At 64.2% G+C, this 56,329-nt stretch carries 55 protein-coding genes, 2 tRNA genes and 1 other annotated feature (1 of these 58 running past the window's edge); of the genes, 12 read left to right on the forward strand and 45 right to left on the reverse strand.

Features of this window, described 5'->3' with window-relative positions:
• Positions 1–1,137, forward strand: partial view of a DNA polymerase IV gene (locus tag AACZ65_RS06885; RefSeq protein ID WP_339669243.1) — the 3' portion only. Its footprint begins 117 nt before the window's first position; 1,137 of the gene's 1,254 nt are visible here — the last part of the coding sequence; its start codon lies off the left edge, out of view; it ends in the stop codon at positions 1,135–1,137.
• Positions 1,138–1,365: 228 nt separating this feature from the next.
• On the opposite strand, the gene AACZ65_RS06890 is transcribed toward AACZ65_RS06885, so the two are convergent.
• Positions 1,366–2,229 carry an N-formylglutamate amidohydrolase gene (locus tag AACZ65_RS06890; RefSeq protein WP_339669245.1) on the reverse strand — a complete coding sequence of 288 codons (864 nt, stop codon included), beginning with the start codon at positions 2,227–2,229 and terminating at the stop codon, positions 1,366–1,368.
• Positions 2,230–2,373: 144 nt separating this feature from the next.
• Between AACZ65_RS06890 and AACZ65_RS06895 the strand changes: the two genes are divergently transcribed.
• A tRNA-Val gene (locus AACZ65_RS06895) sits at positions 2,374–2,448 on the forward strand.
• Positions 2,449–2,525: 77 nt separating this feature from the next.
• Positions 2,526–2,651 carry a type B 50S ribosomal protein L36 gene (ykgO, locus tag AACZ65_RS06900; RefSeq protein WP_008282420.1) on the forward strand — a complete coding sequence of 42 codons (126 nt, stop codon included), beginning with the start codon at positions 2,526–2,528 and terminating at the stop codon, positions 2,649–2,651.
• 359 nt (positions 2,652–3,010) lie between these two features.
• Here the strand turns inward: ykgO and dapD are convergent, their stop codons facing one another.
• The 9 genes from dapD to AACZ65_RS06945 form a co-directional block, all read right to left on the reverse strand.
• Positions 3,011–3,838, reverse strand: coding sequence for a 2,3,4,5-tetrahydropyridine-2,6-dicarboxylate N-succinyltransferase (gene dapD, locus AACZ65_RS06905; RefSeq protein ID WP_339669259.1), 828 nt, complete (start codon positions 3,836–3,838; stop codon positions 3,011–3,013).
• A 121-nt stretch (positions 3,839–3,959) separates the two neighbouring features.
• Entirely contained in the window at positions 3,960–4,943 is a 984-nt protein-coding gene (locus AACZ65_RS06910) for a hypothetical protein (protein ID WP_339669262.1), read from the reverse strand.
• 20 nt (positions 4,944–4,963) lie between these two features.
• Positions 4,964–5,167, reverse strand: coding sequence for a hypothetical protein (locus tag AACZ65_RS06915; protein WP_037269296.1), 204 nt, complete (start codon positions 5,165–5,167; stop codon positions 4,964–4,966).
• Between the two features lie 151 nt (positions 5,168–5,318).
• On the reverse strand, positions 5,319–5,645 hold the full coding sequence (locus AACZ65_RS06920; RefSeq protein WP_037269293.1) for a DUF3775 domain-containing protein: 327 nt from the start codon (positions 5,643–5,645) through the stop codon (positions 5,319–5,321).
• A 68-nt stretch (positions 5,646–5,713) separates the two neighbouring features.
• A complete protein-coding gene (locus AACZ65_RS06925) occupies positions 5,714–6,448 on the reverse strand; it encodes an SDR family NAD(P)-dependent oxidoreductase (RefSeq protein WP_339669269.1) in 735 nt (244 codons plus the stop codon).
• Positions 6,445–7,005 carry a DUF3833 domain-containing protein gene (locus AACZ65_RS06930; RefSeq protein ID WP_339669272.1) on the reverse strand — a complete coding sequence of 187 codons (561 nt, stop codon included), beginning with the start codon at positions 7,003–7,005 and terminating at the stop codon, positions 6,445–6,447. Before AACZ65_RS06930 ends, AACZ65_RS06925 begins: the two co-directional genes overlap by 4 nt.
• Positions 7,006–7,009: 4 nt before the next feature.
• Positions 7,010–8,251: an MFS transporter gene (locus AACZ65_RS06935; protein ID WP_339669275.1), complete on the reverse strand. Its 1,242-nt coding sequence runs from the start codon at positions 8,249–8,251 to the stop codon at positions 7,010–7,012.
• The gene (locus AACZ65_RS06940) at positions 8,248–9,003 is read right to left on the reverse strand and encodes a DUF1365 domain-containing protein (RefSeq protein ID WP_339669278.1); all 756 of its coding nucleotides are present in this window, start codon (positions 9,001–9,003) and stop codon (positions 8,248–8,250) included. Before AACZ65_RS06940 ends, AACZ65_RS06935 begins: the two co-directional genes overlap by 4 nt.
• Positions 9,000–10,298 (reverse strand): FAD-dependent oxidoreductase, encoded by a 1,299-nt coding sequence (locus AACZ65_RS06945; RefSeq protein ID WP_339669281.1) that lies wholly within the window; start codon positions 10,296–10,298, stop codon positions 9,000–9,002. Before AACZ65_RS06945 ends, AACZ65_RS06940 begins: the two co-directional genes overlap by 4 nt.
• A 215-nt stretch (positions 10,299–10,513) precedes the next feature.
• Between AACZ65_RS06945 and AACZ65_RS06950 the strand changes: the two genes are divergently transcribed.
• Together AACZ65_RS06950 and AACZ65_RS06955 are read left to right on the forward strand one after the other, a co-directional pair.
• The gene (locus AACZ65_RS06950) at positions 10,514–11,107 is read left to right on the forward strand and encodes a sigma-70 family RNA polymerase sigma factor (RefSeq protein ID WP_206018419.1); all 594 of its coding nucleotides are present in this window, start codon (positions 10,514–10,516) and stop codon (positions 11,105–11,107) included.
• A 10-nt stretch (positions 11,108–11,117) separates the two neighbouring features.
• Entirely contained in the window at positions 11,118–11,768 is a 651-nt protein-coding gene (locus AACZ65_RS06955) for a ChrR family anti-sigma-E factor (protein WP_339669290.1), read from the forward strand.
• A 77-nt stretch (positions 11,769–11,845) separates the two neighbouring features.
• Here the strand turns inward: AACZ65_RS06955 and AACZ65_RS06960 are convergent, their stop codons facing one another.
• Complete coding sequence (locus AACZ65_RS06960; RefSeq protein WP_339669292.1) at positions 11,846–13,066, reverse strand: bifunctional alpha/beta hydrolase/OsmC family protein; 1,221 nt, start codon at positions 13,064–13,066, stop codon at positions 11,846–11,848.
• 190 nt (positions 13,067–13,256) lie between these two features.
• Here AACZ65_RS06960 and AACZ65_RS06965 point away from each other — a divergent pair, with 190 nt between their 5' ends.
• Positions 13,257–13,994: a GGDEF domain-containing protein gene (locus AACZ65_RS06965; RefSeq protein ID WP_339669295.1), complete on the forward strand. Its 738-nt coding sequence runs from the start codon at positions 13,257–13,259 to the stop codon at positions 13,992–13,994.
• A gap of 79 nt (positions 13,995–14,073) precedes the next feature.
• Positions 14,074–14,289 (forward strand): hypothetical protein, encoded by a 216-nt coding sequence (locus AACZ65_RS06970; protein WP_339669298.1) that lies wholly within the window; start codon positions 14,074–14,076, stop codon positions 14,287–14,289.
• Positions 14,290–14,406: 117 nt separating this feature from the next.
• Here AACZ65_RS06970 and dddP read toward each other — a convergent pair whose 3' ends face one another.
• Both dddP and hemE read right to left on the reverse strand, forming a co-directional pair.
• Complete coding sequence (gene dddP, locus AACZ65_RS06975; RefSeq protein ID WP_339669301.1) at positions 14,407–15,750, reverse strand: dimethylsulfonioproprionate lyase DddP; 1,344 nt, start codon at positions 15,748–15,750, stop codon at positions 14,407–14,409.
• Positions 15,751–15,999: 249 nt separating this feature from the next.
• Entirely contained in the window at positions 16,000–17,034 is a 1,035-nt protein-coding gene (gene hemE, locus AACZ65_RS06980) for a uroporphyrinogen decarboxylase (protein ID WP_339669304.1), read from the reverse strand.
• 94 nt (positions 17,035–17,128) lie between these two features.
• On the opposite strand from hemE, the gene hemC reads away from it, so the two are divergent.
• Entirely contained in the window at positions 17,129–18,076 is a 948-nt protein-coding gene (gene hemC, locus AACZ65_RS06985) for a hydroxymethylbilane synthase (RefSeq protein WP_339669307.1), read from the forward strand.
• A 1-nt stretch (position 18,077) separates the two neighbouring features.
• Here the strand turns inward: hemC and AACZ65_RS06990 are convergent, their stop codons facing one another.
• On the reverse strand, positions 18,078–19,517 hold the full coding sequence (locus tag AACZ65_RS06990) for an FAD-binding oxidoreductase (protein ID WP_339669310.1): 1,440 nt from the start codon (positions 19,515–19,517) through the stop codon (positions 18,078–18,080).
• A gap of 91 nt (positions 19,518–19,608) precedes the next feature.
• Between AACZ65_RS06990 and AACZ65_RS06995 the strand changes: the two genes are divergently transcribed.
• Together AACZ65_RS06995 and AACZ65_RS07000 are read left to right on the forward strand one after the other, a co-directional pair.
• Positions 19,609–19,685, forward strand: a tRNA-Met gene (locus AACZ65_RS06995).
• Between the two features lie 108 nt (positions 19,686–19,793).
• On the forward strand, positions 19,794–20,399 hold the full coding sequence (locus AACZ65_RS07000) for an urea carboxylase-associated family protein (RefSeq protein WP_339669313.1): 606 nt from the start codon (positions 19,794–19,796) through the stop codon (positions 20,397–20,399).
• Positions 20,400–20,442: 43 nt separating this feature from the next.
• Here AACZ65_RS07000 and AACZ65_RS07005 read toward each other — a convergent pair whose 3' ends face one another.
• The 4 genes from AACZ65_RS07005 to AACZ65_RS07020 form a co-directional block, all read right to left on the reverse strand.
• A complete protein-coding gene (locus AACZ65_RS07005; protein WP_339669316.1) occupies positions 20,443–21,297 on the reverse strand; it encodes a universal stress protein in 855 nt (284 codons plus the stop codon).
• 14 nt (positions 21,298–21,311) lie between these two features.
• Positions 21,312–22,802 (reverse strand): SulP family inorganic anion transporter, encoded by a 1,491-nt coding sequence (locus tag AACZ65_RS07010; RefSeq protein WP_339669319.1) that lies wholly within the window; start codon positions 22,800–22,802, stop codon positions 21,312–21,314.
• 63 nt (positions 22,803–22,865) lie between these two features.
• Positions 22,866–22,923: a sequence feature (sul1 is cis-regulatory element that is thought to sense ions involved in sulfur or methionine metabolism; They are found in Alphaproteobacteria), on the reverse strand.
• Between the two features lie 84 nt (positions 22,924–23,007).
• Positions 23,008–25,524, reverse strand: a complete 2,517-nt coding sequence (locus AACZ65_RS07015) for a cation:proton antiporter (protein ID WP_339669322.1) — start codon at positions 25,522–25,524, stop codon at positions 23,008–23,010.
• A gap of 85 nt (positions 25,525–25,609) precedes the next feature.
• Positions 25,610–26,575 carry a calcium/sodium antiporter gene (locus tag AACZ65_RS07020; RefSeq protein WP_339669325.1) on the reverse strand — a complete coding sequence of 322 codons (966 nt, stop codon included), beginning with the start codon at positions 26,573–26,575 and terminating at the stop codon, positions 25,610–25,612.
• 201 nt (positions 26,576–26,776) lie between these two features.
• Here AACZ65_RS07020 and AACZ65_RS07025 point away from each other — a divergent pair, with 201 nt between their 5' ends.
• On the forward strand, positions 26,777–27,397 hold the full coding sequence (locus AACZ65_RS07025; protein ID WP_339669328.1) for an exopolysaccharide biosynthesis protein: 621 nt from the start codon (positions 26,777–26,779) through the stop codon (positions 27,395–27,397).
• An 18-nt stretch (positions 27,398–27,415) separates the two neighbouring features.
• Here AACZ65_RS07025 and hypE read toward each other — a convergent pair whose 3' ends face one another.
• The 24 genes from hypE to hemA all read right to left on the reverse strand — a co-directional run bounded on the left by hypE (position 27,416) and on the right by hemA (position 52,044).
• On the reverse strand, positions 27,416–28,438 hold the full coding sequence (hypE, locus tag AACZ65_RS07030; RefSeq protein WP_339669330.1) for a hydrogenase expression/formation protein HypE: 1,023 nt from the start codon (positions 28,436–28,438) through the stop codon (positions 27,416–27,418).
• A 58-nt stretch (positions 28,439–28,496) separates the two neighbouring features.
• Positions 28,497–29,633 carry a hydrogenase formation protein HypD gene (gene hypD / locus AACZ65_RS07035; RefSeq protein WP_339669333.1) on the reverse strand — a complete coding sequence of 379 codons (1,137 nt, stop codon included), beginning with the start codon at positions 29,631–29,633 and terminating at the stop codon, positions 28,497–28,499.
• Positions 29,630–29,920 (reverse strand): HypC/HybG/HupF family hydrogenase formation chaperone, encoded by a 291-nt coding sequence (gene hypC, locus AACZ65_RS07040; RefSeq protein WP_339669336.1) that lies wholly within the window; start codon positions 29,918–29,920, stop codon positions 29,630–29,632. The genes hypD and hypC (AACZ65_RS07040) overlap by 4 nt, the downstream gene beginning before the upstream one ends.
• A gap of 3 nt (positions 29,921–29,923) precedes the next feature.
• Entirely contained in the window at positions 29,924–31,408 is a 1,485-nt protein-coding gene (locus AACZ65_RS07045; RefSeq protein WP_339669339.1) for a sigma-54 dependent transcriptional regulator, read from the reverse strand.
• A 3-nt stretch (positions 31,409–31,411) separates the two neighbouring features.
• Entirely contained in the window at positions 31,412–32,245 is an 834-nt protein-coding gene (hypB, locus tag AACZ65_RS07050; protein WP_339669342.1) for a hydrogenase nickel incorporation protein HypB, read from the reverse strand.
• A complete protein-coding gene (gene hypA / locus AACZ65_RS07055; RefSeq protein WP_339669345.1) occupies positions 32,245–32,586 on the reverse strand; it encodes a hydrogenase maturation nickel metallochaperone HypA in 342 nt (113 codons plus the stop codon). The genes hypB and hypA overlap by 1 nt, the downstream gene beginning before the upstream one ends.
• Positions 32,579–33,430: a hypothetical protein gene (locus AACZ65_RS07060; protein ID WP_339669348.1), complete on the reverse strand. Its 852-nt coding sequence runs from the start codon at positions 33,428–33,430 to the stop codon at positions 32,579–32,581. Before AACZ65_RS07060 ends, hypA begins: the two co-directional genes overlap by 8 nt.
• Before the next feature lie 4 nt (positions 33,431–33,434).
• On the reverse strand, positions 33,435–34,211 hold the full coding sequence (hybE, locus tag AACZ65_RS07065; protein ID WP_339669351.1) for a [NiFe]-hydrogenase assembly chaperone HybE: 777 nt from the start codon (positions 34,209–34,211) through the stop codon (positions 33,435–33,437).
• Positions 34,208–35,041 (reverse strand): hydrogenase expression/formation protein, encoded by an 834-nt coding sequence (locus tag AACZ65_RS07070; protein WP_339669353.1) that lies wholly within the window; start codon positions 35,039–35,041, stop codon positions 34,208–34,210. Before AACZ65_RS07070 ends, hybE begins: the two co-directional genes overlap by 4 nt.
• A 12-nt stretch (positions 35,042–35,053) precedes the next feature.
• Complete coding sequence (locus AACZ65_RS07075) at positions 35,054–35,434, reverse strand: hydrogenase accessory protein (RefSeq protein WP_339669355.1); 381 nt, start codon at positions 35,432–35,434, stop codon at positions 35,054–35,056.
• A 13-nt stretch (positions 35,435–35,447) separates the two neighbouring features.
• Entirely contained in the window at positions 35,448–35,768 is a 321-nt protein-coding gene (hypC, locus tag AACZ65_RS07080) for a HypC/HybG/HupF family hydrogenase formation chaperone (RefSeq protein WP_339669357.1), read from the reverse strand.
• Positions 35,769–35,771: 3 nt separating this feature from the next.
• On the reverse strand, positions 35,772–36,380 hold the full coding sequence (locus AACZ65_RS07085; RefSeq protein WP_339669360.1) for a HyaD/HybD family hydrogenase maturation endopeptidase: 609 nt from the start codon (positions 36,378–36,380) through the stop codon (positions 35,772–35,774).
• A 250-nt stretch (positions 36,381–36,630) separates the two neighbouring features.
• On the reverse strand, positions 36,631–37,368 hold the full coding sequence (gene cybH / locus AACZ65_RS07090) for a Ni/Fe-hydrogenase, b-type cytochrome subunit (protein ID WP_339669363.1): 738 nt from the start codon (positions 37,366–37,368) through the stop codon (positions 36,631–36,633).
• Positions 37,369–37,380: 12 nt separating this feature from the next.
• Positions 37,381–37,572, reverse strand: coding sequence for a hypothetical protein (locus AACZ65_RS07095; protein WP_037269223.1), 192 nt, complete (start codon positions 37,570–37,572; stop codon positions 37,381–37,383).
• 19 nt (positions 37,573–37,591) lie between these two features.
• Positions 37,592–39,382 (reverse strand): nickel-dependent hydrogenase large subunit, encoded by a 1,791-nt coding sequence (locus AACZ65_RS07100; RefSeq protein WP_339669367.1) that lies wholly within the window; start codon positions 39,380–39,382, stop codon positions 37,592–37,594.
• A 3-nt stretch (positions 39,383–39,385) separates the two neighbouring features.
• Positions 39,386–40,480, reverse strand: coding sequence for a hydrogenase small subunit (locus AACZ65_RS07105; protein WP_037269870.1), 1,095 nt, complete (start codon positions 40,478–40,480; stop codon positions 39,386–39,388).
• Between the two features lie 210 nt (positions 40,481–40,690).
• Positions 40,691–42,904, reverse strand: a complete 2,214-nt coding sequence (gene hypF / locus AACZ65_RS07110; protein WP_339669374.1) for a carbamoyltransferase HypF — start codon at positions 42,902–42,904, stop codon at positions 40,691–40,693.
• A gap of 98 nt (positions 42,905–43,002) precedes the next feature.
• Positions 43,003–44,433, reverse strand: coding sequence for a nickel-dependent hydrogenase large subunit (locus AACZ65_RS07115; protein WP_339669376.1), 1,431 nt, complete (start codon positions 44,431–44,433; stop codon positions 43,003–43,005).
• Positions 44,430–45,422, reverse strand: coding sequence for a HupU protein (locus AACZ65_RS07120; protein ID WP_339669377.1), 993 nt, complete (start codon positions 45,420–45,422; stop codon positions 44,430–44,432). Before AACZ65_RS07120 ends, AACZ65_RS07115 begins: the two co-directional genes overlap by 4 nt.
• Entirely contained in the window at positions 45,419–46,732 is a 1,314-nt protein-coding gene (locus tag AACZ65_RS07125; protein WP_339669380.1) for an ATP-binding protein, read from the reverse strand. The genes AACZ65_RS07120 and AACZ65_RS07125 overlap by 4 nt, the downstream gene beginning before the upstream one ends.
• A gap of 153 nt (positions 46,733–46,885) precedes the next feature.
• Positions 46,886–48,160, reverse strand: a complete 1,275-nt coding sequence (eno, locus tag AACZ65_RS07130; RefSeq protein ID WP_339669382.1) for a phosphopyruvate hydratase — start codon at positions 48,158–48,160, stop codon at positions 46,886–46,888.
• A 99-nt stretch (positions 48,161–48,259) separates the two neighbouring features.
• Positions 48,260–49,387, reverse strand: a complete 1,128-nt coding sequence (gene ispG, locus AACZ65_RS07135) for a flavodoxin-dependent (E)-4-hydroxy-3-methylbut-2-enyl-diphosphate synthase (protein ID WP_339669384.1) — start codon at positions 49,385–49,387, stop codon at positions 48,260–48,262.
• 80 nt (positions 49,388–49,467) lie between these two features.
• Entirely contained in the window at positions 49,468–50,700 is a 1,233-nt protein-coding gene (locus AACZ65_RS07140; protein ID WP_339669386.1) for a RodZ domain-containing protein, read from the reverse strand.
• Between the two features lie 114 nt (positions 50,701–50,814).
• Complete coding sequence (gene hemA / locus AACZ65_RS07145) at positions 50,815–52,044, reverse strand: 5-aminolevulinate synthase (protein ID WP_339669389.1); 1,230 nt, start codon at positions 52,042–52,044, stop codon at positions 50,815–50,817.
• A gap of 231 nt (positions 52,045–52,275) precedes the next feature.
• Between hemA and AACZ65_RS07150 the strand changes: the two genes are divergently transcribed.
• Positions 52,276–53,664, forward strand: coding sequence for a M20/M25/M40 family metallo-hydrolase (locus tag AACZ65_RS07150; RefSeq protein WP_339669391.1), 1,389 nt, complete (start codon positions 52,276–52,278; stop codon positions 53,662–53,664).
• A 150-nt stretch (positions 53,665–53,814) separates the two neighbouring features.
• Here the strand turns inward: AACZ65_RS07150 and AACZ65_RS07155 are convergent, their stop codons facing one another.
• From AACZ65_RS07155 to AACZ65_RS07165, 3 genes are all read right to left on the reverse strand, one after another.
• Positions 53,815–55,014, reverse strand: a complete 1,200-nt coding sequence (locus tag AACZ65_RS07155; protein ID WP_339669393.1) for a DegT/DnrJ/EryC1/StrS family aminotransferase — start codon at positions 55,012–55,014, stop codon at positions 53,815–53,817.
• 90 nt (positions 55,015–55,104) lie between these two features.
• Positions 55,105–55,770, reverse strand: a complete 666-nt coding sequence (locus tag AACZ65_RS07160) for an HAD-IIIA family hydrolase (RefSeq protein WP_339669395.1) — start codon at positions 55,768–55,770, stop codon at positions 55,105–55,107.
• A gap of 73 nt (positions 55,771–55,843) precedes the next feature.
• Complete coding sequence (locus AACZ65_RS07165) at positions 55,844–56,269, reverse strand: hypothetical protein (RefSeq protein WP_339669397.1); 426 nt, start codon at positions 56,267–56,269, stop codon at positions 55,844–55,846.
• Positions 56,270–56,329 lie beyond the last annotated feature (60 nt).

Here is a 56,329-nt window from a genome sequence, read left to right on the forward strand (position 1 = left end):
ATGGATTGCGATGCCTTCTACGCCTCGGTCGAGAAACGCGACAATCCAGAGCTTGCCGACAAGCCGCTCATCATCGGTGGCGGCCGGCGTGGCGTGGTCTCGACCGCCTGCTATATCGCCCGCATCAAGGGGGTGCGCTCTGCAATGCCGATGTTTCAGGCGCTCAAACTCTGCCCCGAGGCGGTGGTGATCAAACCGCGCATGCAGGTCTATGCCGAGGCCTCGCGCGCCATCCGCGCCATGATGCTCGATCTCACGCCGGACGTGGAACCGCTCTCGCTGGATGAGGCGTTTCTCGATCTCACCGGCACCGCGGGCCTGCATGGCGCACCGCCCGCCGTGATGCTCGCGCGCCTCATCAAGCGGATGCGCGACGAGCTGGGCCTGACCGGCTCCATCGGTCTCAGTCACAACAAGTTTCTGGCCAAAATCGCCTCGGACCTCGACAAACCTCATGGCTTTGCCGTGATCGGCGCGGGGGAAACCGCCGATTTCCTGCGCGACCGCCCCGTCAGCCTCATCTGGGGCGTGGGCCAGTCCACCCTCAAGGCGCTGAATGACGCGGGCATCCGCAGCTTTGCCGATCTCCTGCGCTGGGACCGCCGCGATCTCAATGCGCGCTTTGGTTCCATGGGCGACCGGCTCTGGCATCTGGCGCGCGGGCAGGACCGCCGCCGCGTCTCGGCCAATGCGCCGGTCAAATCAATCTCGAACGAAACGACATTCTACGAGGACACCCGCGACCGCGACCTCCTTGATGGCCACATCTGGCGGCTCGCGGAAAAAGTGGCGGACCGTGCCAAGGCCCGCGCCCTCGCGGGTCGCGTCGTGACGCTCAAGCTCAAGCGCGCCGATCACACGCTGCTCACCCGCCGCCACGCCCTGCGCGACGCCACCCAGCTTGCCGACACGCTCTACCGCACCGCCCGCGCGCTCTTGGATCAGGTACCGCAAGGGGCCGCCTACCGGCTCATCGGCGTCGGCCTGTCGGATCTTGTGCCCGAGACCGCCGCTGACCGCTCAGGCGATCTCTTGGACCCCCAGGCCACCCGCCGCGCCGGGGCCGAACGCGCCACCGACGCCATCCGCGCCAAATTCGGGCCAGATGCAATCGTGAAAGGGCGGGCATTGCGGTAGGGCAAGGCGGCTGACACCGCCGGTGCTGGCGAAACGCTGATTAGCCGTGCGGGCGCTGGGCCAGGGACTAGCGAAGCAACAGAGGTGGATGCCGCTTTATGCCTGCCAAATCCGTATGACTTCTCCGGGAGGCTCTCGCTCTCAAAATCGCTAGGCCGCGGGACGGCCCAGCGATCGCGCGGCGGGCTTCGCCCTTGACTCCGCGCGTGCGCTACTTGGCCCCGCCCCCTACTCCGCCGCCAGTGGCCGCGCCTCGGCGCGCCCGATCTCCGCGATTTCATGGATCACCCCGGACAGCAATTTGCGGAACGCCTCGAAATTGCCGTTGGGCCGAATGAGGCGCTCATTCATATAGAGCGCGCGGTCAATCTCCACCTGCACCGCATGGCGCGCGCGCCCAGGGCGGCCATAAGCCTGCGTGATATAGGCACCGGCAAAGGGCGTGTTGCGCGTAACCACCAGCCCGGCGTTGACGAAGGCCGCCTCGATCCGCTCCACAATCGCCCCATCCGCCGCCGCCCCGAACCGGTCGCCCAGAACGATCTCGGGCCGGCGCACGCCGCGCCGCGCCACCGCATCCATCGCCTCATGCGGCATCGAATGGCAATCAATCAGAATGGACTGCCCGAACATCAGATGCGCCTGATCGAGCTGCCCCTGCAACGCCGTGTGATAGGGCTTCCAGTAATTCTCGATCCGGTGCTCTGCCTCGGCCATGCTCAGCTTGCCCGCATAGATCGCCTGCCCATTGGCCACAACGCGCGGAATGACACCCAGCCCCGAGGCCACACGCGGATTATGCCCCTGCCGCGCCACACCTTCGATCAATGCCGGGTCCAATTCATCGGCGCTGCGGTTCAGATCGACATAGGCGCGTGGTGCCCCCGCCTTGATCAACGGCGCTCCATGGAGCGGCGCGCTCTCGAACAACTGATCGACAAACGCATCCTCGGACGAGCGCACCGAATGCTCGTTCAGCGTGGTGCGCCGCAGAAAGGTCCAAGGGTAATCCCGCCCGCTATGGGGAGAGGCGAACACCACCGCCGTGGTCCGCCGTTCGGGATGCGTGAGGTGATAGGCGACCTTGGGCATGCGTGTTCCTTTCCCCCGTGATAATAGACTGAAATTGGTGTTCTAAAAGCCCTTGATCCCCTCTCCGACTCCTTTTATAGACCACCGAACCGGCGCGGATTTCCGCGCCCCTCTTTTTGGGGCAGGCGATCGGCTGGCATTCATGGGCGATTAGCTCAGTGGTAGAGCACTTCGTTGACATCGAAGGGGTCACAAGTTCGAACCTTGTATCGCCCACCATGAATTCACTGTCCCGCACACCGGGACGCCCGCAACCCCAGGCGCTGGCCCGCGCCGCGACAACCGAGGAGACGACCATGAAGGTTCGTAATTCGCTCCGCTCGCTCAAGAACCGGCACCGGGATTGCCGTGTCGTGCGCCGCAAAGGCCGCGTCTACGTGATCAACAAGACCCAGCCGCGTTTCAAAGCCCGTCAGGGCTGAGCCGCGATCAGCCTTTCGGCTGAAGGATCAAAACCCCGCCCAACCGGCGGGGTTTTTCTTTGGGGGATGGCTCTTTGCCTGGCTTGCCTCGCGAAACAAGCCGCGCGGTGCCCGTCCGCCGGGTGGGCGCAGCAACAGACGTGATTGGCACGTTATGCCTGAGACGTCTTTCGCGTTGTCAATGAGATGGGCCGTTGCAAAAGCGCCCGCCCGTCACGCCAGAGGCGTGCCGAGAGAAAGGGGGCGGGTCATGCCAGAGGCATGCCTTCGGCAGGACCGCTGCGCGGCGGTGCCTGCGGCACCTTGATTCCGCGCAAAGAATATTTGGCGCAGGGGACACGCCCCTTGCGCCTGCCCTCTCAATCCCTGAGCAACTCGTTGATCCCGGTTTTAGAGCGCGTCTGCGCGTCCACCCGCTTGACGATCACCGCGCAATAGAGGTTGATGCCATTCTTCGACGGCATCGAGCCTGCGACAACCACGGAATAGGGCGGCACTTCGCCATACATGACTTCGCCGGTCTCGCGGTCCACGATCTTGGTGGATTTCCCGATGAAAACCCCCATGCCCAGAACCGATCCCTCGCGCACGATACAGCCCTCGACCACCTCGGAGCGCGCACCGATAAAGCAATTGTCCTCGATGATCGTCGGCCCCGCCTGCATCGGCTCCAGCACGCCGCCGATACCGACACCGCCCGAGAGATGCACATTCTTGCCGATCTGCGCACAAGACCCCACCGTGGCCCAGGTATCCACCATCGTGCCGCTGTCCACATAGGCCCCCAGATTGACAAATGACGGCATCAGCACCACGCCCGGCGCGATATAGGCCGACTTGCGCACGACACAGTTGGGCACCGCCCGGAACCCGGCCGCGCGCCATTCGGCCTCGCCCCAGCCCTTGAACTTGCTGTCGACCTTGTCCCACCAGCCCGCACCCTGCGGCCCGCCGGCATGGATTTCCATATCCTTGATCCGGAACCCCAACAGCACCGCCTTCTTGGCCCACTGGTTCACATGCCACTGGCCATCCGCCTGCCGCTCCGCCACCCGCAGGTTGCCGCTGTCAAGCGCCGCCAGCGTGGCCTCAATGGCCTCGCGGGTCTCGCCTCCTGTAGCGGAGGTGATCGTGTCGCGCGCCTCCCAGGCGGCTTCGATTGCGGATTCTAGAACTGCGTTTGACATAGAGCCTCCGGTTACAATTGTTCCACGCGGCTATAGCCAAATGCGCGCGCTCACACAATGCAAGAGACCCGCCACTGTCGTGGCATGGTCGGGGCGGCCCCACGGCCGCCCCAAGGCCGCCTCAGGCGGCAAGGTCCAACTTCACCAGCGTCTGGTTCAACAGGACATAGGCAATCTCGCCAAATGTCACCGGCCCGGTAAAGCCCGCCGTCAGCTTGCCCTCCATATCGCCGTAAACATAGTTGAGAATACAGTTGCACGAATAGCTGCCCTCACCTGCGGAGCCAACCTGCGCGGCAAACGTCTTGGCATAGTCCTCCTGCGGGGCCGCCAGGCGATACTCAACGCCCGGAAACACAGGGGCGTAAAAGGCCACGCTGCTGGCCTCGGGATCGACAGACTGGAACGACACATTGATCAGCGCGCCCGCATAATTGGCCACAAGCGGCAATTTGGTGTCGATGCCCTTCTCCGTCACATACTGAGAGAAATCGACCTCTGCACCGTTCACATAGGCTTTGCGTGCCGAAAATCCGGCCTCGGGAAAGGAGACAACCAGGCCGGCATCGTCGCCTTGTTTGAAGATATTTACGATATCAAGGCTCGGCTGCATCCCGTCAGGCAAGGCAACATGCAAAAGAACGGCCCCGTCCTCATGCTTGGCTCCCTGCGCGCCGTCAAAAACAGAAGGTGTAACCTTGCCAATTTCGTCCAGATGCACGCCACTGACCCAGCCCAACAGCGGCTGGTCAAACACGTCGCCATAGCCTGCACCGTCCTCGGCAAACCGGGCATGCGCCTCGGAAAAGGCCGGAATGATCACCAGCGTCACGCCAGCGGGCTGATAGCCTTGCGCCAGTGTCGGCAAATCCGCCGTGGCCAGATGACGCGCGGTTGCGCGGCTCCCTTCGGGAAAGGTGGTGCAGAAGAGGTGTTCACGATCCACCTTGCCGCCGGCCTCCGTCATGAAATAGACCGTGCTTCCGCCGATCCAGTTGCCTTTGGGCAATGTGCTCAGCAACTCCGGCGCACCGGCGATCGACATGACAGCGCCGGCCTCGATCCGTGCAGCCACTTCTTGCGGGGTTAGGAATTCGTTCTTCATCGCGTTTCCTTCAATATAAATCAGAGAGTTGCCAACTCGGCGCTGGCGGCGGGATTCTTGGCGATAAAGGCTCGCAAATCCGCAACAAGAACGCTTAGCTTTGCAGGTTCCGTGCGCGCCTGCACACGGAGCCGGTTCAAAACGATGCGCGTGGCCAGCGATGCCGCTGCCAGATCGCTTGTCCCGTTAATGGCCCGTAACAGGTCCGTTTCCGAAAGTACCATTGAGTGCCCTCCTTGTCCGTTGATCGACACAGGAAGGCCCTGCAAGAAATGCGCCAACTCGCGTGACGCACAGGCATGGAGGGCCGCAATTTCCCGGCACATGCACCAGCGCTGCGGCAGCTATCCCGCCAGATGCACGGGCAGGATGGCCTCAGCCGCCCCGGATCAATTCGTCCTCGTCATCCGAGGCCGACAATCCCAGCGCATCTAGGCCATTTTCCAGATGATCCGACAGATGCGGCGTGCCCAAGAGGTAATCGGCACATGGCGTGGTCGCCTCTTCATAGGCGGTGCGCTTGGCCTCTTCGAGCTCTTCGGCCTCGAAACTGCCGCGTCCGATCCACATGACGGCAACCAGACTGGCCTGTTCCTCTTCGCTCAGCCGATCGAGAAAGGCGCGCAACTCGCCTTCGGCGCGCTCCAATTCACGCGCCATCAGCACCACCTGCGCGATTTTATGTACCGTGATCTCCAGCATGTTCCCGCCCTCCTGTCGCGCTTATCCTAGCACAGGATTGCCGGGCGCACAGCCACCCGTCCTTGATCTCACGCAAAGAGCCGGTAATAGACCCAATCCGGCAAAAACCGAGACAAACGAAAGACATAGCTGAAAAGTCGCGGGAAATTCCGCTGGAATGCAGCCTCGTCACACATCAATTCGAACATCTCTTGGGCCGCGGCTTCGGGTGTCATGAGAAAGGGCATGCGAAACTGGTTCTTGTCCGTCAGCCGCGTCTTGATGAAACCGGGGTTGGCCAGTTGCACCCGCACGCCACTGCGCCAAAGATCAGCGCGCATCGATTCCGCCAAGGACATGGTCGCCGCCTTGGACGCGGCATAACCAATCGCCCCCGGTAGCCCACGAAACCCCGAGAGCGATCCGGTCAACACCACATGGCCCGCGTCCCGCGCCACCATATCGGGCAACACCGCGCCAATGACCCGCACTGCGCCGGTGAAATTCACATCCGCCATGGCCACCACTTGTTCGGGGTTCCATTCGGTTGCAGGCATCGGCCAGTAAACTCCGGCCAGCCACACCAGCCCGTCGATCTGCCCCACCGCGCGCGCGGCCTCGGCCACGCTCTCGGCGTCCTGCACATCCATGGGCACGGCACGCGCCCGCCCCGGCAACCCGGCCACGACCTCGTCCAGCCGCGCAGCATTGCGCGCCGACACGATCACCTCGGCCCCGGCTGCGCTGATCTTCTGCGCCAGTGCGGCCCCCAGCCCCTCGCTGGCGCCCACCAGCCAATAACGTTTGCCGCGCCAGTCCATCATGCCTCGACCCGCCGCATCACCGCCACCAGCTCCGCCACCTTGATCCCGAACTTGCGAAACTGGCTGCGATTGATCACCACCCCGTTGGGGGCCAGATACATCCAGTCAGTCACGCTCAGAACATGGCCCCCCGCCTCTTTCGGCAGGCGGATGCGATAGCAAAGCCGGGCAGCTGCGCCCATTTGCTGACCCGTGCCCGTGCCCACCAGATCCTCGGCCTCGGCCCGGATGCTGCCATCATTGCCCAGCTCAAGCTGCCACTCGCGGTCCTGCGCATTGCCGCTGTCATAGTCGAAATGCTCGCGCATCACGCCGCGATTGCCCTGCCAACTGGCCTCAAAATCGCCGGTGAACCGCGACGCGACCCGCCCCAGAGGGCCGTAAATCACCCCTTCGCATTTGATCGCTCCGTTCAGATGCTCGCGCAGATCAAACTGCGGACCCTGTTGCGCGTAATCTTCAGGTGTCTGCGCGTCAAAGCCCGCATAACGCTCTTTCAGCAGCACCAGCGCCAGCATCGCGAACGCCCCTAGCAGGGTCCATCCCAAAGCCTCCATCAGATCAGCTCCTTTCCTCAATTGGTGTTCGGGCCAAGAGCGCAATGGCCAAGAGTTTCAAGACACAGGGCACAGCCCCGTAAAGCAGGCTGAGCAGGGTCAGCGCCGCCGCATCGTTGTTCTGCCCGGCGGCAAAGCCTCCTGCCTCAAGCAGGGGCAAGAGCGCCACCGCCGCCAGCGCCAGCGTGAATTTCGACACAAAAGACCAGAGGCCAAAGCCCTCAGCCGCGCCCGGCGACACCTGCGCCATGCGCCGCGCGAAGAGGGCGGGCAAGAGCGTCATATCAGCCCCCATCGCCGCGCCAGAGGCGAGGCAGATCACGCCAAAGGCCCAGAGATCACCTGCGTCCAGCAGGATTGCCCCGGCAAAGGCCGCAATCGACAGGACCATACCCGCCAAGAGCATCCGTTTCGCGCCAAACCGCTCGGCCAAGGCGCCCCAGAGCGGGGCCGCCGCCGCTGCCGACAGAAAAAAGAGCAAGAGAAACGGGCCTTCCCATCCGGGCGCCTGCAACCGGCTCTCGACGAAGAAGAGAAAGAGCGTCGAACTCACGGCCACCGGGGCGGCATTGACCATCGCCACCAGCAGCAAGCGCCGCGCGACCGCATCGCGCAGCACCGGGCCAAAGCCTGTACCGGGCACCCCGCCGCAATCCTGCCATTGCCCCAGCATCGCAAGCGCCGCCAGCCCCGACAAAATCGCAAAGCTGACGGCAAAGCCGCCAAAGCCGCCCAGGACCACCGGGGCCACCGCCGCCGCGCATATCCCCAACAGCGCGCCGGTTTCCCGCCACCGCGCCAGCCGCAAATGTCCCTGCCCCGGCAGCACCGACGCCGTCGCCACGCCCTGCGCGTAAAAGCATATGGTGAGGTAGCTGAAGGCCGAAAACACCAGCACCAGCATGGCCGCGAACCACCAGAGCGGCGCAATCGGCGGCGCAATCGCAAAAAGGCCCAGCATCGCTGCCGCCATCACCGCCACCGCAATCCAGACGGTCAACGCGCGATGCGCCCGCAGCCGCTCCGCCAATCGCCCCAGCGCCGGGTCCTGCACCACATCAATCAGCCGCAACGCAAACAGCACCGCGCCCAGCGCGCCCAAGGACACGCCATATTCATCCACATAGAATTTCGGCGCATGGATATAGAGCGGCAGCCCCGCTGCCGCCAAAAGCGCCCCAAAGAGCGCATAGCCCGGCAGGCGCGGCGCGCTCTGCGCCACGGTCCCGGTCAGAACGGCACTCACCGGCTCACCTCGTCGGCGGGCGGTGCCGGGCGGCTGTGAAAGCGCGCCCCCTTCCACCACAGCTTGAGCGCCTGCCAATGGATCAGGCCCAGCACCCGCCGCGACCCCAAGGGTCGCCGCAGCATGGCGCGCAGCAGCCCGCCCGTGGTCAGAGGCTTGCGCGCGCCAACCAGCGTGGCAATCACACCGCCATGACCGCCCGAGAAATCAATCCAGACGCCAATCCGGTCCGCGCGCAGATCAAAGCGAAATTCATAGCCGCCTTCGATCTGCAGAAAAGGCGATACATAGAATATTTTGCGCGCCCGGATGCGATCCTCTGCCGTGATCGGCCCCATGTCGTCGCGGTGGCAGAGATAGGAATGACGGTCCCCATAGGTATTCGTGACCTCGGCGATGATCACCGGCACCTGACCGGCGGCATCGCGACAAATCCAGAAACTGACCGGGTTGAACACATGCCCCAACATGCGCGGCTGTGCCAATAGCTCGATCTGCGCGGGCGCGGGCATCTGCCGTTCCGCCAGCACCGCGCGCACCCAGGCGGCCCCTTGCCCCTGCCCCGGCGCGCCACCGTGATCGCGGTCCCAGACCGAGACCAGCCCCCGCCGGTTGCGCCCAAAGAGGCGCGGCGCGGCAACCTCCGCCTCGGCATCCAGCAGCACATAATCAATGCCATAGCGAAAGGCGTTCTCGATCCCGCCCTTGCGCCCATGCCAGGTGTGGCCTGCGATATGATCGACCCGGCTCACGCCACCGCCACGGTCTGCGCGGCCTTGGCGCAGAGCGCCTCGGCCACTTCCAGCCCGCTCGATAGCCCGTCCTCGTGAAACCCGTGCCGCATCCAGGCGCCGCAAAACCATGTATTGCGCCGCCCATTTCCGGCCCGCACGCGGGATTGGGCCGTCACCGCCTCCAGATCGTAGACCGGATGGCGCAGCGTCACCTGATCATAGATCAGCGCCTCGCGAATGGGCCGCGTGGTGTTGAGCGTGACGAAATGCGGATCGTCCTGCGGAATGGGTTGCAGGCTGTTCATCCAGTAGGTCAGATCAATCTGACCCACCCGCTTGACGCGGGCCTCGGTATAGTTCCACGACGACCAGACCGCCCGACGGCGCGGCATCACGCTGGCATCGGCATGCAGGATGATGTCATTGGGCTGATAGGCAATCGCGCCCACGTCGCGGCGCTCGGTCTCATCGGCATCCGACAAGAGCCGCAGCGCGTCATCGCTATGGGCGGCGATCACCACCTCGTCGAACCCCTCCCACTCACCGCCTTGAACCCGCACCTCGACACCCTCGGCCAGACGCCGGATCCCTGCCACAGGCGCGCCCAGCCGGGTCTCGGCCCCTTTGGAGCGCAGGGATTGCTCCAACCGGCGGACATAAGCCACCGACCCGCCGACCACCGTATACCACTGATGCTGTTCGCTATAACCAAGCAAGCCGTGCTGCTTGAAAAACGTCACCAAGGGCTGCGCTGGAAACTCCAACACCTGCTCCACCGGCATCGACCAGATCGCGCCGGAAAAGGGCGTGAGATAATAGTCGCGGAACGCGCGGCCCAGTTTCATCTTGCCGATCAGCCCGGCCATGGTCAAACCCGGCTCGCGGCACGCCTCCAGCGCCCCGGCGTTGAAGCGGAATATATCGCGCAGCATCGCCCAATGCGCCGGGTTGGCCAGATTGCGCCGCTGCGCAAAATAGGCCCCCGCGCCCTGAAGCCCGTATTCCAGCGCGCCGCCCCGAAAGGAGGCCCCGAAACTCATCGTGCTCGGGGCGACAGGCACCTCCAACCGCTCGAAAAGCGCGCTCAAATGCGGATAGGTGGCATAGTTGAACACGATAAAGCCGGTATCGACCGGTTGATCCCCGCGCTTGCCCGCCATGATCGTGCGCGCATGTCCACCCAGCCGCGCCTCGGCTTCGAACAGCACGACATGGTGCTTGTCCGCCAATCGCTCCGCCGCCCCCATTCCCGTAATACCGGCGCCGATCACGGCGATTTTCTTGCGCGCGGCGGCGCTCGTTTCAAAGGGCATGGGGCGTTTCACCTGTCTATGTGCAGTTTGTCTGCGTTCATACCCATCATTACGGGCCGAAACCGCAAACGGATTAGATTGTTTTTCGTAGGTCCTTCAGGTTTTTTTCATCCGGCGGTGATCCACCATGAACCGCATCGCGTAACTCGTCCATGTTAAACGATGCCACCCTCCTTCTTGATCCTCCCCCCTCGCCGGTGCCTATGGCCCGTGCTATGAGGCGCGGGACAACGGGCAAACGGGCGGGACCGGCACAGGTGACAACGGCACGAGAGACTGAGAATACCGATTGGGTGGCCTGTATCGCGGCCATTCGCGATCAGGGGGACGAGGCCGCCTTTGCCCGGCTCTTCGCCCATTTCGCCCCACGGGTTAAGGCATTTTTGATGCGCTCCGGCGCGGATGCCACGCTCGCCGAGGAATGTACCCAAGAGGTCATGTCGACCCTCTGGCAAAAGGCGCATCTCTTCGATCCCACCCGTGCCTCTGCCGCCACCTGGATTTTCACCATTGCGCGGAACCGTAAAATCGACGCGCTGCGCAAGCAAAGACGCCCCGAACCCGAGGATTTGCCCTGGGGCCAGGACCCGGAACCCGACCAGGCCGACGTGCTCGCCCTGCAACAAGAAAGCGATCAACTGGGGCGCGCCATCGCCGCCCTGCCCGCGAAACAGAGGGAATTGATCGAAAAGGCCTATTTTGGCGATCTCAGCCATTCCGAGATTGCCGCGGACACGGGCCTGCCGCTCGGCACGATCAAATCCCGCATCAGACTGGCGCTCGACCGACTGCGCCACGCAATGAAGTAAAGTGTATGTCATGACCAGAAACCAGATCACCCATCACCTGACCGACGCCCTCCTGATGGCCTATTCGGCAGGGACTTTGCCCGAGGCGTTCAACCTCACGGTGGCCACACACCTGTCACTGTGCGACGACTGCCGCGCCCGGGCGGCGGCCTTTGATACCGTGGGCGGCGCGATGATCGACGGCGCAGACACAGTCGAACTGGCCCAAGACAGCCTTGCCGCCACCATGGCACGCATCCGCGCCAGCAAACCACAGCACGAGACACCAGCCCCCCGCGCCGGTCTCTTTCCGGCCCCCTTGCGCGACTACGTGGGCGGTGATCTCGACGCCGTGCGGTGGCGGCCCGTCGGCATGGGCGTGAAACAGGCGATCCTGCCCACCTCTCGCGCCGCGACAGCCCGGCTGCTGTTTATCCCGGCAGGCGCTGCAGTGCCCGACCACGGCCATCGCGGCACGGAATTGACCCTCGTGCTGCAAGGGGCCTTCTGCGATGAGGTGGCGCGCTTTGGCCCCGGCGACATCGAGGTGGCCAACGAAGAGCTGAACCACACCCCCGTGGCCGAGATCGGGGCCGATTGCATCTGTCTGGCCGCGACCGACGCGCCTCTGCGCTTCCGCTCTCTCATGCCGCGCCTCGCGCAACCCTTCCTGCGGATCTGAGCGCTCCCCGCTCAGCGCTTGCCCCCGTGTGCGCCCTGTTCTCCAGCCAGGGCGCGCGCGGGGGCGGCAAACAGGTTTCACTCCATATCAACAACCCGCGTTTCCACGCGCGATGATTTTTCCAGCGTGCGATGCACCGGGCATTTGTCCGCAATCTCGCGCAGCTTTTGGCGCTGAATGGCGGTGAGATCTCCCTCCAGCCGGATCACCCGGGTAAAGACATCCACCTTGGCCTCGCCCCGCGCGTCGGCATCCTGCGCATGCACCTTGTCATGGCACACATCGACGCTCACATGCGTGAGCGCCCAGCCCTTGCGCCGCGCATACATCCGGATCGTCATCGAGGTGCAGGCCCCCAGCCCCGCCGCCAGAAACCCATAGGGCGACATGCCGCGATCCGTGCCGCCATAGGCCACCGGCTCATCCGCCAGCACATGATGCGCAGGGCCGGCGTTCACATCCTGAAGGAACCCCTCCGCATCCGCCTCGCTCACCCGCACCACGCCTTCGGGCGCACCGGGCGGCGGCGCGGGCACGCGCATGTCCAGATAGCGCGGCGCCCAGGCGGCAATCACCTGCGCCGCATATTCGGCATCCTCCGGGCCGGTGATCAGATGATCCGCCCCATCGAGCGTGACAAAACTCTTGGGATGTTTCGCCGCTCGGAAAATCTCTGACGCATTCTCGATCCCCACCACCGCATCGCGTGGCGCGTGCAACACCAAGAGCGCCCGGTGCAACCCCGCGATCTTGGGACCAAGCACCTCGGCGCGCACATCCTCGACAAAGCCGCGCCCGATGCGAATATCCCGCCCCCCGAGACGGACTTCGGCCACGCCCTCTGCCTCGATTCGCCCCAAGGCATCCCCGAAATTCTGCGTCACATGGCCGGGATCGAAGGGCGCCCCGATCGTCACCACCGCCCGCACCGATTTGATCTGCCCCGCGGCCGCCAGGACCGCCGCCCCGCCCAGGCTATGCCCGATCAGCAGCCCCGGCGCCATGCCCCGCGCCTCCAGCGCCGCCGCCGCCCGCTCCAGATCCGCGACATTCGACGAAAAGGACGTGTTCTCGAACTCGCCCCCCGAATGACCCAAGCCCGTGAAATCAAAACGCAGCACCGCGATCCCCGCCCCCGCCAGACGCGCCGCGATCCGCCGCGCGGCGGGAATATCCTTGGAACAGGTGAAACAATGCGCAAAAAGCGCCGTCGCCAGATGCGGCCCCTCCGGCAGGTCCAGCCGCGCCACAAGGTCATGGCCGCCATGGCCGGGAAATGTCAGGCGTTCGGTGGGCATGTCACATCCTCCGCATTCCACCACCCCAGACTATGCAGCCGCAGCGTGGATCACCACCCCACCCCGCCCGATGTCACGCGAAGGTGAGGCTCTGTGGCATTTGCCTAAAACCCGGCCCATTCCGCCGCCCGTGCCCAACCCTTCCTTAACCGAGCCGCGCGATGCTCGGATCTGCAAAGAGGGGCGGAACATGCGCACAGAGATCGAAACAACGGGCGATGTGCGGCGTTTCGCGGCGCTGGTCTGCCTCTGCGTTCTGGCGGCCGACGCCCTGCTGCGCGGCCTTGCGCTTTTGCCCGGCGTTGTTCCCACGCTGATGATCGCGGCCCCGCTCGCCTATGCCATGGGTCAGCGCCTCCGGACACATCAGCGGCATGCTCAGGCCCTCGAACAAGCGCTGCATCACGATTCGCTCACCGGCCTGCGCAATCGCGCCAGCCTGCACGCCAGCGTGCCCGGCGACAGCCTCCGCCCCTGCGCCTTGATCTTGGCCGACATCGACCAGTTCAAACGCTTCAATGACCGCCATGGCCATGCCGCCGGCGATCTGGCGCTACACCACTTCGCGACCCTCCTGCAGGCCAATTGCCGCAAGAGCGATCTCGCGGCCCGCATGGGGGGCGAGGAATTCGTGATCCTGATGCCGGCAACCACCATGGCGAATGGTCACCTCGCCGCTCAGCGCCTCGCCCGCCGCATCCGTCAAAGCCCGGTTTTTCTCGATACCGGCCCGCAAACCCTCACGGCGAGCTTCGGCGTGGCCGCGCTCTTGGCTGGCGATACGCTCGACGCAGGGCTGCAACGCGCCGACCGCGCGCTCTACCGCGCCAAAGCTGCCGGGCGCGACCGCGCCTGCCTGCACGACCCGGCGCTCGACACGCCTCCGACCAGGCCGCAAAGCACCGCGCAAATTCATCACAATGCGTGATTTAAAATCCTACATAAATTCGTTTCTGGAATTTATACCCAGCACCTATCTCTGGTCCACCCAACAAAAGGATCGGACCATGCCCCAAAACCTCTGCCACAACGCCAGCGCTCCGGACCGCGCCCCGCAGGCACCCGCGCTTGTGCCCATCGCCGCCATCCTGCTCGCGGCCTTGACCGTCGCGGCTCTGGCCCCTGCCCCACCAGCCGAAAACACCACTCAGCCCCCGGCCCTCGAAGACTGGCACGGCAATGTCCTGCGCTCGCATTGGACAGGCGCGGGTCAGCCCCGTTAGAGCAGCTTGCGTCTGATCGAGCTCACATCGCCCCGGGCTTGACCCGGGGCCTCCACGCCTCGGCGAGGTCCCGGGCCAAGCCCGGGACAGGTGTGTTTCGATCGAGCGCAACGCGCCCTAAGCGGCCCCCATCAACGCCGCATCGAACGGATAGCGCGTCAGGTTCTCATAGCCACCTTCCGTGATGAGAACCTGATCCTCCAGCTTGATCGAGAAATCGCTGCCCGCCTCGCTCACCAGCGCCTCAACACAGAGCACCATCCCCGGCTCCAGCGCATAATCGAACGCGCCCGCCACAGCCTTGTCGGCATAGGCAACAAGCGGCCACTCATCACAGAGGCCCACGCCATGCATCATGCAGCCGTATTTCTGCGCCTGATACTTCTCCTCCAACTGATGACAGCCCGCGATCAACTCCGGTATCGTCACACCGGGGCGCAGCATCGCCATATTGGCTTCGATATGCTCGCGCGCATGGCGCATCGCCGCCACCATATCGGGGCGCGGGGCCGCGTCGCCAATCCACCAGGTCCGGCTGATGTCGACGCAAATGCCGTAACTGCCGATCAGATCGGTATCAAAGGCCACGATCTCGTTATTCTGCACAATGCGTGGCCCACATTCCTGAAACCACGGATTCGTGCGCGGCCCGCTCGCCAAGAGGCGCGTCTCGATCCACTCGCCACCGCGCCGGATATTCTCGGCATGCAGCACCGCCCAGATATCATCCTCGCTGACCCCGCCTCCCGGCACCGCCTGCCGGGCAAACCGCTCCATCTCCGCCACCGCCGCCTCGCAGGCGTGGCTCGCACAGCGCATGGCCTTGATCTCGTCCGGTCCCTTGATGGCGCGGGTCTTTTCCGTGACCTCTTCTCCTTCCATGATCGTCAGCCCCTGCGCCTCCAGCGCGCGCAGCCCGTGCAGCATCACCTTGTCCACCGCCAGCCGCCGGTTGCCGGGGCAATGCTCAGCCAAGAGTGCGGCCACATCGCGGGCAAAGACATCGGCGGCCACATCCACCTTGTCGCCCCGGTCGAAATAGAACAGGTCCGCCCCCGACCGCGCCTCGCGCACCAGCGGATTGAACCGCGACAGAAACGGCGAATTCTTGTAGTCCCAGATTACCATATAGCCATCGGCACAGAGCAGCACGGCACGAAACGGGTTATGCGTGTTCCACAGCTGCATATTGGTGCTGTCGGTCGCATAGCGGATATTGAGCGGATCGAACAGCAACAGCCCGGCATAGTCCCGCGCCCCAATCGCCGCCGTCAGCCTCTCCCAGCGGAATTTCCGCATCGCGGGCAAATCCGGCAGTTCCAGCCCCGCCACCGCCCATTCGCCATAGGCCAGTTGCGTAGGTCCAATTTCCACCCGGTCGGCGTCATTGGGCGTGCCATCGCCCAGCGTGCTGCCCCGGCTTGGATCAATCTTGCGCGTGTCTCGGTAGTGTCTGTTCATCGCCAGGTCCTCCGACATCCAGACTGTGACCGGTCCCCCGGCTTGGCGCGCTCAGTGGCGACATCGCCTATGGTCGCATTTGGCGCGGGATGCGGGTGGCGGATGGGTCATGGGCATGGTCTGCTCCTGTGCTGCAACCTGCCACGACCGTGCCCAAGACATCTTAAAAAATCGTTGACGTTCCGAAACTGACCGGCCCGCCGCCCGCGACCTTACAAAATCCCCTGACAAACCTTACGTTTTGTAAGGTCAACCGCCCCGAACCGTGTCGATCATCAGTTGCACATTGTCCGGGTCCGCATCAGGCGTGATGCCATGGCCAAGGTTGAAAATATGCGGGCCGCCCCGGAACGCCTCGACAATCTTCCGGGTCTCGCGCACCAGTGCCTCTCCACCCGTAACCATATGGGAAGACTTGAGATTTCCCTGAACGCAGCCATCCTTCTGGACGTTTTCCGCCGCCCATTCCGCGCTCACAGAATCATCGACCGCCACGCAATCAGCACCGGTTTTCGCATGGAATCCCATATAGTTATCGCCCGCTTCTCGGGGAAACGCGATCACTGGAATGCCCGGATGCCGCGCCTTCAGCTCTGAAATGATCCGCTTGGCCGGTGCGACCGCATAGTTCTCGAAATCGTCACCTTTCAGCGATCCGGCCCAGCTGTCAAAGAGCTTGATCACCTCTGCGCCCGCCGCGATCTGCGCTGAGAGGTATTCAATCGTTCCCGCCGTCAGAATCTCGATGATCCCCTCGAAAACCTCTTTGTTTTCAGCCTTGAGCGCATGCGCTGGGCCCTGATCTGGCGTCCCGCGCCCGGCGATCATATAGGTCGCCACCGTCCAGGGCGCACCCGCGAATCCGATCAACGTCGTTTCCTCGGGAAGTGCCCCGGCAAGGTTGCGCACGGTCTGATAGACCGGATTTAACGCCTCGTGAATCTCGTCCACGGGTTTCAGTTTTTCCAGCCCCGCCCGGTCCGTAATGGTCGAGAGCCGCGGTCCTTCGCCCGTCACAAACCACAAATCCGCCCCAAGAGCCTGCGGCAAAAGCAGAATATCAGCAAAGAGAATCGCCGCATCAAACCCGTATCTGCGGATCGGTTGCAGTGTAACTTCGGTCGCCAAGTCACTGTTATAGCACAAGGAAAGAAAATCACCCGCCTCTTCCCGCGTGGCCCGGTATTCCGGCAAATAGCGCCCTGCCTGCCGCATCATCCAGATGGGCGGTGTGGGCAGGGTTTCCCCGGCGAGGGCTCTCAGAATGGTCTTTTGCGCGGGCATCTTGTCCTCCGTTTTGTCTGTGGTCGCCTTGACACTTCCAGATGTCAAGCGTCAGGCGCTTGCCACGTCGCTTTGTCACGTCTAAACCTGCGCCATGACACGTGATTTGCCCACCCCGTCCCACCCGCTCAAGATCGGCACCCGCGGATCGCCTCTGGCCCTTGCTCAGGCCCACGAGACGCGCGCGCGCCTCGGCGCGGCCTTTGATTTGCCCGAAGAAGCCTTTGAAATCGTTGTTATAAAGACGACCGGCGATCAGATCATCGACCGCCCCTTGAAAGAGATCGGCGGCAAGGGTCTCTTTACCCGCGAAATTGAACAGGCGCTTTTGACCGGCGACATCGACATCGCCGTGCACTCGATGAAGGACATGCCCGTCCTGCAACCCGAGGGGCTCTTGCTTGACACCTACCTGCCGCGCGAGGACGTCCGCGACGCGTTTGTCTCGCCTTCCGCGCGCTCTCTGGCGGATTTGCCCGCAGGCTCGCTTGTCGGCACCTCCTCCTTGCGGCGCAAGGCCCAGGTTCTGGTCGCCTATCCGCATCTCGAGGTTGTCGAGTTTCGCGGTAACGTCCAGACAAGATTGAAGAAATTGGCCGACGGCGTGGCCGCGTGCACCTTTCTCGCGATGGCCGGTCTCAACCGCCTTGGCCGATCCGAGGTGGCCACCTGCGCGATTGAGGCGGACGTCATGCTGCCCGCCGTGGCCCAAGGGGCGATTGGCATCGAACGCCGCGCCGACGACCATCGCGCCGCCGATATGCTGGCCGCCATTCACCACAAGGAAACCGGCCAACGCCTTGTTTCTGAACGCGCTTTCCTTGCAGCCCTTGATGGCTCCTGCGAGACGCCGATTGCCGGTCTGGCCGAACTCAGCGGCAATACCTTGCGTCTGCGCGGCGAAATCCTGCGACCTGATGGCAGCGAGAGCCTGACAGACGACCAATCCGCCCCGATCGAGGACGGGGCCGAGTTGGGTCGCGCCATGGCCGCCAAACTGCTCGCGGCGGCCGGCCCGGGATTTTTCGACTGGCGTAGCTAACCTACTGATCCGGAATTAGTTTTCCGGGGTTCATGATCCCGTTCGGGTCCACCGCCGCTTTGATCGCACGCATCATCGCAAGAGCGGCGGGGTCTTTATGCGCTGCCATCGCGGGCAGTTTCGACAGGCCGATGCCATGTTCCGCCGAAAAACTGCCGCCAAGGGCGATCACTTCGCGCTCCACCGCCTCTTGCACCGCCCGGCACAGCGCCGGATCATCACGCGAGGGCCAGCCGACATAGTGCAGATTGCCATCGCCCAGATGTGCAACACCAGTGTTTTCTATATCTGGATCAATTGCTTGGCTGACACTTTGAATGCGCGCGATCAGCTCTTCCATCCGGTCTGTCGCCACCGCGATGTCATTCTCGACCACCGGCTTGCGCACGCGCAGAATTTGGGCCGAGGCCTCGCGCCGAGCCCAGATTTCCGCGCGCTGCGCCTCACTCTGTGCCACAACAGCGTCGAGAATCAGCCCTTCCTCGTAAAACCCCGCCAGAACCGCCTCAAGATGGGCCGAGATCGGCACAGTACCTGAAGCATCCGGCATCACATCCCGCGGCGCCCGCCCACCCAACTCTACCAAGACATTGACATCATAAGACTTTTCAAACGGCGGCCGCATCTGCGGAAACCGCTGCAACAACACCGTCAGAAACGAACGCGGTATATATTCAAACGCCTCCACCGCACCGCCCGTCTCGTCTTGCAAACGATGCAGCAACCGGAGCGCCGCCCCGACCGTGGGCACGGCCACCATCGCCGTGGCATAGGCACGCGGGCGCGGAAAGAGTTTGAGCACCGCCGCCGTGATGATCCCGAGCGTGCCTTCCGCCCCGATCATCAGATGGCGCAGGTCATAGCCCGAATTGTTCTTGTGAAGCGCACTCATCAGGTTCATCACCTCGCCTGTCGGCGTCACCACCTCCAGCCCCAGGCAGAGATCGCGCGTATTGCCATAGCGCAGCACATTCGAGGCGCCCGCATTGGTCGAGAGCACACCGCCCACCATCGCCGACCCGCGCGCCCCGAAACTGAGCGGAAAGATCAGGTCATGCTCTGCCGCCGCCGCATGCAGCGTGGCCAGGATCACCCCTGCCTCAACCACCGCCACCCGCGCATCGGCCCGAATCTCGCGAATGGCCGACATCCGGTCGAGCGAGAGCATCAGCGCCCCCTCCGCCACCGTTCCCTTGACGAGGTTGGTATTGCCCGACACCGGCACGATGGGCAGCCGCCGAGCATTGGCCAGCCACACCAGCGCCGCCACCTCGCCCGTATTCGCAGGTCGCGCCACCGCAAGAGGCTGCCATTGGGTCAACCCCGGCCAGTCCTGCGACCACTGCGCGGCCTCTGCCCCGGCCGCCACATGCGCGGCACCGACGATTGCGGCGATTTCGTTGAGAATGGCGGGGTTATAACCTGTCATGGTCGGGATCATGAAACAAACCCCGCCCCACCACAAGTGCGCGAACCCCGCCATTTTCGCCCTTGACGCTTGGCGCGGGCTGTCTTACCTAGCCGCACGGTTTGGCGGAGTAGCTCAGTTGGTTAGAGCAGCGGAATCATAATCCGCGTGTCGGGGGTTCGAGTCCCTCCTCCGCTACCAATCCCTCCCAAAGACACTCCCAACTATCGCGAAAGTGACCCATGATTTGTCCTTGGCATGGGGCCGCAAGCTGTTAGCTTATCTTTAGCTGTCAGGAAAGGCGCAGGCATGTCTCCCACCCTCCAAACCATACCCGCCCGGCGCGGCAAGGCCACGCGATTGAGCGCCGGAGAGGCTGTTCGCATCGTAAACACCCATGGCGCGCAGGTGGTGGATACCTGGGCTTTCAGCGCCGATGACATGGGCGAATTCATGTCAATGGAACATATCCGCCCCACCTTAGGCCGCATCTTTCCCACGGCGGGCGACGCGCTTGTCACCAACCGCCGCCGTCCCATTCTGATGTTCGAAGAAGACAGTTCCATGGGCCGCCACGACACGCTGATCGCCGCCTGCGACGATTATCGCTACGGGCTCTTGGGCTGCACGGACTATCACGACAACTGCACCGACAACCTGCACGCCGCCCTGCGCCAGTTGGGCCTGAGCAGCGCCGAGACACCCAGCCCGCTGAATCTCTGGATGAATATTCCCGTCGATCCCGAAGGGCACACCTCTTGGGGCACGCCCCTCAGCAAGCCGGGGGATTTCGTCGTGCTGCGCGCGGTGATGGATTGCGTGGTGGCCATGTCGGCCTGCCCGCAAGACATCCTGCCGATCAACGGGGCCGCCTGCGTGCCGACCGAGGCGCATTTCGAGATACTGGGGCGCTAACGACCGTTTGACCCTCGACCAGGAGTCAGCCTGTCAGCCCCAGTCAGCGAAGCAGAACCACCGGCACTTTGCAAGACCGCACCATCTCCGTCGTGGTCGAGCCGATGATCAGGCTGCGGATGCGGCTGTGGCCATAGGCGCCCATCACCACCATGTCGAAACCCGCCTCGTCCACCAGCTTGCCAAGCGCGGTTTCGGGCTGTCCTGCGATCACGCCAGTCTCGGCCACGATCCCCGCCGCGGCCAAGAGCGCACGGGCATCCTCCAGCCCCTTCTTGACCTCCGGCGTGGCCGCGCCCACCGTGACCACATGCACCCTCAGCCCCGCAAAGAGCGGGCTGCGCGCGATGTGATCCACGGCCTTCATCGCCGAGGTGCCCCCGTCATAGGCCAGCAACACCTTCTCAATGGGCCGAAAGGCCCGGGCCGCAACAAAGACCGGCTTGTGACAAGCGCGCACGATCCGCTCAAGGTTCGATCCCAGATGCCCTTTGGCAAAATCCGCCGCCTCGCCGCGTTTGCCGATCAGGATCACGCGCGCCTCCTGTTCGACCTCGGCGACCGTCTCGACGATATCGCCATGGCGCAACCGCGTGGTTACGTCGGTCACGCCCGCCCCCTCCAAGAGGGCGTGCGCATCGTCCAGAATGGCCCGCCCCCGATGCGCCACCAACTTGGCGCGTTGCGCGTCTAGCGCTGCCAGTTCCTCCAGTAGCGCCGTGCGCGCACCCAGCCGGATCGACCCCGACAGGTCAGAGGTCTCTGCCCCCTCGCGCCGCCCCAAGACATGCAAGAGCTCAACCGGCGCACCGGTACGCTCTGCGATCCACGCCGCATGTTCGCAGACCGAGGCCGAATAGATCGAGCCATCGACCAAGGCGATGATCTTGTCCGTCATGTCGCTCTCCTCCCTCAATGCTCCATCAACTTGTCGATGGCCCCCGGCTTGTCATGTTCCGCCAGCTTGTCCACGATGGTCTCAGAGGCCGCATTCATGCCGCGGATTTCCACCTCGGCCCCGTCACGGCGGAATTTCAATACCGCCATGTCGAGCGCCTGCACCGATGAAATATCCCAGATATGCGCCGCACTCACGTCGATCACGACCTTCTCAAGCGCCTCACGAAAATCAAAGGCATTCATGAAATCCTCGACGGAGCCATAGAAAAGCTGCCCCTCTACCCGGTAAATGCGTTCGCGCCCATCCTTTGAAATCTCTGACGTAACCCGGAAAAGCTGCGCGATCTTGCCGGCAAAGAAGATGCCCGACAAGAGCACCCCCACCAGCACCCCGATGGCGAGGTTGTGGGTATAGACCACTGTCACCACCGTCGCGATCATCACGATCGAGGACGAGCGCGGATGCTCGCGCAGGTTCCTGATCGAGGACCAGGAAAACGTGCCGATCGAGACCATGATCATGATCGCCACCAGCGCCGCCATCGGAATGAGGCTGACCACATCCCCCAGACCCACCACGAGGATCAGCAGGAACAGACCCGCCACAAAGGACGACAGTCGCCCGCGCCCGCCCGACTTGACGTTGATGATCGACTGCCCGATCATCGCACAGCCCGCCATGCCGCCGATAAACCCGGTGGCGCTATTGGCAATCCCCTGCCCGATCATCTCTTGGCTACGGTTCGATTTCGTGTCGGTCAGATCGTCGACGATATTCTGGGTCATCAGGCTCTCGAGCAGCCCCACGACCGCCACCGCCACAGAATAGGGCAGAATGATCATCAGCGTTTGAAACGTCAGCGGAATGTCGGGGATCAGGAATACCGGCAATGTGTCGGGCAGCGCGCCCATGTCGCCCACGGTACGCACATCTAGGCCAAGTGCGAGCGTGAGCGCTGTCAGCACGATGATCGTCACCAGCGGCGATGGAACCGCCTTGGTCAAAAGCGGGAAAAGGTAAATGATCCCCAGCCCCGCCGCGACCAACGGATAAGTGATCCAAGGCACGCTCCGCGGATCGAGTTCCGGTAACTGCGCCATGAAGATCAGAATAGCGAGCGCGTTGACGAACCCGGTCATCACCGATTTCGACACATAGCGCATCACGAACCCCAGCCGCAGCACCCCCATCCCGATCTGAATAAGCCCGGCCAGCACCGTTGCAGCCAGCAGGTATTCCAGCCCGAAATCCCGGACCAGTGTCACCATCAAAACCGCCGTTGCCGCAGTAGCGGCGGAAATCATGCCGGGCCGCCCACCGGTGATCGCCGTGATCACAGCAATCGAGAAACTGGCATAAAGCCCAATCTTCGGGTCCACGCCCGCGATGATCGAAAAGGCAATCGCCTCTGGGATGAGCGCAAGCGCCACCACCAGACCCGAGAGCAGATCGCCCCGGATATTGCCAAACCATTGCGCCCGATAGGCATCTATTGAAATCATGTGAAATCCGTCCCTGATCCGGCCAGCCGGTGCGCGGCCCGATTGTGCATCTTGATAGGGTTCAATGATCCGGCGGATAGGCGGCCGGAAGAGCCACCCGGGGCTTGCACCCGGGTCCATGCGATTATCGCCGGCGTTTAACGGACCCGCCCCCGGATGCCAAGCCCTTATTGCCGCAACGCGGCAATGGTGGGTCGCGGGGCCTTTAGTCTTGTGCGATCAACTCCGGGATGATGAAGGCATCGGTCTTGACCCCGCGCGCCTTGGCGCTTTGACGCACCGCCTCTTGCAACCCCGCGCTGCGCTTGAGCAGCCGCCGAAACCGCGCCTCGTCCAGCACCAGCAAGGTCGAGGAGGAGATCGCCGTTGCCGCCGTGCGGCGCGGTTTCTGCATCAGGATGGCCATCTGGCCAAACATCTCGCCCCGTCCCAAACGCCATGTCTGCCCCGCAACCGCCAGTTCCACGGCGCCAGAGGCGATAAAGAACACGCGCCGCGCGGGCGTATCCTTGCGCAGGATCACATCGCCCTCGTTGACATAGCGCGTGCGCAGCGCGCGCGTCAGTTGCCGCAAACTGCGCTCGTCGAGATCGGCAAAGAGCGGGAATTGCCGCACCAGTTCGGCCTTTTGCACGGCCACGTCCAGCTTGGGGCGTTGTTCCTCGCGCAGGCGGCGCGTGGCAATATCCTGCATCAAGGCCACGTGCAGTTCCGCGCCGATCAGCCCATCCTCACGCAACATGCCATATTCGCGCTCTTCCAGCCGCAGCGCGGTGCGGCGAATGAACCGGCGCTCCAGTTCCTCGGCATAGCCGGGATATTGCAGGCGCAGCCCCTCAAGTGCGGTTTCCACCGCCTCTTGCCGCCGCGCCAGCAGCTCGTGCAAGAGGTCGGCCACCCGCTTGCCATGGATGCGCCGGATACGCCCGTCGATGAACCCGCTCAGGTCGCGCAGGATCAGGCGCTGCGACAGCAGCACCTCGAACCGGTCCGCCGTCATCAGCGCCAGAGGACGCGAAATCCGCAACCGATTGTTCAGCAGCACCGCAAAGCGAAAGGCGCGCCCAAACCGCAGACTGCGCCGCGCCGCGCGTTGATAGCCGGTGCGCCCACCCGAGCGGGTCGCCTCGATCAACCGATCCGCCTCGGTCAGGATCTGCTCCGACAACCGCGCCGAAATCGCCTGTTCGCGAAACCGCGCCAGAATGGTATCGCGCTCTGCCCCCGAAAGGGCAATAAGCCCCAGCGTGATGCGGTCGCGGTCCTGTATTTCGGCCCCTTCTTCGGCGGTCTCGACCGCCCGGTCCAGCCGCTCGGCAAAGCGCTTGGCCTCCGAACGCACCGTTTCGCGCGTCAGTTCATAATTCTCGGCGGTGCGCGCCACATCCGCACGCACGGTCTGAAGCGCCACGGCGATCACCTGATTGCTCAACGCCTGATCCAGCGGCGAGAGGCGATCCAGTCCCAATCGTCCGATCACCCATCGGAGCGTCGTGCCCTGCACCAACAGCGTAAAGAGGGTAAAGCCGGTGGCCAGAATACCCACCAACCGCTTGACCTCGACCGGCACCCGGAAACTCTCGGTCACGGCAAGGGCAAGCGCCAGCGTGACCGCGCCGCGCAATCCCCCCCAGAGGATTGCCACACGATAAGGCCGCTCCACCACAGGAGAGAGCCGCAGAAAGCTCAGCACCGGCATGAGACCAAAGAGGATCACCGCCCGCGCCGCGATGGCCGCCGCGATGACCACAAGGATCAGCACGAAATCCCCTGCCCGCACCTCCTCCAGCAGGCGCGGGATCAGGAGCGCGGCAAGGATAAAGATGAGCGCCCCCGCCCAATGCGCCAGCAAATCCCAGACCTCGCGCAGGTTGGTCCAGATCAGCGGCGGCAATCGCGCGGGCCCCGTGAGGTTCAGTGTGAGCCCCGCCGCCACGACCGCGATCACACCCGAGGCCCCGATGCTCTGTTCCGCACCGATATAGGCGAGATAGGGCAACGCGACCGAGACCGAGATCACCGCCAGCTCGTAGCGCGCCATCAGCGCCATCAGCCACACGGCGATCCGCGCGATCAGCCAGCCCGCCACGGCCCCACCTGCGATCAGCACCGGAAACTGCGCGAGGGCGTCCTGAAAACTCGGGTCCGGAACCCCCAACATCACGAACGCCATGAAGAGACCAAAGAGCGCAATGGCCGCCGCGTCATTCAAGAGGCTCTCGCCCTCGATGATCCGCGACAACCGGCGCGGTGCCGAAATCGAGCGGAAAATCCCCACCACCGCCGATGGGTCCGTCGTGCTGACAATCGCGCCGATCAGCAGGCAGGCCACCAGAGGCAGCGCACTGGCCCAGGCCAAGGCATAGCCCACCGCCAGCGTCGCCACCACGACTGCCACCACCGCCAACACCAGAATTGGCACCCAGTCGTCCATCATCCTGCGCGGGTTGACCCCAAGCGTGACCTGAAAGAGCAGCGTTGGCAGAAAGACGTAAAGAAACACGTTCGACCGGATCGGCAGCCCCAGAATGGCCTCGGCCACCGGATTGAGCGCATCGGTCAATTCGGTGCGCAGGAAAAAGATCGCCCCCACCCCGATCAACATCCCCAGACAGGCGAGAATCACGCTATAGGGCAGCCGCAGCCGCGCCGCCAAAGGGTCAGCAGCCGCAATGACCAAGAAGAGCGACGCAATGATCGTCGTGACAAGAACAATATCCATATCCCTGAAATAGCTGGAATTTCAGGAATTGGGAATCGAAGCTTGCCCATCACGGGGCAGGTTTTCGCCGGGGTACGCGCTCGGCTCAGGCGACCATGCCGCCGGCAAAGAGAAACACCATATAGGCCGCATAAATCGCCAGCATCGCAGCACCCCAGATCCGGCCAATCCCGCGCGTGGCAAAGAGCAACGCCAAGAGCAAGAGCGCCGCCCCCAGCATCACCGGCGTGTCGATCTCGCGAAACCGCGCGCTGACCTCGATAGGTTGGATCACCACCGTCACCCCTAGAATGGCCAGGATGTTAAAGATGTTGGAACCGATCACATTGCCCAAGACCACATCGGATTGCCGCCGGATCGCGGCAACGATAGCGGTCGCCAGTTCCGGCAAGGAGGTGCCGACCGCGACCAGCGACAGCCCGATCACCGCGTCGGGCACGCCAAAGACACGCGCAATGTTCACCGCCCCCTCGACCAACAGATCCGCGCCGAGCACCAGCGCCGCGATACCGCCCAAGGCCAGCAGCACTGGCAACCAGGGCCGCCCAACGGGCAGACCTTCGAACGCCTCCGCCTCATGCTGGAATGTCTGCGCCGAACGGTCACGCCGCTCCAACCAGTAGCTCGCCACCAGATAGCCAACCATGACCAGCAACATGGCGATCCCTTCCATCCGGCTGATCACTGCACCTTGCACCAGCGCAAAGGCAGTGAGACTGACAAGCGTCGCCACCAAGGCCTCGCGCACCGCCGTGCGGGCCCAGCCCATGATCGGTGCAATCACCGCCGCCAAACCGAGGATGAGCAGGATATTGGCGATGTTCGAGCCCACGACATTGCCAAGCGCGATTTCCGGCGCCCCGTCGAGGGCGGCATTGACCGATACCAGCAACTCGGGCGTCGAGGTGCCAAAGCCCACGATCACCAACCCGATCAAGAGCTTGGATACGCCCATCCGCTCGGCCATGGCCACAGCGCCCCGCACCAGCGCCTCCCCACCCACGAACAACAACACGAGGCCTGCAGCCACGAGCATCAAATCCTGCGCCATCTGGAATATTGCCTTGTCCTGAGCGCCCCGGCCCCTGCCCGCGCGCACCATCGCCAGAGCTAGGTGCGCCGCCCCCCAAAGATAAGGGGGCGCAACACATTTCGATGTCTATTCGTCATCATTCCCGACTAGACACAAAGCAGCGATTGAATTCGGGCGCAGAGCATCCGATATGTCGCCCGGGATTGTGAGAGGCGCAGCATGACAGGCAAAAAGGCCAAGCGGAAACGACCGTCGCTGTCGCTTCCGATCCTGCGAACCTCGCGCGCCCAGCATCGCGCCGGAACACTGACCCTGGGCACCCTGCTCACCGCCTTGGGCGAGACCTCTTTCGGCTGGGCCATCGTGGTGTTTTCACTGGTCACGCTCTTGCCGCTGCCCCCCGGCACCACGCTCTTGACCGCCCTGCCCTTGCTGGTCACGACCGGCCAGATGTTCTTGGGCTATCCGCATGTCCGCCTGCCTCGGGTGCTCTCAGGCCTGCGCATAGATCAGGATCGGCTGCGACGCGGCGTGCTGCGGCTACGTCCCATCACGCGGCGGCTCGAACGTATTCTTAGGCCGCGCTACATCACGCTCTTTGCGCGCCGCAACGAGCGTCCACTTGGCCTTGTACTCTTCGTGATCGCCTTCGCGCTTTTTCTGCCGGTGCCGCTCAGCGGCTGGTTCCCGGCGGTCTCGCTCTTCACCGTGGGCGTGGGCATCGTCGAACGCGACGGGCTCGTCACCTTCTTCGGCCTCATTCTGGGGGCGCTCTCGGTGCTGCTGACCGTCACCATCATCCTGTCGCTGGCGGCAGGGGCGGACGCAATCCTGCATTGAGAGAGCCGCCCCCGCGCCTCAGCAGATGCGCGGCAATTGCTCTCCCACCAGCATATCGACGATCCGTGCTCCGCCAAAGAGCGTGCGCATCGTGACCTGCCCGGCGCGGCCCGGCATCACGCGGCCAATCGCCACCGCCCCGGTGCCATCGGGGCGCGCGCGCATCGCCGCCAGGGCCGCCTCGGCCTCGGCCTCGGGCACGACCACCACCACGCGCCCCTCATTGGCCAGATAGAGCGGATCAAGCCCAAGGATCTCGCACATCCCGCGCACTTCTGTGCGCAGCGGCAAAACCGCCTCGTCGATCTCGATCGCCAGGCCCGCCGCCGCCGCCATCTCATTGAGCACCGAGGCCACCCCACCCCGCGTCGCATCGCGGGCCGCGCGTATGCCCGGCGCCGCCGCCAGGACAGCCTCCATCAGATGCCCCAATCCCTGACAGTCCGACACGAGATCGGCCGACAGAGCCATATCTCCCCGCGCCGCCAGAATCGCCGCGCCGTGGTCGCCCAGCACGCCATTGACCAGCACCACATCGCCCGCGCAGATATGAGCCGCCTGCAAATCACGCCCCGGCGGGATCACCCCCACACCGGCGGTGGTCACGAAGAGCTTGTCGGCCATGCCGCGCCCGACCACCTTGGTGTCGCCTGTCACGATGCGCACCCCCGCCGCCTCGGCCTCGGCCTGCATCGAGGCCACGACCCGCCGCAAGAGCGCCACTTCGGTCCCCTCTTCGATGATGAACGCCGCCGACAGCCAGAGGGGCCGCGCGCCCCCCACCGCCAGATCGTTGACCGTGCCGCACACCGCGATGGTGCCAATATCGCCGCCCGGAAATTCGACCGGATCGACCACGAAACTGTCTGTGGTAAAGGCCAGCCGCGCGCCCGGTTCTTGCAATCCCGCCGCTATCAGCCGCGCCTGATCTTCCATCATCTCGGGCGCAAAGACCGAAGTGAACACCTCTTCGATCAGATCGCGCATCGCCGTGCCGCCACCGCCATGGGCCAGCGTGACCCGCGTATCCCTCAAGCTCATGTTTTCATCTTTCCATAAATACTCCGGACGAGCGCCACAGGCGCGGGGGCTGCGCCCCCTAGACCGCCTCGGCCCGCGCGCCGCCATATTGGTAATAGGCAGCACAGGCCCCTTCCGAACTGACCATCAGCGCGCCCAAAGGCATCTCAGGCGTGCAACCGCGCCCGAATTGCGGACAGGCCACGGGCTTGATCCGTCCCGTCATCACCGCTCCGCAGGCGCATCCCTCGGGCTCGGGCACGTTGCGGCGCGCGGCACCATAGCCCACGCCGAATTTCACCTCCGCGTCATAGGCGGCATAGGCGGGGCGGATACGCAGACCGCTTGCGTCAATCTCGCCCAGACCCCGCCACTCGAACGAGGGGCGCGGCTCGTAGACATCGGCCATCGCCGCCAGTGACACCGGATTGCCATGTTCAGGCACCACGCGGGCATATTGGTTTTCCACCTCCGCCCGCCCGTCGCGGATCTGTTCCAGCACCATCAGCACCGATTGCAAGAGGTCGAGCGGCTCGAACCCCGCGACAACGATGGGCTTGCCATAATCGCGGGCAATGAAATCATAGGGATGGATGCCGATCACCATCGACACATGCCCCGGCCCGACAAAACCATCAAGCCGCATGTAGGGATCATCAAGCAGCGCCTTGATGGGCGGCGGCACGGTGATGTGATTGCAAAAGACGCTGAAATTCGCCAGCCCCTCGGCCGCCGCCGCTTGGATCGACAGCGCCGTCGAAGGCGTCGTCGTCTCGAACCCCAGACCAAAGAAAACAACCTCGCGCGCCGGGTTGCGCCGCGCGATTTCCAGCGCATCGAGCGGCGAATAGACCATGCGAATATCCGCGCCCTCGGCCTTGGCCTGCAACAGGCTCTTGCGGCTCCCCGGCACGCGCATCGCATCGCCAAAGGTGGTAAAGATCACACGCGGGTCTTCGGCCAGTTCGACACATTCATCGACCCGCGCCATCGGCAACACGCAGACCGGACAGCCGGGGCCATGGATGAAATCCAGCCCCTCCGGCACCAGCTTGTCGAGACCATAGCGAAAGATCGCATGGGTATGCCCGCCGCAAATCTCCATGATCCGCTTGGGGTTTTCCGCCGTGGCCCCGATGGCGGCGGTCACATCGGCAATCTTGTCCAACAGCGCGCGCGCAGCCCGGGGATCGCGAAACTCGTCGGCATATTTCATATCTGACCCTCCAGTGCCGCATCGCCCGCCGCCATCGCCTCCAGCGTTTCCTGCGCCTCGCCCAGGCCCCGCAGCGCCTCCAGCGTCTTGGCGGCCTCGTCCTCGTCGATCACCGCCATGGCAAAGCCCACATGGATGAGCGCCCATTGCCCCACGAGATCCTCAAGCGGCCCCTGCGCGATACAGGCCACATTGACCGCACGCCGCACGCCCGCCACCTCGGCCATGGCCATCATCCGGGCGGCATCCGTCACCGCAACGATCTGACCGGGTATACCCAGACACATGGCTCACTCCTCCTCTGATTGGGGGTCGGATTGGGGCACCTTGCCCGGTTCCTCGATCCCGTAGCGCTCGATCTTGGCGCGCAGGCCCACGCGGCTCAGGTCCAGCTCCTGCGCCGCGCGGCTCTTGTTCCATTTCAGCCGCGTCAGGGTCTCGCGCAGGATACGCGCCTCGACCTCTTCCACCCGATCCTTGAGCGTGCCACGCCCCGCCAGCACCGCATCCAGCGCCAGATCGGGCCGCGCTCCCGGTGCCGCCTGCAGGATATGCCGCGAAATCAGCTCCGGCCCCAGCAGGCTGACTTGCGAAAAGATCAACATCCGCGTGATCTCGTTTTCCAATTCGCGCAGATTGCCGGGCCAGTCATAGCCCGCCAGAAACCGGATCGCATCCTCCGACAGACCATGCACCGGCTTGCCATGCGCCGCCGCCGCCTCGAACAAGAGGCTTTGCGCCAGAATGCCCAGGTCCCCCGGCCGCTCGCGCAGCGGCGGCACCTCAAGCGTGGTGCGCGCCAGCGCATGATAGAGATCGGCGCGAAACCGCCCCTCTGCCACCTCGGCGCGCAGGTCGCGATCCGCCCCCCCCAAAAGGCGCAGATCGACCCGTTGCGTCTCATGGCTGCCTAGTGGGCGAAATGACCCCTCGCGCGCCACGCGCAAGAGCGCCAATTGCATCCGCGGGCTCAGCCCAGCCAGACCATTGAGAAACAGCGTCCCCCGATCCGCCTTCTGCAAGAGCCCCACCTTGCCGGTCTGAAGCCCCGCAATCGCCCCGCGCCGCGCGCCGAAAAGCTCAAGCTCCAGAATATCATCCTCGACCCCGGTGCAGTCGATTTCCTGAAACGGCCGATCCGCCCGCAAAGAGCCGTAATGCATCGCCCGCGCCAGCGCCGCCTTGCCGGTGCCCACCTCGCCGGTGATCAACACCGGCACATCGAAGCTCGCATATTGCCGCGCCTGCGCGATCACCGCATTGAGCGGCGAATTGGGCGCGCGCAACACCTTTTCAAAGCCCAGCCCCTCGCGCAGCGCCCGGCGCTGCTGCTCCAGCTTGCTTTCGACATTGCGCGCCAGATAGCGCATCTCCAGCGACATCCGCTCATGCTCGCGGCTCAGGCGAAAGAGGTCGGCGGCATTCTTGGCGGTCATCAGCAGGTGATCGGGATGCCAGGGCTTGGTGACGAACTGATAGATGCCCGCCTCATTGATCGCCGCGATCATGTCATTGGTCTCGGTAAATCCGGTGATGATGATCCGCACCGCCTCGGGCCAGCGGTCGCGCACCTCGGTCAGGAACGCCACGCCAGAGCGCCCCGGCATGCGCTGATCGCAGAAGATCACCTGCACGTCATGCTCGGCCATCAACCGTGTGGCTTCCTCGGCGTCACTGGCCGTCAGGCACTCGAATTCATCCTCCAGCGCCATCCGCATGGCATTGAGCGAATGCGCCTCGTCATCGACCAGCAAGAGGGTGGGCAGCACCGCCATCTTCTACTCCGCCGCCGCGCGGTTGGATTTCTGCGCCAGCCTGCCTTGCAACCACCCCAACCAGCGGTCCATCCCTTCGCCGGTGCGCGCCGAGACGCGGATCACCTCCAGCCCCGGATTGACGCGGGTCAGATTGGCCTCGTAGAGGTCCAGATCGACATCGCAATGGGGGGCCAGATCGACCTTGTTCAGCAGCGCCAGCCGAGCGGCGGTGAACATGTCGGGATATTTCAGCGGCTTGTCCTCGCCTTCGGTCACGCTCAGGATCGCCACCTTGCAATCCTCGCCCAGATCAAAGGCCGCAGGACAGACCAGATTGCCGACATTCTCGATAAAGAGCAGCGAGGCGGGCGCGATGTCGAGATGCTCCATCGCATGGCCCACCATATGCCCATCCAGATGACAGCCCTTGCCGGTGTTGACCTGCACCGCCTGCGCGCCGGTGGCGCGAATGCGATCGGCATCGTTGGCGGTCTGCTGATCGCCCTCGATCACCGCCAGGGGCTGCGCGCCCAGGGCCTCGATGGTCCGGCACAGTAGCGTGGTCTTGCCCGATCCGGGCGACGAGACAAGGTTGATCGCAAACGCGCCCAATTCGGCCAGTCGCGCCCGGTTCGCCGCGGCATAGCGGTCATTCTTGGCCAGAATGTCGGTCTCGATCTCGATCAACCGCGCCTGAGACATCCCCGCCACCTCGACCCCGGCAGGCCCCTGGCCGAAATGCAGATCGCCATGGCCATGCCCGTGATCGTGGTGGTGGGGGTGATGATGGTGATGGTGCTCATGCCCATGATGCCCCTCGACCGATCCTGTCCCGCATCCGCAAACCGTGCACATCAGATCACCTCCATATCCTTGATCCGCATTTCATCGCCCCCCACCGGCATCAGCCGCCCGCCACCACAGAGCGGACAGGGCGACAGCCGCTCGGCAATCTCGACCTCAGCCACACAATCGTAGCACATGGCGCGACCGGCCAGGTCGATCATCTCCAATTGCGCCCCTTCCGCGACGCTGCCGCGCATCACCACGTCAAAGGCAAACTCCAACGCCGGTTTCTCGATACAGGCAAAGCGCCCGATCTCGACCCGCAGCACCTTGACGCGGGCAAAGTCATGCGCGCGCGCCTGATCCTCGATCACCCGGCGGATGCCCTCGACCAGCGACATCTCATGCATGATGACCCCCCTCCAGCGTGACCGGCGCGCAAGGATCGAGCAGATCGACCAAGAGCCTCGCCTCAGCATGCTTCGCCCGTGGCAGGCTGGCAAGCGCCTGCGCCATGATCCCGCCGTCAGCCATCAGGTGATCCGTCGGCGTGACCCGGCAGAGGTGCCGCACCCGGCCCGCCTCGACCTCGGCCCGCACTGCATAAAGGCCCCGCGCGGCGGGCGCGATCGCCACGCCCTCCGGGGTCAGGTGCGGCACGGGCAAATTGCCTTGCTCCGCGGCCTTTAAATCCAGCACCCGCGCCACCACCCGCCAGAGCGGCCCACGCCCATAGTGCCTCTCGACATGACGCATCACCGGATGCGCCAGATGCCGCGCCGCGATGGAATTCTCCTGCGCGGTCAGGGTCAGGCTTCGCGCGGGCGTGACCTCAGGCAAAACGCCGCAAACGCCCTCGCCCGGTGCAAACCGCGCCGCCACCGCGCGCAAGAGCGGTGCAATCCCGGCCTCGCCCCGCATGTAGTGCGAAAACCCCTCCGCATCGCCCGGAAATTCCCCGCCCAGCGCCTCCTGTCCTGCCTGCACCGGCAGGCCTAGGCGCACCGGCCAGACCACGCTCAGCTTCAACGCATGTTCGCGTGCGATCTCGGCTGCCAGCGCGCCGGTCTCGATCCTCTCCAACCCCAGCGCCATGCGCAGTGCCACGGTCTGTGCCACCCGGCACAGGTTGAAAAGACGCGGCAGCAGGTCGGCCACCTCCTCTACCGCGCGCCCCTCGACCAGACGCGCCAGCGGCAAGGGCGGTGAAGGCACCGCACGCAAACCGCTCATGGTCCGGTCAAGGTCCAGCATCGCCTCAGCCCTCGCTTGCCAGACCGGCGGAAATCACCTGCCGCCGCGTCGGGGCCTCGGGCAATGCCGGCGGCACCTCAATCGCCGCCAATTCTGCCTCGCGTGCCGCGCGAATATCGGCGGCGCGGTCGGTCTCGGCGCGGTGTTCGTCCTGAAAGAGCGCCACCATCACCGCCCGCGCCACATCGACGGCCTGCGCCTGGCTGCGAAACTCGCCCATTGGCGAAAAGAGCGAGCAGGCCTTGTAGCCCCCCACCATCTCGCGGACATTATGGATGAATTCATACTCGCCCGAGGCGAAAGCGATCACCTCCTTGGCCCCCGGCACAAGCGCCGACCAATCCTCGCCCTCGGCGGGCAATTGTACAAGGTTCATGAACCACGGGCTGATGAGCACCCCAAGCGGCCGCCCCTCGTGCATCTGGAATCCCACCGCCTGCACATGCAAGAGCTTGTTGACAATCGGCACGTCGCGCATCTTGCCATGCCAAACTTCGGTGAAATCCGTGACCAGCGCATGTGTCTTGGCCCCGATCATCGCCGCCTCGGCCAAGGCACCGTGGCCAAGGTCCTCGCCCACCAGGAATTGCTCCTTGGGCGCATCACAATTGGGGCATTTCCAATCCTCGGGCAGCGCCACAAAGGGCGTGCCTGCCTCGATCTGGCGCGTGTCGTCACCCTCCGCCGGGTCATAGGGCGTCCAGCAGATCTTGCATTCCATGATCGCCTGCGGGCTGATCTTGTCATTGGCCCCCAGATACGACCCCTCGAACCCGCTCATCGAATGGCCTCCAGCACTTCGAGAATGCGCGCGCCGCTATCTCCCAGATCCTCGGGTGCGGCCAGCGCCACCTCGGGCATGACCGTCACCTCGAACGTGTCGAGAATGAGCACATCCATCGAATTGTAGAACCGCACCCGCCAGACATGCGGCAACGCCGTCGCGGTAATGCGGCAATTGCCATAGCCCCGCGAGAGAATATCGACCGATCCCTGGCCAAGCTGCGCCTCCAGCCACTCCAGATCCGCCTCGGTATGGGGCAACAGCGTCAGGTTGATCACATGCACCTCGGTCCCCGGCGTGAACCGCGCCGATTTATCCTGCAGTTCGACCAAGAGCGGCGGCGCGTTCACCACCTGCGCGCTGCGCGGCACCTCACGCCCGGCCCGGCGCGGTACAAAGGCGCGGCTCAGCGCCTGTGCGGGCACCGCCCCGACCTCGATGGCATCGACGCCCGCGCCCTTCAGGCCCCAAACCCCGGCAAAGACACTCTCCTGAACCGCAATCGCCGGAATGTCGTGGATCTTGATCGCCACCTCTCCGGCCCCCATCGTCTCGGCAATCAGCGCGCGATTGGCGGCATCCAAACCCGACAGGTCAAACCGCCGATGGCCCCCGACGCGGCCGCACACCTCGGCGGCACGGGCAATCTCGCCCAAGAGATCCAGCGCGGGCATCAGGCGCTCGTCCACCTCGACCTCGGGCAGATGCGGGGAATAGGCGCGCATGTCCTGCGGCATCGGCAGATATTCCAGCGCCGCGCCCTCCTCGCCCAAGGGCTGCGATCCGGGGCCAAATCCGGTGGGCGGCAGGTGAAAATTGCTGACCATGTGATGCCCTCCTCAGGCGGCGTTGCTGCGGGTCAGGATCTGCGTGATCCGAGCCATGTAGTCATCCCAATCGCGCACCTTGGGCAGTGCGCCGATCACTTCGCCCGCACGATAGAAAATCAGGCTCGGCGTTTTCAGCACGCGGGTCGCCTCGCGCACCTCTGCCTCGATGGTGTCGCCCACCACGGCGCAATCGAACCGTCCCTGAAAGGCCATGCGCAATTCGGGCAGGATCACCGCCACATCGGCACTTTCCAGGTTGCGCGCGGGATCACCGGGCACAAAGAGCACATGCACCCCCTCGCGCGCGACATAGGCGGTCAGATCGTCGTGGCTCTCCAGACAGGGCCAGCCCAATTCGGCACTCAGCCGGTCAATCAACGGATGCGTCATGGCGTTCCCTCTCTCATGCGGTGGTCTTGCCCGCGACGCGGGCGGCTTCCAAATGCGACGGCAGGGCAGGCGCGCGCGCCTCGAGATCGGCAAAGGCATCGCCCATGCCGCCCCCCGCCATGATGGATTTGAGCGCGCGCACGGCGGCGGCGATCTTGACCGCCTCGGCCTCGTCCAGCACCTCGCGCGCAGCCCCCAGATGGGTCAGAACCCATGTGCCGGGGGCCAAGGCCCCTGTCAGCGTCAGATCAATCAGCGCCTCGCCCTCGCCATCCGTGGCGCGCGCGGCGATTCCGTCGACTGACAGAACCTGCATGGGAATCCCCACACACATCGCTCAGCCCTCACCGGGAAAGAATCGCGCATCGCCCACACGACAGGCGGCATCGGCACTCGGACGGCCCGCTTCATAGGCGTCCTGCCGGATCGACGGATCGGCCAGATAGGTGGCATCGCTCACACCGGGGCGCATCTCGATACCCCAGTCGCGCAGCCGCGCCAGCGCCACCTCGATGGCGGGATCAATCTGCGCCGCCACGACATCGCGCAGCCCCCCGCCGTAATCCTCCAACTCCTCGGGCTGACAGCCGATCAGCAACAGGTGCTCGGGGCAATAGCCCATCAATTGCGCCGTCGCGATCACATCCTGAAACCCGGTCTGATGCAGGCTCATCTTTTTCGCACCCATAAAGGCGGGCACGGCCTCGTCCTCGACGATCTTCATCGTGCCGGGGGACAGGCCGTAGTCCACCGCATCGAACACGATCAGCCGGTCGGCTGCCTCGAGAAACGGCAAGAGATAGAGCCCCTGCGTGCCACCATCCAGCACCGTCACGCCCGGCCCAAAGGACCAGCGCGCTGCCAACCGCTCGACACAGCGCACGCCAAAGCCCTCATCAGCCCAGAGCACATTACCGATGCCCAGTATCAGCACGCTCGGTTGCATGCCCCCCCCCCTCCATGCCAAAGCCTTCATTGCGCTCAGAATGGCCGCGACCGCATGCCAAAGAACACCAAAATCCGCTCCTCATGGGCTTATAAAAAGTGAATTAAAAACAGAGGATTAGCATTCAGGATCGCGCCAAGATGCAAAGTTACTTTTCATTATAACACCAAATCGAACACAAATCATCCAAATGAAAAAAGCGGGCCGAAAGCCCGCTTTTCTGAGTCTCTCTCCAGTGGTGATCCGCTTTTCAGTCCGGCAGATCATCCTTGAAGGTGCGCGTGCCCGAAATCATCGTCGAAACGATGGATTGACGGCTCATGATATCCTCGCGGATCGCCACATAGATATGCACGATCATGAAGATCACGATCCACCACATCCCCAGATGATGATAGGTATGCACCAGATGCGGGTTGTTACCGAACAGCGTGAATACCCAACCAAAGAGCGCATAAAGCCCGCTCTCCTTGCCCAGCCCCTCGGAATAGAGCGCCAGCCCCGTGACGATCATGAAACTCACCCCCAGCGTGATGAAACAGAACATCGCCAGTTGTGCGAGCGGGTTGTGGCCCACGTATTTCTTGGGGGCACGTTCCAGAAACAGATACCACCGCACCTCGAAAAACACCTCGCGCCACCAGGACCCGCGCCAGATCGGCACATAGAATAGCTGCCGCGCGTGGTGATTGCCGAAGATCGCCCAATACATCCGCCCGAGAAAGCCGATCGCCAATATCCACCCCGCCGCGAAATGCGCGAACCGGATATAGCCAAAGACAAACTGATGCGTGGCCTCGGCAATCTGCATCGACGGCGGCGGCGAGCCGATGAAATAGCCCGTCACGCAGAGGACCATGATCGCCAGCGCATTGATCCAGTGCCAGAGCCGCACCGGCACCTCGTAGACATAGACGCTCGTCTGTCGGCTGACTGTGGCGAGATCGCTCTCGTCCACGTCATGCAGCCCGCTCTCGCTCGTGCTCATGGCAGGCCCCCCTCATTCCCGGCGACGCGCGACGCGCCAGACCGCCAGCCCACCCAGCACCGCCGCCAATAGGATCAGCCCCGGCGCATGCACAGGTGCCGCCAGCCAATGCGCCAGCCCCTCTTGCGGCAGGCTCAGATCATGGCCCCCATGCGCAAGTGCGGCCCCCGCGCCAGCCAGATAGATCGTAATCGCGTATTTCATAGCCCTGCCCTCCCTTGGCTCAACGGACCTTGACGGTGGTCAACTCGGCACCCTCTTCCGACATCACATGCGTCGAACAGGCGAGGCACGGATCGAAACTGTGCAGCGTGCGCAGAATTTCGACCGGCTCGTCGGGGCGCTCCATCGGCGTATTCATCAACGACGCCTCAAAGGCCCCGATATTGCCCGCCGTGTCACGCGGACTGCCGTTCCAGGTGGTCGGCACCACGCATTGATAGTTCTCGATGCGGCCATCCTTGATCTTGATCCAATGGCCCAGCGCGCCGCGCGGTGCCTCGGTCATGCCCACGCCCTTGGCCTCCTTGGGCCATGTGCTCGGATCCCATTTGGCAATATTGGCGGTGCTTTCATCGCCGTTCTTGATGTTCTGCACCAGCTTGTCGAAGAAATGCTTTTGCAGCCGCCCGCAATACTCCGATTCAAGCGCCCGCGCGGCCGTCCGCCCGAGGGTCGAGAAAATCGCCTCGAACGGCGCATCGAGCGCCCGCAAGAGGCCATCCACCTGATTGCGAATGTCCTCGTGGCCCTGCGCATAGCCCACGACATAGCGCGCCAGCGGCCCCACCTCCATCGCGTGCCCGCGCCAGCGCGGCGCCTTGATCCAGCTATATTTCGCCGCCTCGTCGATCTGCTCGATATTGGTGCGCGTGCCTTTGGCATTGGGCCCCAGCTCGTAATTGGCCTGCGTTTCCCCATCCCAGGGATGCAGCCCCTTGCCCGCCTCGCCATAGCGATACCAGCTGTGATCGACGAATTCCTGAATCTGCTCAGGATCGCGCACATCGACCTCATGCACCTCGTTGAGGTTGCCATTGATGATGGCCCCGCGCGGCAGATGCAGGTTGGCGGGGGTGAAGTCATTGGGATTCTCGGGAAAATCCCCATAGGCCATGACCGATTTGCCCGACAGCCCGCCACCATGCAGCCATTGCTTGTAGAACCCACCAATGGCGATCACATCCGGCAGATAGACGTTGCGATTGAACTCGTTGCACAGGTCAATGATGGAACTGACCATGTTCAGCCGCTCCATGTTGATCGCGCCCACCGCGCCCGTGGCATGGACGTTGATCGGGCACGGCACGCCCCCCACCAGCCAGTTGGGATGCGGGTTCTTGCCGCCAAAGATCGTATGAACCTTGACGATCTCCTTTTGCAGGTCGAGCGCCTCAAGGTAATGCGTCGTCGCCATCAGATCCGCCTCGGGCGGCAAGAGATAGGCGGGATTGTCCCAATAGCCGTTCTTGAAGAGGCCAAGCTGCCCGCTCTCGACGAATTTCTTGAGCCGGTTCTGCACATCGCGGAAATAGCCGGGCGAGGACAACGGATGCGACGGGCTCACGGCCTGTTGCAACTCGCTCGTCGCCTTGGGATCGGCCCGCAGCGCGTTGATCGGATTGACCCAGTCGAGGGCGTGCAGATGATAGAAATGCACCACGTGGTCGTGAATTTCCAGGTTCAACTGCATGATATTGCGGATGGAATTGGCATTGTCCGGGATCGTGATGCCCAGCGCATCCTCAACCGCACGCACCGATGTCAGCGCATGCGTGCCGGTGCAGACACCACAAATCCGCTCGGTAAAGGCCCAGGCGTCGCGCGGATCGCGGCCCTTGAGGATCACCTCCAGCCCACGCCACATGGTGCCGGTCGAGACCGCGTTGCGAATGACGCCCTGCTCGTCCACGTTCACTTCGCAGCGCATATGCCCTTCGATCCGCGTGACCGGGTCCACCACGATGCGGCGGCCGGTATTGTCGAGGTCAAAGCCGTTCGGGGTTACAGTCATGGCTTATGCCTCCTCTTTGCTGGTTTGCGTCTGGGTCTTCTTCTGCGCGGCCTTCAGCGCCGAAACGGCGGCATGAACCGCCACAGCGCCCCCCACCACACCGGCGGCGGCCATGCCCACCTTGTCGGCATTGGCCTCAACCCCGAACTGCGTCAGATCCGTCACCCGGTTATAGAAACTGCCCTGATCCCAGAACCCATCCTCGGAACAGCCGATACAGCCATGGCCCGATTGAATGGGAAAGCTCACGCCCTCATTCCAGCGCACGGTGGAACAGGCGTTATAGGTGGTCGGCCCCTTGCACCCCATCTTGTAGAGGCAATAGCCCTTGCGCGCGTTCTCATCATCCCACGCCTCGACGAACTGGCCCGCATCGAAATGCGGCCGACGATAGCACTTGTCATGAATACGCTGACCGTAAAACATCGCCGGCCGCCCCTGCCGGTCCAGCTCCGGCAGACGGTCAAAGGTGAGCATATAGGTGATGACCCCGGTCATCACCTCGGCAATCGGCGGACATCCCGGCACCTTGATGATCGGCTTGTCGGTGATGACCTTGTGCACGGGCGTCGCCTGGGTCGGGTTGGGCTTGGCGGCCTGCACACAGCCATAGGACGCACAGGCACCCCAGGAAATGATCGCCTTGGCATCCTTCGCCGCATGGCGCAGCTTTTCGACAAAGGGCTTGCCGCCGGTGATGCAGAACATCCCATCCTCGTTGAGCGGCGGATTGCCCTCAACCGCCAGGATGTAATTGCCCCGGTATTTCGCGATGGTCTCTTCAAAGGCCGCCTCGGCCGCATGCCCCGCCGCCGCCATGAGCGTGTCGTCGTAATCAAGGCTGATCATCGACAGCACGACATCCTTGGCCAAAGGATGCGCCGAGCGTATGAAACTTTCCGAACAGCAGGTGCATTCCAGCCCATGCACCCAAATGACCGGCGTGCGCGGCTTGGTCTCCATCGCATGTGCGATACGCGGCACCATGGCCGGGCTCAGCCCCAAGGCTGCGGCGGTCAAAGAGCAGTATTTCATGAAACTGCGCCGGGTGATCCCCTGCCTGCGCATCACATCATAAAAGGTTTCGATCTGGCTCACGGCTGGTCCTCCCTCGATGTCCCCCTTGGGATGCATGCGTATACATCCCCTCACGGGCCATCAGACCAAGCCGCATAGCGCCTGTCCAAGAAAAGGCGACTCTCTCACCGGGATAATAATTTGAAACGAAATCATGGGCTTGTCCGCCCCTGATGCAGAGGTCGCGCCGCTCAACCGGCCAGTCGCTAACCGCCCCCACGCCGCAACCGGTCAGCCGCTTACCGCCCGCGCCGCCGCAACCACCGCCTGCCCCAGCGCCAGACCGCCATCATTGGCCGGCGTGCGGCGGTGGATCAGCACCGGCACATCCCCCAGCGCCGCGACGGTCATCTCAAGCAACAGCGCATTCTGGAAACACCCCCCCGACAGCGCCACAGCGCGCGCCTCGCCCCGCTCCACCAGCGCCCGCGCGCGGGCGGCAAAGCCCTGCGCCAGCCCGGCATGAAACCGCGCCGCCATCACATCGGGCGCGACCCCCGCCGCGCGGTCCCGCGCCCAGGCCTGCCACAGCGGTCCAGTCTCGATCTCGCCCTCACCCCCGCCCAGCGGATAGGCCCCCACATCTTCCAAGACCGCCCGCGCCTCCAGCGCCATCGCCGCCTCGCCCTCATAGGTCTGCGCGCCTGCAAATCCCAGTACCGCCGCAAAGGCATCGAAAAGCCGCCCGGCCGACGACGTCAGCGGGGCATTCACCCCCGCGCGCACCGCCTGCCGCAGCACCGTCAGCGGATGCGCCCCGAACATCTCGTCGGCCAGATACTCCAGCCCGGCCGCATCAAGCTGCGCCAGCGCATTGCGCCAAGGCTCGCGGCTCGCTCTGTCACTTCCCGGCATTGCGACCGGGCTCAGCCAGCCGCGCCGCTCAAACCCAAGATAATCGCCCAACAGCAGCTCACCGCCCCAGATCGTGCCATCGGGGCCAAGCCCCACCCCGTCCAGCACGATCCCCGCCACCGGACCGCCGCCCAGCGGCCAGCCATTCTCGGCCATGCAGGCGGCCATATGCGCGTGATGATGCTGCACCTCGATGACCGGCAGGCCGCGCCTATGGGCGGCTTGCGTCGCCCGGTAGCCGGGATGCGGATCGCAGGCCACCACCTCCGGCGCATGATCGAAAAGGGCTGCATAATCCGCATCCGCCGCCAGAAACGCCTCCCATGTCAGCGCCTCGTCCAACTCGCCCAAGTGATGCCCCAAAAGCGCCTGACCGTTCTTCAAAAGGCACATCGCCGCCTTCATCTGCCCGCCATAGGCCACCACCTGCGGCGCGGTCTCGAACCCCTCGGGCAAGGGCAGCGTGCCCGGCACCCGCCCCCGCGCCCGGCGCAAGACCATCGGCGGCGCGGCGCGCTCCACGCTGTCATCCAGCCGCCGCGCAATCGCTCGGTCATGCATCAGGAAAGCATCGGCAAACGCCCCCAGCTTCTCGCGCGCCTCTTCGTTGCCGATCACCTGCGGCTCGCCCGAGAGATTGCCCGAGGTCATCACCAGCGGCCCGCCAAATTCGGCGATCAAGAGATGATGCAACGGCGTATAGGGCAGCATCCAGCCCAGCACCGCCTGCCCCGGCGCCACCTCTTCCGGCAACACCTCCGCCCCCTTCCGCAACAGGACAATCGGTGCCGCCGGGTCGCGCAAGAGCGCCGCCTCGGCCTCGGACACGGAACAGGCCGCGCGGATCATCGCCAGCGTGCCCATCAGCGCAAAGGGCTTCGCAGGCCGCCGCTTGCGCGCGCGCAAGAGCGCCACAGCACCGGCATTGCCCGCATCACAGGCCAGATGAAACCCGCCCAGCCCCTTGACGGCAACGATCCCCCCTGACCGCAGCACCGCCAGCGCCCCCGCGATGGCCTCGCCGGCCCCCGGCTCCAGCCAGATGCGCGGGCCACAGTCCGGACAGGCCACGGGCTGCGCATGAAAGCGCCGGTCGCCGGGGTTCTCATATTCGGCCCGGCAGGCAGCGCACATCGGAAACGCCGCCATCGTGGTGCGCGCCCGGTCATAGGGCAACCCCTGCAGGATGGTGAATCTCGGCCCGCAATGGGTGCAATTGGTGAAGGCATAACCCTGCCTGCGCCCCGGCGCGAACACCTCCGCCACGCAGTCCGGGCAACTCGCGGCATCGGGCGTGACCCGTGTCTCGGCACCAACACCGCGACTCTCGGCAATCTCGAATCCCTCGGGCAGATCGAACACCGCCCCCTCATGCGTCACCGCGTCGACCCGCGCCAGAACCGGCGCGCGGCTCGGAATGGCCGCGACAAAGTCCGCCAGCGCCTCGCCCGCCGCCTCGATCAACACCCCCTCAGGGTCGTTGAGCACCCGCCCCCGCAGCCCCATGCTGCGCGCCAATTGCCAGATATAGGGGCGAAATCCCACCCCCTGCACCTGCCCGCGCACCCGGATACGCCAGCCTTTATCCATACCCCGGCCTTTCATCTGGCCTCAAATACCTCGGGGGAGTCCCGGACCGCGTCCGGGACGGGGGCAGCGCCCCCAACCTTCCCCGCTCAATGCACCGATCAATGCACCGTGCAGACCATGCAGGGATCGAAACTGCGCACGATATGCTGCACCGCAATCGGTGTGTCCTCCCCCGGCTGCACCTCGGCCCCGACCAGCGCCGCCTCGAGCGGCCCCGGCACGCCGCCCGCATCGCGCGGGCTGAAATTCCACGTGGTCGGCGCGATGATCTGCCAGGAGGCAATGCGCCCTTTCTCGATCCGGCACCAGTGACCCAAGGCCCCGCGTGCCGCCTCGACCAAACCTTCCCCTACCCCGTCGCGCGGCGCGGCCCAATCGGCCATGAAACGCGCCGCGGGGTCAATCGCCGCCAGAATCGCCTCCATCACCAATTGCGTGCGCGCAATCTCCAGAAGGCGCCCCACGATCCGTGCCCGCACGCTGCCTTCACCGGCAAGCGCGCGCGCGAGCGGATGCCCATCCACCACCTGCCGCGCAAGCGCACCGGTCTCATAGCCCAGGCCCCCTAGGCGCGGGGCCTTGCACCAGCTATAGCCGGGATCGCGCATCGCCTCATCGGGCACGGTCTGCCCCTTGTCGGGATGCGTCGCCTCGCCCAGCATCCAGGCATGGCTCAGGTCCTCGGCGATCAACGCGGGATCAAACACACCCAGCGCCCCTTCGGCCCAGATGCCGCGCGCAAAAACCGGCCCCGCCGCCGTCGGATAGGCCCCGTAGGACAGATAGCGCCCTGCACCGCGCCCCATCGCCGCCAGATCGAGATCGACGGCAATCTCCAGAAAGAGCGCCACATCGCCCGTGTCCCACGCCTCCAGCGCCGCCACGCTCTCCAGTGCCATGAACGCTTCCAGGGGCGCGCCGAACATCTCCGCTTCCAGATAGGCGCGAAACGCCCGCAAACTGGCCTGCATCCTGAGCTTGTCGCGCAGCGACGGCGCGCGCGTCACCCCACCGGGTTGAATGGCCAATGTGTGCGGCCACTTGCCACCCAAGAGCCCCACGATATGCAATAGCCGCGCCCGCGCCTCCAAGGCGCCATGCAACGCCGAGCCCTGCATCGCCGTGAACCGCGCCACCGCGCGCTCATGCCAGCGCCGCCCGGCATAGGTGCCCCGCGCAAAATCCGGCATGAAAAAGAGGTTGAAATGCGTCATGTGATCGGCCTGATTTTCAACCATGTGCAAGAGCGCCGCCACCTTCTCACCGTCTGGGGCCGGCACAATACCGCCCGCCTGCGCCAAGGCCCGCGCCGCCGCCGCCGATTGGCTGATGGAACATATCCCGCAAATGCGCGGCGTGATGGTCAGCGCGTCCATCGCCCCCTTGCCCAAGAGCATCCGCTCGAACCCGCGAAAGAGCGGCGAATTGACATAGGCCGCCCGCACCCGGCCCTCCGCCACATCCAGCCGGATTTCGAGATCCCCCTCAACCCGGTTGAACGGCCCCACCAGAAGCTGTGTGTCGCTCATGGCTTGGGCTTCTTGAGGCTGGGGGGCACGGTGATCCGGTCGGCCACCGCATTGCGCGCGATGCGCGGCGGGGTGGCGGCCTTGGACAGGCTCGCCAGCGCCATGAACCACGCCTTCGGCATATCCGAGGGCAGGCCTACTGGAATCCCTGCAAACTTCGGTGTTTCGGCAAAACCATGGCCCGGCTCTTCAAACTCCGGTGCGGTGCAGTTGATGCAAGGGTATCCCGCCCGTGTGCAACTGCCCTCGCCGTTCCAGCTGCGAATATTGCAATCGCCCACCGCCTGCGTGCCCACGCAGCCCAGATGCTCCATCATGCAGCCCATCTCCGACAGATGCGTGGCACTCGCCTTATATTCGTAAAACTCGTTCTTGGGACAGGCGTGATGCACCAGGTGATCGGCATAGAACCTCGGCCGCCCGTAGCCATCCAGCATCTCTTCGCGCATCTCACCCGCCGCCAGCATCAGAAGCGTCTCCGTCACCCAATCGGGATGGGTCGGGCAGCCCGCCACATTGATCACCGGCAGGCCCGAACGCGACCGAAAATCGGCCGCCAGCGCGCCGCCGGGCAGCGCCCCGTCATATTGCACCCCCACCGCATCGGCGGGATTTTCGCCCGCAGAGGTCACGCCGCCATAGGTGGCGCAGGTGCCCACCGCCACCACATGCGCCGCGCGCGGTGCCAGATCGCGCACCCAATCGAGCATCGACCGACCGGTGCCCGCCAGCATGTGAAACCGCCCGGTGCCATTGGGCCCGCGCAGGATCGACCCCTCGACACAGAGAATGTCGAGCGCCTGACTATCCTCGCGTATCTCCTCCAACATGCGCCGCACCGGCGCGCCGGTGGCCTCGCTCAGAGTCGGATGCCAGAGGAATTCCAACCCCGCCCCCGCCAGAAGCGCCAGCACATTGGGGTCTTCGGCACACAAGAGCGACATGGTGCAGCCCCCGCAGCCCCCCGATTGCAGCCAGAGAATGTTCATGCCGCCCCCCCGCGAGGCAGGCTCAACCGAAAACACGCCCCCGGCCCCGCCCGCTCGACCAGTTCCAGCGTGCCGCCATGTTCCTCGACAATCTTGTGCGAGATCGACAGGCCGAGGCCCGTGCCCTTGCCCACCTCCTTGGTGGTGTAGAACGGATCGAAAATAGCCTGTGCCTCCGCCGCCGCAATCCCCGGCCCCGTGTCGCAGATCTCCAGCACCGCGCGCGCGCCCTCATAGCGCAGATCAAGCCGCAGCGCCGGGTCCGCCATGCCCTCCATTGCATCCACCGCGTTTTGCACGAGGTTCATCAACACCTGCTGGATATGCCCCGGCCGCCCCCGCACCAAACAGGGCGCCTCCCCCATATAGCTGGTCCGCAGCTCGGATTTGGCACCGCGCTCGATCCAGTTGACCGCGACACGCGCGGTCTCGAGCAGATCGAAATCGGTCATCTCTCCCGCGCCATCCGCCGACAGACGCCGCAGATCCTCGACAATGTCGCGCACCCGCTCGGCCCCGTCGCGCGCGCCCTGCACCACATGGGCCAGATTCCTGAGGTTGCGATCCAGCTTCAGCGCCTCACGCAGCGCCACCAGTTCCTCTCGGCTCGCCCCTGCCTGCACCCGCTCGAAATAGGTCTCGAACGTGGCAAGGTATTTCTCTAGCGTATGCGTATTGGCGTAGACAAAGCTGATCGGGTTGTTCAACTCATGCGCCACCCCGGCCAGCAACCGGCCCAGTGAGGCCATCTTTTCATTACGCACCAATTGCCCTTGGGTCTGTTTCAGCGCCTCATGGCTGCGCTCCAACTCGGCATAGGCACGCTTGAGCGCCCCCAGTGGCCGCCCGGTCAGCACGACACCCGTGCTCTTGCGGCGGCGGTCCAATTGCGGCGCGATGCTGAATTCCACCGGCTCCAGCCCATCGGGTGTCACGAGATCGGCGTTTTGTGTATGGGTGCGGCGCAGCGCGACCGTTTCGGCCATGGCGGCGCTTAGCCCCCCGGTATCGGCCTCCGCCACGAAATCGCGCAACGGCCGCCCGACCAGATCGGCCACCTCGATCCCCACCAGCGTGCAGAACGACGCGCTCGCATCGGCAATCGTGCCGTGTTTATCGGCCACCACCAGATAATCGCTGATCGACACCATGATCGACGACAGGAAATGCCGCAGATTGGTCAACTCCGCATTGCGGCTCTCTAGCTGCTCCTGGTAATCGACCAGTTCGGCATAGGTCCGGTCCATGGCGCGCAGCACATCGACCCAGGTCTGGTCGCCCACATCCTTGCGCAGATCGTCGATTCCCATGCCAGACCGCCTCCGGGCCAAGACGCCTCAGTGCGCCTTGGCCAAGCCTAAAACCAATCTGCGAAAAACAAAAGCACCGCGCAGGGGGGACCGGAATTTTGAAAAAATTCCGCCCCGGAAAATTTTCAATTTTCCGTCCCGTCGCGCGCCCGCTTACTTGAGGATCGAACGCCCCGCGTAAATCGCGGTCTCGCCCAGCATTTCCTCGATGCGGATCAACTGGTTGTATTTCGCCAGCCGGTCCGACCGCGCAAGGCTGCCGGTCTTGATCTGCCCGCAGTTGGTGGCCACCGCCAGATCGGCGATGGTGGCGTCCTCGGTCTCGCCCGAGCGGTGCGACATCACATTGGTCATGCGCGCGCGATGCGCCATATCGACCGCTTGCAGCGTTTCGGTCAGCGTCCCGATCTGGTTGACCTTAACCAGCATCGAATTCCCGCACCCGCGCTCGATCCCCATCGCCAGACGCGCGGGGTTGGTCACGAACAGGTCATCGCCCACCAGCTGCACCTTGTCGCCCAGCGCCTCGGTCAGCGCGCGCCACCCCTCCCAATCGTCCTCAGCCATGCCGTCCTCGATCGAGATGATCGGATAGTCCGCCACCAACGATTGCAAATATGCAACATTTTCAGCGCTGCTCAGGCTCAATCCCTCGCCAGAAATTTCATATTTGCCACCTTTGTAATATTCGGTCGCCGCGCAATCGAGGCCAAGGTAAATCTCTTCGCCGGGGCGATAGCCCGCCTTCTCGATGGATTTGAGAATGAAATCCAGCGCGTCGCGCGTGCTCGAAAGGTTCGGGGCAAAGCCGCCCTCATCGCCGACGCCGGTTGCCAGACCCGCCGCCGACAGTTCCTTTTTCAGCGTGTGGAATACCTCAGACCCCATGCGCACGGCATCGCGGATATTCTCCGCCGCCACCGGCAGGATCATGAATTCCTGAATGTCGATGGGGTTGTCGGCATGCTCGCCGCCATTGATGATGTTCATCATCGGCACCGGCAACACCCGCGCCGAGGTGCCCCCCACATAACGATAGAGCGGCTGACCCGAATAATCCGCCGCCGCCTTGGCACAGGCAAGGCTCACGCCGAGGATCGCATTGGCCCCCAGACGGCTCTTGTTGGGCGTGCCGTCCAGCTCGATCATCGCCATGTCGAGCGAGACCTGTTCCGTCGCATCCATGCCGGCCAACGCCTCGGCAATCTCGCCATTGACGGCGGCCACAGCCTCCAGCACGCCCTTGCCCAGATAGCGCGTCTTGTCGCCATCGCGCCGCTCGACCGCCTCATGCGCGCCCGTGGACGCCCCCGACGGCACCGCCGCGCGGCCCATGGTGCCATCCTCCAGCGTCACATCGACCTCAACCGTGGGATTGCCCCGGCTGTCCAGAATTTCGCGGGCGTGAATGTCGATGATGCTGCTCATGGGCGGGAATCCTCTGATGGAATGAACTCGCGCCTGCCTTAGCAAGTTTTCCGTGCTTTGCAAACGCGGCACAGATCACGCAACCGCAGCAAGACCGCACTACTCCGCCGCCTGCGCCGCTGTCTCGGCTTCGATTTCCGCCGCCCGCCGCTCGACCTGTTCGACGATGTGCTCGATCATCTGGTCATTGTCCAAACGGTGGCTCTGCTTTCCCGCGAGATAGACCATGCCATTGCCTGCCCCACCGCCGGTAAAGCCGACATCGGTCATCAGCGCCTCTCCGGGGCCATTCACCACGCAGCCGATGATGCTCAGGCTCATTGGCGTCTTGATATGTTCCAGCCGCTTTTCCAGCGCTTCGACCGTCTTGATCACGTCAAACCCCTGCCGCGCGCAGGACGGGCAAGAGATGATATTGACCCCGCGATGCCGCAGGCCCAGCGATTTCAGGATCTCATAGCCAACCTTGACCTCTTCCACCGGATCGGCGCTCAGGCTCACCCGGATCGTATCGCCAATCCCCATCCACAAGAGGTTGCCCAGACCGATCGCGCTCTTGATCGTGCCCGACATGAGCCCGCCCGCCTCTGTGATCCCCAGATGGATCGGCGCGTCCGTGGCCTCGGCCAATTGTTGATAGGCGGCGGCGGCCATGAACACATCCGACGCTTTCACACTAATCTTGAACTCGTGGAAATCATTGTCCTGTAGAATACGGATATGCTCCAAACCGCTCTCGACCATCGCATCGGGGCACGGCTCGCCGTATTTATCCAGCAAATGCTTTTCCAATGACCCGGCATTGACACCAATCCTCATCGAACAGCCATGATCCCGCGCCGCGGCAATCACCTCGCGCACCCGCTTTTCATCGCCGATATTGCCCGGATTGATCCGCAGACAGGCGGCCCCCGCCTCTGCCGCCTCGATCCCGCGCCGGTAATGGAAATGAATGTCCGCCACAATTGGCACCGGGCTTTCGCGCACGATCTCTTTCAGCGCCCTGGCACTTGCCTCGTCCGGCACCGACACCCGGACGATATCCGCCCCCGCCTCTGCCGCCGCCTGCACCTGCGCCACCGTGCCCGCCACATCCGTGGTCAGCGTGTTGGTCATGGTCTGCACGGTGATGGGCGCGTCCCCCCCCACGGGGACGTTGCCCACCATGATCTGACGGGACTTGCGGCGATAGATATTGCGCCACGGGCGGATATGATTGAGCGACATCGCGTCTGACCCCGTTCGACTTAAGGTGACTGTTCCCCGCACGATAGACCGTGCCGGGGTTCGCGGCAATCGCGTGTGGCTTATTGCTGCGGTGCTGCCTCAGGCGCGATCTCGGCCTCGGCGACATAGCGCATCAGGTCCTGATCGGCCTCTATATCTGCCAGCGCATACCGCCCGGTCAAATCCTCCGCCGTCAGCGCCAACCCCGAGGTCACAGCCCCCCGCGTGCCCGCAGGCCCGTAATGCTGACCGTTGACCGCGAAATAGATCGCCCCCGATTCGCCAACGCGCAGCGTCGGCGGCTCCTCTGTCGCGGGCACGGCATAGCTGTCGCCCGCGTTCAGAATACCCTCGTAGATCACGCTGCCATCGGCGGCGCGCACCCGCACCCATGCCGGGCGCACCGCGACCACCTGCACCTCGGCCATGGCACCCGCCACCACCTGAGGCCGGTTCGGGCCCGGCGCGTCAAATTCTTGCGCCTCACGCAGCGCCAGCGCGATACCGCTGTCGCGATCCGCCTCTGGGGCAACCGGGCTCAGCGTGCCCACTTCGCGCGGGTCCAGCGTGGAAATCGGCGCATCTCGCGCCACCATCACCGGCACATCTAGCGCCTTGGGGCGGTAAAGCCTGCTCAACCGCTCGTCGCGCGGCGGCTGGAACACGCCCGATGCGGCATCCTCGCCCGCGTCCGTCTCTGCCGCCGTGGCCCCGCTCAGCGGATCGAGATCGGCCAGGACGACAGGCGTATTTTCCACCGGCGCAAGCTGCACCTGCTGCACCTGTCGCAACACGCTCCACCCGCCATAGCCAATCGCCCCAATCAGCGCGACCAGCACCAGCGCCGATCCAATCGCACCGGGCTCGATCCGCGACAGGAAACTCTCCGAGGCGGGCAGAAACGGCGTGCTGGGCGACATCAACGGATCCTGCATCGCCGCCTTGCGCGGCTTGACCGGGCCCGCCTTGCGGATCGACGACGCCTCAGCCGACATTCCATGCGCGATGGAGAATCCGGATTCCTCGCAAAACACCTTGAACGCCTGATCCGGGTCCATCCCCAGATAGCGCGCATAGGACCGGACATAGCCGGGAATGAACCCAGGGGTATCAAAGGCAGACGGATCACAATTCTCGATCGCGGCCACGTAATTGGCTTTGATCCGCAGCTCTCGTTCCACATCCAGTAGGGATTTGCCAAGCGTCGCGCGCTCGCCGCGCATCAAATCGCCAAGGCGCAATTCGAAGGCGTCAAAGCCACGGGCTTCAACCTCTTCAACTTCGGCCTTCCGCGAAAATCGCCGCCCGATCATGCGCCCCTGCCTCTCGAGTGTCTTGCCCAGCTGCCCGAATGTCCCGATTCGAACTCTGAACTTTTCTTTATCAGACGTTAACACAAGGCAAGGTATAATGCACGCGCAGAGGGATCAGCCCGCCATTTCGGCGCGATTCAGCGCACAATGGCTCCACAGCTCATCCATCGCGCGCACCAGCGCATCCATTTCCTTGGGTCCATGTACCGGCGAGGGGGTAAAGCGCAGCCGCTCGGTGCCGCGCGGCACGGTCGGGAAATTGATCGGCTGCACATAGATGCCATAGCCCTCGAGCAGCATGTCGCTCAGCTTCTTGGTATGCACAGGGTCGCCCACGATCACCGGCACGATATGGCTGCCATGGTCGATCATCGGAAGGCCCATGCCCTTGAGGCGCGTCTTGAGGATTTTCGCCTGCGTCTGATGCGCATCTCGCAGCTTTTGCCCCTCGGCCGTCTTGAGGAACGCGACCGAGGCCGTGGCCCCCGCCGCCAGCGCCGGGGCCAGCGAGGTCGAGAAAATGAAACCGGGCGCATAAGAGCGGACCGCGTCGCACATCTTGGCCGAGGCCGCGATATAGCCGCCCATCACGCCATAGGCCTTGGCCAGCGTGCCGTTGATGATATCCAGCCGGTGCATCAAGCGGTCCCGCTCACAAATCCCCGCCCCGCGCGCGCCATACATGCCTACGGCATGCACCTCGTCGATATAGGTCAGCGCGCCGAATTCGTCCGCCAGATCGCAAATCGCCTCGATGGGGCCAAAATCGCCGTCCATCGAATAGACGCTCTCAAAGGCAATAAGCTTGGGCGCGGCAGGATCATCCGCCGCCAGCAACTCGCGCAGATGTGCGACGTCATTATGCCGGAAAATCCGCTTGGCGCCCCCGTTGCGGCGCACGCCCTCGATCATGCTGGCATGGTTCAGCGCATCGGAATAGATGATCAGCCCCGGAAAGAGCTTGGGCAGCGTGCTCAGCGTCGCGTCATTGGCGATATAGGCCGAGGTAAAGAGCAGCGCCGCTTCCTTGCCATGCAGATCGGCCAATTCCGCCTCAAGCCGCTTGTGATAGACCGTGGTGCCGGAAATGTTGCGCGTGCCGCCCGATCCCGCGCCCGTGGCGTCAATCGCCTCATGCATCGCGCTCAGGACAACCGGATGCTGGCCCATGCCCAGGTAATCATTGCCACACCAAACCGTGATCGGCTGCTCCGCGCCACCCGGCTTGCGCCATACTGCATGGGGGAAATTGCCGTTCTTCCGCTCGATGTCGATAAAGGTGCGATAGCGACCTTCCTGATGCAAACGGTCGATCGCCTGATCCAGCTTGGCTTCGTAATCCACTGGCGTTTCCTTCCTGATCGTCACCGAGCGACGGGGCCAGCCGCCTTTCGGGTCTTGGGCGGCAAGTCGCGCCACCTATTCAATATTTGGAATGGATATAAAATACATTCCCCTCACGCAACAGGTTACAAATTGACGCTGCCCCTCTCCTTGACTTGGGTCAAGTGACTGGACAGCCCCGATTGGCCTGATACCCTCACGCGCGACAATACTCAAACCCAAAGGCCCGCCATGTCGCTTTCCGCCGTTCTTTCCCGCATCGACGACCAATTGCCCGCCGCCCTCGACCGGCTGACCGGGCTCTTGCGCATTCCCTCGATCTCGACCGATCCCGCCTATGCGGGCGATTGCGAGGCCGCTGCAGATTGGCTCGTCGCAGACCTGCAAACCCTTGGCGTCACGGCAGAAAAGCGCGCAACTCCGGGCCGCCCCATGGTCGTGGGGCATATCGACGGACCAACGGATGCCACTGGGCCGCACCTGCTTTTCTATGGGCATTACGATGTGCAGCCGGTCGACCCCCTGGCGCTCTGGCACACGGATCCCTTCGCGCCTGAAATTCAGGACACCCCGCACGGAAAAGTGATCCGCGCGCGCGGGGCCTCCGATGACAAGGGCCAACTCATGACCTTCGTCGAGGCCTGCCGCGCCTATCGCGACGTGACCGGCGCACTGCCCTGCCGCATCACCTTCTTCTTCGAGGGCGAAGAGGAATCAGGCTCGCCCTCGCTCATCCCCTTCATGCGCGACAACGCCACCGAACTTTCCGCCGACTTGGCCCTGATCTGCGACACCTCCATGGTCGCCCCCGGGGTGCCCTCCATCGCCTCGCAACTGCGCGGCATGCTCAAGGATGAGTTCACCATAACCGGCCCGCGCATCGACCTGCACTCGGGCCATTATGGCGGCCCTGCCCTCAACCCCTTGCGCGAAATCTCGCGCCTCATCGCATCCTTCCACGACGAGACGGGCCGCGTCGCGGTCGAAGGCTTCTACGAAGGGGTGCACGAGGTGCCCGCCGACCTGCTGCGCCAGTGGGAGAACTGCGGTTTCGACGAACACGATTACCTGTCGTCCGTGGGCATGACCCGCGCCCATGGCGAGGCAGGATATTCCGCCCTCGTCCAGCAATGGGCGCGCCCCACGCTGGAAATCAACGGCCTCTGGGGGGGCTATCAAGGGGCCGGCACAAAAACCGTGATCCCGTCAGAGGCCCATTGCAAACTGACCTGCCGGCTGGTGGGCGACATGGACCCCGACAAACTCCGCCAAAAGGTCCGCAAACACGTCGAGGATCGCCTCTCGCCCGATGCCAAGATCACCTGGAATCAGGATCTCGACGGCTCGCCCGCGGCCGTGATGAACATCAACCGCCCCGAGTTCGAGGCCGCCCGTCAGGCGCTCTCGGACGAATGGGCGCGCGAGGCGGTCTTTACCGGCATGGGCGGCTCCATCCCGATTGCGGGATTTTTCAAAGAGATCCTCGGCCTCGACGCCATGCTCATCGGCTTTGCCCAAGAGGATGACGCCATCCACTCGCCGAATGAGAAATACAATGTGCAGAGCTTTCACAAAGGCATCCGAAGCTGGGCACGGGTTCTGGACGCGCTCGCCAGCTGACCGGGCTGGCACCGAGATGCCCTTGGCCCCAATCGCCCCGCGCGGAATCAAGGGCGAAGCCCGCCGCGCGGATCGCTGGGCCGTCCCGCGGCCTAGCGACCGCGCGGTTCAACGTTTCGGGCTAAGGCCCATTCTCGACCAAACGCCCCCTTACGCGCCCTGCGCCTGATACACCGCCCCCACTTCGGCCCGGATGATCCGTGCGATCTGCGCGCAATCTTCCAGGCTAAAGGTCAGCGGCAGGCGCATATCGACTATGCCACGCAGGATGCGGTCGCTCTTGGGCATCGGCGCGGACGGCGCATAGCGCCAGCTGTCATAGCGGCTGGTAAAGCCCACAGGCTCCGCCCCGCCAAACCATTTCAACTCGACGCCGCGCGACAGGCAGCGCTTCAAGACCTCGGCGATCCGCCCGCCGTCCCAATCCAGCAACAGGAACTGGATGGACGAGCCGACATAGCGCTCCGCCTCTGCGCGCTCCACCACCATCAACCCCGGCGTGCCGCGCAGGCCCTCCTCGACCACGCGGTACCGCGCGTTCCACTTGTCGCATTGCGCGTCCAGCGCGCGCAATTGCGGCCTCAGAATCGCCGCGCGCAGATGGTCCATCCGCCCCGACACGTTGGGCGTGTCGTATTTGACCCGCTCGAACACCTCTGCAGGCGGCACGACGCCGTGGCGCGCATAGAGCATGTAGGACCCCGACAGGATCACCGCCCGCGCCATCACCTCGTCATCGTCGGTGATCAGGAACCCGCCCTCGCCGGAATTCATATGCTTGTAGGTCTGGGTGGAATAACACCCGATCTTGCCCCAGCGCCCCGAAGGGATACCGCGCCACGCCGCCCCCATCGTATGCGCGCAATCCTCGATCACGGTGACACCGGCCTCGTCACAAATCGCCATCAGCGCATCCATATCCGCCAGATGCCCGCGCATATGGCTCAGCATCAGCACCTTGGCCTCGTCCACCTTGGCCGCCAGGTCCTCCAGATCAATCGTCAGCGCCTCGGTGACACCCACAAAGACCGGCACCGCCCCCACACTGGCAATCGAGCCGGGCACAGGGGCAAGCGTAAAGGCATTGGTCAACACCCTGTCCCCCGGCCCCACCCCCAGCGCGCGCAGCGCCGTGGCCATGGCATAACCGCCCGAGGTGACGGCCAAGGCATAGCGCGCGCCAGTATAGTCCGCGAATTCGCGTTCGAGGGCGGCCACCTCGCCCGCCTCCTCGCCCACAAGGTTATACCGATGCAACCGGCCCGACCGCAGCACGTCGAGCGCCGCCGCGATTCCCTCTTCGGGGATCGGTTCCTGTTGCGTGAAATTGCCTGTGAATCTCTCTGTCATGCCCTTGTTGTGGGGCGCACCCGGCCTTGCGTCAATGGCTTTGCGGCCCGGCCCCACCTTCCTTCAGAAAACCCGAAACCGCCCTGCGGCTCAGCCGATAAGACGCCGCACCACGCCAGGCAATTCGTCGTAATGCGCGATCACGGCCTCGGGCTTCAGCGCCGCCACCGCTGCCCCGCCGGGGCCGAACCCCACCAGCACCGAGGGCACCCCCGCCGCCCGCGCGGTATCGTGATCCGTCACCGTATCCCCCACCATCAGCGCGCGGGCCGGATCGCCCCCCGCCCGTCGCACCGTTTCGCGCAGATGCTCGGGGTCGGGCTTGCGCACCGCCAGCGTATCGGCGCCGGTCAGCGCCTGAAACGCGCCGAGCACCCCCAACCGCTCCAGCAGGATACGCGCCAGACGCTCGGGCTTGTTGGTGCAGATCGCCACGCGGTAGCCCTCCGCGCTCAGACACTCCACCGCCGCCATGGCACCGGGATAGAGCACCGTGTGCACGTCAATCGCCTGCGCATAGGCCTCCAGCAGCACCGGGTAATAGCGGTCTATCGTGGCCTCATCCCCGGCCCGGCCCAGCCGCTCCATCCCCAACCGCAGCATCGCGCGCCCGCCGCGCAGGGCCACGCCGGTATCGGTTTGCAGCGTCAAGAGATCGCCCGCGCCCATATCGCGAAAACAGGCATTGGCCGCCGCCAGCAAATCGCCGCTCGTATCCGCAAGCGTTCCATCCAGATCGAATACCACCGTGCGCATGCCTGCTCCCTCGCCGCTTCATGCCAGCGGATAGAGCGACCCCGCCCGAATTACAAAGGAAAATGCACAGGCCCTACTCGGCCAGCCGGTATACCTGCAACTCCGGCAGCGCCGTCAGCGCCGCCCCCAAGGCCCGGAACCCCGCCAGCGACAATTGGCTTCCCGCGCCGCGCTCGGCCGCAAGCGGGATGAGGTCCACCGCCACCGATTGCCCGGTCGGCGCATAATCCACCCGGCCACGCCCCGGCGCATCAACGAGCGGCGTCTTGAGCCAGAGCCCCGGCTCAGCCGGCGATCCAAGCGAGGCCACGGTCGTGCCCAGCGCGCCCGCAGGTGCAGTCGCCGCCTCAACACGCGCCGCCTTGCGCTCGGCGGGCGTTGTTGCATCCAGCGTTTCGGGCGTCATCGGCACCACCACTTCGGGCACCGGCTCCGCACGCGGGCCAAAGACCCGCTCCACCTGCGCACAGCCCGAAACCGCCAGAACGCTCAAGATCATGATCAAATGTCTCATTTGTCCACCCTACCCTCCCGAACTTGCCCCTTCAACGGCCAACTT

Source organism: uncultured Roseovarius sp. (assembly GCF_963972555.1).
Classification (GTDB): Bacteria; Pseudomonadota; Alphaproteobacteria; order Rhodobacterales; family Rhodobacteraceae; genus Roseovarius; species Roseovarius mucosus.

Bases quoted from the DNA above. Each gene is read 5' to 3' on its own strand.
- AACZ65_RS06890 (WP_339669245.1), bottom strand. From the start codon at position 2,229: ATGCCCAAGGTCGCCTATCACCTCACGCATCCCGAACGGCGGACCACG.
- ykgO (WP_008282420.1), top strand. From the start codon at position 2,526: ATGAAGGTTCGTAATTCGCTCCGCTCGCTCAAGAACCGGCACCGGGAT.
- dapD (WP_339669259.1), bottom strand. From the start codon at position 3,838: ATGTCAAACGCAGTTCTAGAATCCGCAATCGAAGCCGCCTGGGAGGCG.
- AACZ65_RS06910 (WP_339669262.1), bottom strand. From the start codon at position 4,943: ATGAAGAACGAATTCCTAACCCCGCAAGAAGTGGCTGCACGGATCGAG.
- AACZ65_RS06915 (WP_037269296.1), bottom strand. From the start codon at position 5,167: ATGGTACTTTCGGAAACGGACCTGTTACGGGCCATTAACGGGACAAGC.
- AACZ65_RS06920 (WP_037269293.1), bottom strand. From the start codon at position 5,645: ATGCTGGAGATCACGGTACATAAAATCGCGCAGGTGGTGCTGATGGCG.
- AACZ65_RS06925 (WP_339669269.1), bottom strand. From the start codon at position 6,448: ATGATGGACTGGCGCGGCAAACGTTATTGGCTGGTGGGCGCCAGCGAG.
- AACZ65_RS06930 (WP_339669272.1), bottom strand. From the start codon at position 7,005: ATGGAGGCTTTGGGATGGACCCTGCTAGGGGCGTTCGCGATGCTGGCG.
- AACZ65_RS06945 (WP_339669281.1), bottom strand. From the start codon at position 10,298: ATGCCCTTTGAAACGAGCGCCGCCGCGCGCAAGAAAATCGCCGTGATC.
- AACZ65_RS06950 (WP_206018419.1), top strand. From the start codon at position 10,514: ATGAGGCGCGGGACAACGGGCAAACGGGCGGGACCGGCACAGGTGACA.
- AACZ65_RS06955 (WP_339669290.1), top strand. From the start codon at position 11,118: ATGACCAGAAACCAGATCACCCATCACCTGACCGACGCCCTCCTGATG.
- AACZ65_RS06960 (WP_339669292.1), bottom strand. From the start codon at position 13,066: ATGCCCACCGAACGCCTGACATTTCCCGGCCATGGCGGCCATGACCTT.
- AACZ65_RS06965 (WP_339669295.1), top strand. From the start codon at position 13,257: ATGCGCACAGAGATCGAAACAACGGGCGATGTGCGGCGTTTCGCGGCG.
- AACZ65_RS06970 (WP_339669298.1), top strand. From the start codon at position 14,074: ATGCCCCAAAACCTCTGCCACAACGCCAGCGCTCCGGACCGCGCCCCG.
- dddP (WP_339669301.1), bottom strand. From the start codon at position 15,750: ATGAACAGACACTACCGAGACACGCGCAAGATTGATCCAAGCCGGGGC.
- hemE (WP_339669304.1), bottom strand. From the start codon at position 17,034: ATGCCCGCGCAAAAGACCATTCTGAGAGCCCTCGCCGGGGAAACCCTG.
- hemC (WP_339669307.1), top strand. From the start codon at position 17,129: ATGACACGTGATTTGCCCACCCCGTCCCACCCGCTCAAGATCGGCACC.
- AACZ65_RS06990 (WP_339669310.1), bottom strand. From the start codon at position 19,517: ATGATCCCGACCATGACAGGTTATAACCCCGCCATTCTCAACGAAATC.
- AACZ65_RS07000 (WP_339669313.1), top strand. From the start codon at position 19,794: ATGTCTCCCACCCTCCAAACCATACCCGCCCGGCGCGGCAAGGCCACG.
- AACZ65_RS07005 (WP_339669316.1), bottom strand. From the start codon at position 21,297: ATGACGGACAAGATCATCGCCTTGGTCGATGGCTCGATCTATTCGGCC.
- AACZ65_RS07010 (WP_339669319.1), bottom strand. From the start codon at position 22,802: ATGATTTCAATAGATGCCTATCGGGCGCAATGGTTTGGCAATATCCGG.
- AACZ65_RS07015 (WP_339669322.1), bottom strand. From the start codon at position 25,524: ATGGATATTGTTCTTGTCACGACGATCATTGCGTCGCTCTTCTTGGTC.
- AACZ65_RS07020 (WP_339669325.1), bottom strand. From the start codon at position 26,575: ATGGCGCAGGATTTGATGCTCGTGGCTGCAGGCCTCGTGTTGTTGTTC.
- AACZ65_RS07025 (WP_339669328.1), top strand. From the start codon at position 26,777: ATGACAGGCAAAAAGGCCAAGCGGAAACGACCGTCGCTGTCGCTTCCG.
- hypE (WP_339669330.1), bottom strand. From the start codon at position 28,438: ATGAGCTTGAGGGATACGCGGGTCACGCTGGCCCATGGCGGTGGCGGC.
- hypD (WP_339669333.1), bottom strand. From the start codon at position 29,633: ATGAAATATGCCGACGAGTTTCGCGATCCCCGGGCTGCGCGCGCGCTG.
- hypC (WP_339669336.1), bottom strand. From the start codon at position 29,920: ATGTGTCTGGGTATACCCGGTCAGATCGTTGCGGTGACGGATGCCGCC.
- AACZ65_RS07045 (WP_339669339.1), bottom strand. From the start codon at position 31,408: ATGGCGGTGCTGCCCACCCTCTTGCTGGTCGATGACGAGGCGCATTCG.
- hypB (WP_339669342.1), bottom strand. From the start codon at position 32,245: ATGTGCACGGTTTGCGGATGCGGGACAGGATCGGTCGAGGGGCATCAT.
- hypA (WP_339669345.1), bottom strand. From the start codon at position 32,586: ATGCATGAGATGTCGCTGGTCGAGGGCATCCGCCGGGTGATCGAGGAT.
- AACZ65_RS07060 (WP_339669348.1), bottom strand. From the start codon at position 33,430: ATGCTGGACCTTGACCGGACCATGAGCGGTTTGCGTGCGGTGCCTTCA.
- hybE (WP_339669351.1), bottom strand. From the start codon at position 34,211: ATGAGCGGGTTCGAGGGGTCGTATCTGGGGGCCAATGACAAGATCAGC.
- AACZ65_RS07070 (WP_339669353.1), bottom strand. From the start codon at position 35,041: ATGGTCAGCAATTTTCACCTGCCGCCCACCGGATTTGGCCCCGGATCG.
- AACZ65_RS07075 (WP_339669355.1), bottom strand. From the start codon at position 35,434: ATGACGCATCCGTTGATTGACCGGCTGAGTGCCGAATTGGGCTGGCCC.
- hypC (WP_339669357.1), bottom strand. From the start codon at position 35,768: ATGTGTGTGGGGATTCCCATGCAGGTTCTGTCAGTCGACGGAATCGCC.
- AACZ65_RS07085 (WP_339669360.1), bottom strand. From the start codon at position 36,380: ATGCAACCGAGCGTGCTGATACTGGGCATCGGTAATGTGCTCTGGGCT.
- cybH (WP_339669363.1), bottom strand. From the start codon at position 37,368: ATGAGCACGAGCGAGAGCGGGCTGCATGACGTGGACGAGAGCGATCTC.
- AACZ65_RS07095 (WP_037269223.1), bottom strand. From the start codon at position 37,572: ATGAAATACGCGATTACGATCTATCTGGCTGGCGCGGGGGCCGCACTT.
- AACZ65_RS07100 (WP_339669367.1), bottom strand. From the start codon at position 39,382: ATGACTGTAACCCCGAACGGCTTTGACCTCGACAATACCGGCCGCCGC.
- hypF (WP_339669374.1), bottom strand. From the start codon at position 42,904: ATGGATAAAGGCTGGCGTATCCGGGTGCGCGGGCAGGTGCAGGGGGTG.
- AACZ65_RS07115 (WP_339669376.1), bottom strand. From the start codon at position 44,433: ATGAGCGACACACAGCTTCTGGTGGGGCCGTTCAACCGGGTTGAGGGG.
- AACZ65_RS07120 (WP_339669377.1), bottom strand. From the start codon at position 45,422: ATGAACATTCTCTGGCTGCAATCGGGGGGCTGCGGGGGCTGCACCATG.
- AACZ65_RS07125 (WP_339669380.1), bottom strand. From the start codon at position 46,732: ATGGGAATCGACGATCTGCGCAAGGATGTGGGCGACCAGACCTGGGTC.
- eno (WP_339669382.1), bottom strand. From the start codon at position 48,160: ATGAGCAGCATCATCGACATTCACGCCCGCGAAATTCTGGACAGCCGG.
- ispG (WP_339669384.1), bottom strand. From the start codon at position 49,387: ATGTCGCTCAATCATATCCGCCCGTGGCGCAATATCTATCGCCGCAAG.
- AACZ65_RS07140 (WP_339669386.1), bottom strand. From the start codon at position 50,700: ATGATCGGGCGGCGATTTTCGCGGAAGGCCGAAGTTGAAGAGGTTGAA.
- AACZ65_RS07150 (WP_339669391.1), top strand. From the start codon at position 52,276: ATGTCGCTTTCCGCCGTTCTTTCCCGCATCGACGACCAATTGCCCGCC.
- AACZ65_RS07155 (WP_339669393.1), bottom strand. From the start codon at position 55,014: ATGACAGAGAGATTCACAGGCAATTTCACGCAACAGGAACCGATCCCC.
- AACZ65_RS07160 (WP_339669395.1), bottom strand. From the start codon at position 55,770: ATGCGCACGGTGGTATTCGATCTGGATGGAACGCTTGCGGATACGAGC.
- AACZ65_RS07165 (WP_339669397.1), bottom strand. From the start codon at position 56,269: ATGATCTTGAGCGTTCTGGCGGTTTCGGGCTGTGCGCAGGTGGAGCGG.